The sequence below is a fragment of the Streptomyces sp. NPDC127100 genome (genome assembly GCF_042724095.1).
GTDB lineage: Bacteria > Actinomycetota > Actinomycetes > Streptomycetales > Streptomycetaceae > Streptomyces.
This window is the reverse complement of the sequence record NZ_JBHXFL010000020.1, coordinates 32,306-89,976: the sequence shown is the minus strand read 5'-3', so window position 1 is coordinate 89,976 and position 57,671 is coordinate 32,306. Positions and strand designations below refer to the sequence as shown.

Sequence of the window (57,671 nt, the reverse complement as noted above, 5' to 3'; positions counted from 1 at the left end):
TCGTCACGCTGCCGGTGCCGGCCCAGGAGGGCATCACCCGCGACAACGTGACCGTGCGGGTCGACGCCGTCGTCTACTTCAAAGTGGTCGACGCGGCCAGCGCCCTCGTCAAGGTCGAGGACTACCGGTTCGCCGTCTCCCAGATGGCGCAGACCTCGCTGCGGTCCATCATCGGCAAGAGCGAGCTGGACGACCTGCTCTCCGACCGGGAGAAACTCAACCAGGGGCTGGAGCTGATGATCGACAGCCCCGCGGTCGGCTGGGGCGTGCAGATCGACCGGGTCGAGATCAAGGACGTCTCCCTGCCCGACACGATGAAGCGGTCGATGGCGCGGCAGGCCGAGGCGGACCGGGAGCGGCGGGCCCGGATCATCAACGCCGACGCGGAACTCCAGGCGTCGAAGAAGCTCGCCGAGGCGGCGGAGCAGATGTCCGAGCAGCCCTCCGCCCTGCAACTGCGCCTGCTCCAGACGGTGGTGGCCGTCGCCGCGGAGAAGAACTCGACGCTGGTGCTGCCCTTCCCGGTCGAGCTGCTGCGGTTCCTGGAGAGGGCCGCCCAGGACCGGCCCGTCGAGAGGCCCGTGGAGCGACCCGTCGAGCGGCCCGTGGAGCGGTGACGACCGGTGACACGTGCGACACGCGTGGTTCCCGGGACTCCTGGCAAGTGATAGACACGGCGGGGTCACAGTCCTGTCCGCCAGCAGGAAGGTTGCCCCATGTCCGCAACACGACGTCAGGTACTCGCCCGCTCCGGAGCGCTCGGAGCCGGCATCGCCTTCACCGGAGCCCTCTCCGAACTCTTCGCGGGTACCGCCGCCGCTCAGCCCCCGGGCCGCTCCGGCTACGGCCCCCTCGTCCCCGACCCGGACGGTCTGCTCGACCTGCCGAAAGGTTTCCGCTACCAGGTCCTGTCCCGCGAGGGCGACCGGCTGCGCTCCGGCGAGGGCCCGGTCCCGTCCAACCACGACGGCATGTCCGCCTTCCGCGGCGCGCACGGCCGCACCCACCTGGTCCGCAACCACGAGAACCGCGCCAACGGCAGGATCCCCGTCCCCACGGTCGAGGGACTGACGTACGACCCGGCCGGCAAGGGCGGCTGTACGGCGCTCACCCTGGACTCCCGCAACCGCGTCCTGTCCGAGCGGGTGGCGATCGCCGGCACGGCCGTCAACTGCGCGGGCGGGCCCACGCCCTGGAACACCTGGCTGACCTGCGAGGAGACCGAGGACAAGGCGGGCACCAACGGCTACACCAAGGACCACGGCTTCATCTTCGAGGTCGACCCGGCCGACCCGCACCGCACCGGCGCGGTGCCGCTGACCGCCATGGGCCGCTTCCAGCACGAGGCGATCGCCGTGGACCCGCGGCGGGGCGTCGTGTACGAGACGGAGGACGCCTTCGACCGGCCCTTCGGGCTCTTCTACCGCTTCCTGCCCGAGAAGCCGCTGGGCGGCACGGGCTCGCTGCGGGCGGGCGGCCGGCTCCAGGCGATGCGCGTGCCCGGCGTGCCCGACCTGTCCTCGATCCAGGAGACGGGCGCCGAGTTCGACGGCGTCCAGTGGGTCGACGTACCCGACCCGCTGGCCGCCGGGACGCCCATCCGCTTCCAGGACTTCGGCCGGGGCGGCATCACCCACGCGCAGAAGCTGGAGGGCTGCTACTGGGGCGGGCGCTGCGTGTACTTCGTGTCGTCCTTCGCCCACAGCTCCGAGGGGTCGGCGGCCGACCACTACGGCCAGATCTGGCGGTACGACCCGGACCGGCGCCGTCTGACCCTGGTGATCGTCTTCGGTCCGGACACCGACGTCCAGCTCCCCGGCGAGTCCCCGGACAACATCTGCCTGGCGCCCAGCGGCGGCCTCATGGTCTGCGAGGACGGCAACGGCGCCCAGCACGTGTTCGGCGTGACCCGGCGCGGCGAGGTGTACGCGATGGCCCGCGGCCGGCAGAACATCGGTACGGCGGAGGAGCCCGAGTGGGGCGAGTTCGCCGGTGTCACCTTCTCGCCCGACGGCGACACCATGTACGTCAACTGCTACACCCCGGGGACGACCTTCGCGGTGACCGGCCCCTGGCGCGGGTAGCCGGGGGCGCACCGCCCGGTCACTGAAGCCGCGGCGACGGGGTACACGAGGCCGTATGACGGAGAAAGCGCAGGCCGACGGCTCGTACTGGCTTCGGACCGCACCGGGCGGTGCGCCGCGCCCCGCCCTGGCCGAGGACCTCCGCGTCGACGTGGCCGTGATCGGCGCGGGCGTCGCCGGACTGAGCACCGCCCGGGAACTGGCGCGGGCCGGGCGCAGCGTGGCCGTGCTGGAGGCGGGGCGGATCGCGGCCGGCGTCACCGGCCGCACCAGCGCCAAGCTGACCGCCCAGCACTCGCTGGTCTACGACAGGCTGCGCCGCACCCGGGGCCCCGAGGGCGCCCGTCTGTACGCCCGCTCGCAGACCGAGGCGATCGAGCACGCCGCCGAGGTGGCCGCGGAGCTGGGCATCGACTGCGAGTGGGAGACCCGGGACGCGTACACGTACGTCCGCGACGCGGGCCGCGTGGACGAGCTGCGGGCCGAGGCGTCCGCCGCGAAGGAGGCGGGGCTGCCGGCGTCCTTCGTGACGGAGACCGGGTTGCCCTTCCCGGTGGCGGGCGCCGTCCGGGTGACCGGGCAGGCCCAGTTCCACCCGCGCAAGTACCTGCTGGCCCTCGCCGGGGATCTCGAGGCGCGCGGCGGGCGGATCTTCGAGAACACCACCATCCACGGCCTGGACGAGGGCGAGCCGTGCCGCGTGTCGACCGGCACGGGAGCGACGGTCACCGCGCGGGACGTCGTGGTCGCCACCCACTACCCGATCTTCGACCGGGCCCTGCTGTTCGCCCGGCTCTCCCCGCGCCGCGAGCTGGTCGTGGCCGGGAGCATCGAGGCGGACCGCGACGTGGACGGCATGTACATCACGCCGGAGGAGAACACCCGCTCCGTGCGTACGGCGCCGCTGGACGAGGCGGGCCGCCGGCTGCTGATCGTCACCGGGGAGCACTTCACGCCCGGCACCGGCGACACCCGGGAACGCTTCGAGCGCCTGTCCGCCTGGGCCGTCGAGCACTTCCCGGGCGTCGACCTCACCTACTCCTGGGCCACCCAGGACATCGACCCGACGGACACCGTGCCGATGGTGGGCCCGCTGCACCAGGGCGCGCGCCACGCGTACGTCGCGACCGGCTTCGGCGGCTGGGGGCTGAGCGGCGGCATGATGGCGGGCCGGCTGCTGACCGCGCAGATCACCGGCGAGGAGTGCGCGTGGAGCGGGCTGTACGACCCGCGCCGGCTGCGCACGGCGGTGCGTGAGGCGCCGTCCTTCCTCAGGACGCAGGCCGAGGTCGCCCGGCACTTCGTCGGCGACCGGCTGCGTCCCGCGCCGCCGGTGGACGCGCTGCCGCCGGGTGAGGGCGCCGTGGTCCGGGCCGGCGGCGACCGGCTCGCGGTCTACCGGGACGAGGCGGGCGCGCTGCACGCCCTCTCGCCGCGTTGCACCCACCTGGGCTGCCTGGTGAACTTCAACGCGGCGGAGCGCGCCTGGGAGTGCCCCTGCCACGGCTCGCGCTTCGGCACGGACGGCACGGTGATCCAGGGCCCGGCGACCAAGCCGCTGGAGCGGCGGGACATCTGACCCGTCTGACCCGGGAGGGTGACCCCTCGGGTACGACACGACACATAGTCGTACAAACCGAACAACATACTCATACGTTCGTGCGGTGATGACTCTCGTACGACGCACCACCGCACTGTGCGCCGCTGCCGCCGCCTGCGCCGCGCTCGCCGCCTGCGGGGGCACGGAGGCCGGGCGGGCCCCCCGCCCCGCGGCGTCCGCCTCCTCCGCCGGCCCCTCGAAGGCCGCCTCCTCCCGGCCGCCGACCCTCGCCCCCGGTCCGGCGGGCCTCACCCCCGTCTTCGAGCACGGACCGCGGGCCGGCGGCAGGACGGTCGCCCTCACCTTCGACGCCGACATGACCGCGGACGAGGGCCCCCGGGCGGCGGCGGGCGAACGCTTCGACAACCCCCTGCTCATCGCGACTCTGCGGAGGCTGAGGGTGCCCGCCACGGTGTTCATGACCGGGCGGTGGGCCGAGGAGTACCCGGACGAGGCCCGCTCGATCGGCCTGGACCCGCAGTTCGAGATCGCCAACCACTCCTACAGCCACTACGCCTACACGGACGACTGCTACGGCCTGCCGACCGTGTCCCGGGAGCGGATGCGGTCGGACGTGGAGCGTGCGTACGCGGCGTTCGGGAAGGCCGGGGTGCGAAACCCGATGCCCTACTTCCGCTTCCCCGGCGGCTGCTACGACAGGGCCGCCCTCGAGGAACTGACCCCCGCCGGCGTCACGGCCGTGCAGTGGGACGTGGTGAGCGGGGACGCGTTCGCGACGGACGCCGACGCGGTGGCCCGGCAGGTACTGGACGGCGTGCGGCCCGGTTCGGTGGTCGTCATGCACTGCACCCGCAGCGCCGCGCCCGTGACCGAGCGGGCGGTGCGCACGGTCGTGCCCGAACTGCGCGAGCGGGGCTACCGCTTCGTGAAGGTGTCCGAGCTGATCGGCGCCGCGAACGGACGGCGCTGACCGTCCTGCGCCGGGTGACCGCACGGGGGCCGTCCGCTCCCGCGCGGGCGCCTTGGCAGACTGGGGGCGTGAGCAATGAGCCGACGACGCCCGTCCCCGACAGCCCCTTCCGTCCCGAGCCCGGCGACCGCGACCTCGCGCCGCAGTTCGTCCTGCCGCTGGTCGTCCGCATCGAGCGGGCGGCGCCGCCGGCCCGTACGGACGCCCTGGAGACCGCGGCCCGCGCGGTGCTGGTGATGCTCGCCGACGAGCGGTCGGCCGGCGACGGCGCGTGGGCGCAGGCCGTACGCGACTGGCAGGACGCCCGCATCCGCAAGGTGGTGCGGCGGGCGCGCGGCGCCGAGTGGCGGCGGGCCGAGGCGCTGCCCGGCATCACGGTGACCGGCAAGGCGGCCGAGGTTCGGGTCTTCCCGCCGGTCCCGCTGGACGGCTGGCCCAAGGACCTGGCCCGCCTCCAGGTGTCCGGCACCGACCTCGACGACCCGGAGCCCCCGGCCGGCGCCGACCCCTCGGCCCCCGTCCTGTGGCTGAACCCGGACCTCGGCATGTCGGCCGGCAAGGCGATGGCCCAGGCCGGCCACGGTGCCCAGCTCGCCTGGTGGGAGCTGGACGACGCGGAGCGGGCCGCCTGGCGCGACGCGGGGTTCCCGCTGGCGGTGCGCACCGCGGACCCGGACCGCTGGGGCGCCCTCACCGTGAGCGGCCTGCCGGTGGTCCGCGACGCCGGGTTCACGGAGATCGCGCCGGGCTCGTGCACGGTGGTGGCGGACCACCCGGCGCTGCGGTAGGCCCCCTCGCGACGCGCACGCCGGGGCCGCGAACCTCAGATGTTGCTCTGAAGATGCCCGCCCCGCGGTTCGGGCCGGACTCCCCGGGCCATATCCCCGTCGAACCGAGGGGGAGGAACGGACCATGGAGCGACTGGGGACCGGCATCGGATGGCGGCCGGAGATCGCGGACGTCGTGGAGCGCATGCCGGGCATCGACTGGGTCGAGGCCGTGGCCGAGAACCTGTGCCCCGGCCACCTGCCGGAATCCCTGCTGCGGCTGCGCGAGCGGGGCGTCACCGTCGTGCCGCACGGCGTCTCGCTCGGCCTCGGGGGCGCCGAGCGGCCCGAGCCGGGCAGGCTGGCGGCGCTGGCCGAACGGGCGGAGGTGCTGGGCTCCCCGCTGGTCACCGAGCACATCGCGTTCGTCCGGGCCGGCGGTCCGCTGTCCGCCTCCCCGCTCCTGGAGGCGGGGCACCTGCTGCCGGTGCCCCGCACCCGCGACGCCCTCGATGTGCTGTGCGAGAACGTACGCGTCGCCCAGGACGCACTGCCGGTCCCGCTCGCCGTCGAGAACATCGCCGCGCTGATCTCCTGGCCGGGCGAGGAGATGACGGAGGGACAGTTCCTCTACGAGCTGGCCGACCGGACCGGGGTACGGCTGCTCGTCGACGTGGCGAACCTGTACACCAACCACGTCAACCGGGGTGAGGACCCGGCCGAGGCGCTGCGCGAACTGCCGCTGGAGGCCATCGCCTACGTCCATGTCGCGGGCGGCTTCGAGCGCGACGGCGTCTGGCACGACAGCCACGCCCACCCCGTGCCGCGGCCGGTGCTCGACATCCTGACCGACCTCGCCTCACGCGTGGCGCCGCCGGGAGTGCTGCTGGAGCGCGACGAGAACTTCCCCGGGGAGGCCGAGCTGCGGGGCGAGGTCGAGGCGATCCGGTCGGCGGTGGACAAGGGCCGGGCGGAGGCGCCCGGCCCGGTGCCCACCGGCGCGCCTTCCGCGTCGCGGGCCGAGGCGGAGCCGGCCGTCCCCGGCTCCGTCCGGCAGCGTCTCGCCCTCGCCCAGGCCGCGTTGCTGTCCGCGCTGGTCGCCGGCACTCCCGTGCCCGAGGGGTTCGACCGGGTGCGGCTCGGCGTGCAGGCGCGGGCGCTGGCCGGGAAGCGGGCGGACGTCGTCGCGAAGGTCGCGCCGGAACTGCCGGTGATCCTCGGCGCGTCGTACCGGCCCCTCTTCCTGTCGTACGCCCAGGGGCATCCGATGACCGGCGGGTACCGGCGGGACGCGCTCGAGTTCGCCGGACGGCTCCTGGGGGACGGCCGGCCTCAGGACGCCCACGCGCGGCGGGAGTTGCGGGAGTGGTGGCTGGACCGGTCGGGGCCGGCGCCGCGACCGCGGCGGGCCGGGGCCCGGTGGGCCCGCGCGACCCGGCGGGTGCTGCTGCGCCGCTGAGCGGACCACGGCCGATCGGGCAGCGCAACGTCACTCACCTGCGACTTGGCGTCCCGGAATGTGAAAAGGGCATGGCGCCGGCGTAGGACTTTGGCATAGAAGTACGGCATGCTCTGGGTCCTTCTCCTGCTGCCGGCCTGGATCGTCGCCGGCCTGGCGTGCACGCGGCTGTGCCTGGCCGCCGTCCGCGCGGCGGCCACCGACACCGGGACCGCGGGCGGTGACGCGCACGCGCTGACGCTGTACGAGGCGGCGTTCCTGTCCGGCGGCCCCCGGCGGGTCGCCGAACTGACGCTGGTGTCCATGGCGCGCCAGCGTCGCCTGCTGCTCGCCCACACCGGCTGGGCGACGGTCGTCGACCCGCGCGGCCGGGACGAGATGGAGCGGTCGGTCCTCGGGGCCATAGGGCCGCAGGGGCAGTCCCGGATAGCGCCGGTGCGGGCGGCCGCCGCCACCGCGGACGCGGTACGGGGCCTGGCGGACCGGCTGGTCGGCGCGGGCCTCGCCGTGCCGGACGGCGCCCGCAGCATTGCGGCCGGGGTCCGGCGGGTACGGCTCGCCGCACTGACCGTGTGCGCGCTGGGCGCCGCCGCGCTGGCGCTGCCCGTCCCCTCGGACCTGCCGCGCCACCTGATCGCCCTGTGGTTCGCGCTGCCGCTGGTCCTGACCCTGAGTTCCCTGGCGATCGCGCGGATGGAGGTCCACCCGTACTCGCGCTGGGCCTCCCCGGCCGGCCAGCGGCTGCTCGGCACGCTCGCCCGGGAGGCCGACGGCGCGACGGACGAACGCGGGTACCTCACGTCCGTCGCCGTACGCGGCGTCCACGCCATCGGCGAGCCGGACCTGCGGGCGGCCTTCGCGCACCGGGAGGAGTACCTCCGGGAGCACCCGGAGCCGCGGGGCTGAGCCGGAGGGCCGGTACGGCGCGCAGCGGCCCGCCGTACCGGCCCTCCGGCCGCACCGACCGGTCAGGCCAGCCCGGCCACCAGCTCCGCGACGTCCTTGCGGCGGCCCGTGTAGAACGGGATCTCCTCGCGGACGTGCATGCGGGCCTCGGAGCCGCGCAGGTGACGCATGAGGTCGACGATGCGGTGCAGTTCGTCGGCCTCGAAGGCGAGGATCCACTCGTAGTCGCCCAGCGAGAAGGAGGCGACCGTGTTGGCCCGCACGTCCGGGTAGCCGCGGGCCATCTTGCCGTGGTCGGCGAGCATGCGGCGGCGGTCCTCGTCGGGCAGCAGGTACCAGTCGTAGGAGCGCACGAACGGGTAGACGCTGATGTAGTTCCGCGGCGTCTCGTCGGCCAGGAAGGCCGGGATGTGCGAGCGGTTGAACTCGGCGGGGCGGTGCAGCGCCATGTTCGACCAGACCGGCTCCAGCGCGCGGCCGAGCTTCGTGCGGCGGAAGAGGTTGTACGCCTCCTGGAGCTGGTCGGCGGTCTCCGCGTGCCACCAGATCATCAGGTCGGCGTCGGCACGCAGACCTGACAGGTCGTAGGTGCCGCGGATCGTCACGTCCTTGGCGGCGAGCTGGTCGAACAGCTCCTGGACCTCGTCGGCGTACCCGGCACGGTCCTCGGGGAGGGTGTCCTTGAGCTTGAAGACGGACCAGAGGGTGTAGCGGATGACCTCGTTGAGGTCCTTGGCCAGCTTGCCCTTGTTGGGGATCCGCTCGGCGGCGGGGGTGGAGGCGTCGTCACTCATGGTCCTATTCTCCCGCTCCGCCGTGCAGGCTCTGCACCGGGTGGGCCGTGAGCTCCTCCACACCCCGCAGGTCGCCCCGGAGCTGGTCGGCGGCCGCGTAGGCGCTCGCGATGCTCGCCGGGATGCCGACGCCGTCGTAGGCCGCGCCGCACACGGCGAGGCCCGGGACCTGCGCGACGTGGCCGCGGATCCGGGCCACGCGGGCGTGGTGGCCGACGGGGTACTGGGGCAGGCCGTCATGCCAGCGGGTGACGCGCGTGGCGACCGGCGCGGCGGCCAGGCCGGTGGCCTCCTTCAGGTCGTGCCGGGACACGGCGACGAGCCCGTCGTCGTCGCGGCCGAGGATCTCCGTCTCGCCGTACCGGCCGACGGAGGTGCGCAGGACCACCACGTCCGGGTCCTCGTCGTCGATCCAGCCCCACTTGCGGGAGGCGAAGGTGGACGCCTTGATGGTGCGCCCGTCGACCGGCGGCACGAGGAAGCCGCTGCCCTCCGGGAGCACGGCGGCGTCGGCGCGGCGGTAGGCGAGGGTGATCAGGGCCATGGAGGCGTACTCCACCGCGGACAGCTCGGCCGCGGCGGCGGGAGCCTCGGCGCGCAGCAGCTCGGCGGCGGGGCGGGCGGGTACGGCGACGACGACCGCGCCGGCGTGCAGCACCCGGTCGCCGGCGACGATCCGCCAGCCGTCCGGGGCGGTGCGCCGCAGCTCCGTCACGGGCGCCCCGGTGACGATCTCGCCGCCCCGTGCGCGCACCGACTCCGCGACCGCGAGCGGGAGGGTGCCGATGCCGCCGGCGATGCCCATGAACACCGGGCCGCTCGCCGGGGAGGTGGCCGTGCGGCCCTGGAGGGCGCGCACCGCCTCGGTCAGGGAGGTGTGGGTGCGGGCGGCCTCGAAGAGCTGGGGCACGGCCGAGCGCAGCGAGATGCGGTACGCGTCGCCCGCGTAGACCCCGCCCAGCAGCGGCTCGACGAGCCGGTCGACGACCTCGCGGCCCAGGCGCGCCGCCACGTACTCGCCCACCGCCACGTCGTCGCCGACCTCGGTGCGGGGCAGGTCGGCGTCGCGCCCGATGCGGGCGAGGCCCTCCGGCGACAGCACACCGGACAGGGCGGCGGCGGTGCCGGGGACGCCCATGACGTGGCCCTTGGGCATGGGGCGCAGGGCGCCGCGGGTCCACAGGGAGGCCGACGCGGTGGCCGGCGGCTGGAGGCGGTCGGCGAGACCGGCCGCGCGGGCCAGGCCGACGGCCTCGGGGCGGCGGGCCAGCATCGACTCGGCGCCGAGGTCGACGCGTACTCCGGCGATCTCCCCGGGCAGCAGCTTGCCGCCGACGCGGTCCGAGGCCTCCAGCACGGTCACCCGGACCCCGCGCTCCAGCAGCCGGTGGGCGGCGGCCAGTCCGGCGATGCCGGCCCCGATCACGACGACGTGCCCCGTGTCCGCGGGTGCCGTGCCCGCCGGGATCTCGCTTGCGCACATGCCCCCAGCCTCTCAGACCCGGCCGGCCGGGCGACCGCCAGGCCGGGGGCCGGGACGCCCGCCCGCGAGTCCGGACCGTGACCTCTTCGGGACCGTTCCGCGCCGTCGTCCGCTCCGCCTGCGACGTCCTAGGAACAACGATCCACACCGACCCCGGGGGGCCCTGTGCGTACACCACCTTCCCTGCGAGCCGTTCCGGCCGCCGTCCTGCTGGCCGCGGCCCTCGCCCTCACCGGATGCGGTGCCGGCGACGACTCCGGCAGCGCGAGCGACGCCAAGGCGGCCGCCCCGGCCGACGAGGCGCGGGGCGCGGCGGGCGCGGCGGACACGGACCGCTCCGGGGCGCCCGCCGCGGCGAAGGAGGCGCCGAAGGCCGCCGCCGCGAACCACATCATCCGCACCGCCTCCCTGACGGTCCAGGTCGAGGACGTTCCCAAGGCGCTCGAGGGGGCGCGCGCCACGGCCGAGAAGGCGGGCGGCTACGTCGGCGACGAGAGCACCGGCCGGGACGCGGACGGCCACGAGCACACCCGGCTCGTCCTGCGCGTACCCGTCGACGCCTACCAGGACGTCCTGTCCGAACTGGAGGGCGCCGGCAAGCTCCTGGAGCGCGACGCGAAGGCGGAGGACGTCACCGACCAGGTCGTCGACGTGGAGAGCCGCATCGCGTCCCAGCGCGCCAGCGTGGCGCGGGTGCGCGAGCTGATGGACCGCGCCACCCGACTGAGCGACGTGGTGACGCTGGAGGGCGAGCTGAGCTCCCGTCAGGCCGAGCTGGAGGCGCTGCTCGCCCGGCAGGCGTCCCTGAAGGACCGCACCAGCCTGGCCACCGTCACCCTCTCGCTGTCCGAGACGCCGCCGAAGGAGGAGGCCGCCGAGGACGACGATCCGGGGTTCACGGACGCGCTGGCGGGCGGCTGGGACGCGTTCGTGGCGATGCTGCGCTGGGTGGCCGTGGTGTTCGGCGCCGTCCTGCCGTTCGCCGCGGTGGCGGTGCTGCTCGTCCTGCTGTGGCTGCGGGTGGTGCGGCCCCGGCTGCCGCGCCGTTCCGCGGTCCCGCCGGTGACGACGGCGGTCGGACCGCTGCCGACGGCCCCGCCGGTGCCGGGGAACAGGCCCGCCGGGGGGACGGGCGAGCGGGACTGAAGTGCCGCGCCCGCGTAGCGTGTTCGCATGAGCATGAGCAGTGCGAGCGGTGGGCGGCGGGCGCGGGAGCGGCTGGTCGTGATCGGCGGGGACGCCGCGGGGATGTCCGCGGCGTCCCAGGCGCGCCGGTTGAAGGGCCCGGACGAGCTGGAGATCGTGGCGTTCGAACGCGGCCACTTCAGCTCGTACTCGGCGTGCGGCATCCCGTACTGGGTCGGCGGGGACGTCCCCGAACGGGACCGTCTCATCGCCCGTACGCCCGAGGAGCACCGGTCGCGCGACATCGACCTCCGGATGCGCACCGAGGTGACGGAGATCGACGTGGACGGCGGGCGGGTGCGCGCGCGTGACGTCGATTCGGGCACGGAGACCTGGACGCCGTACGACAAGCTCGTGATCGCGACCGGCGCCCGTCCGATCCGGCCCGACATGCCGGGGGCCGACGCGCCCAGCGTGCACGGGGTGCAGACCCTGGACGACGGCCAGGCGCTGCTGGACACGCTCGGCGGCACCCGGGGACGGCACGCGGTGGTCGTCGGGGCCGGGTACATCGGCGTGGAGATGGCCGAGGCGCTCATCAACCGCGGCTACGAGGTGACGGTCCTCAACCGCGGCCGGGAGCCGATGTCCACGCTCGACCCGGACATGGGCCGGATGGTGCACGAGGCCATGACGGGCCTCGGCATCACCATGGTGAACGACGCCGAGGTCACCAAGCTGCTGACGGGGGACGACGGCCGGGTCCGCGCGGTGGCCACCGAGGACGCCGAGTACCCGGCGGACGTGGTGGTGCTCGGCATCGGCGTGCGCCCCGAGACCGCGCTCGCCGCCCGGGCCGGTCTGCCGCTCGGCGCCCACGGCGGGCTGCTGACCGACCTGGCGATGCGCGTGCGCGGGCAGGGGAACATCTGGGCGGGCGGCGACTGCGTGGAGGTCCTCGACCTGGTCTCCGGGCAGGAGCGGCACATTCCGCTCGGCACGCACGCCAACAAGCACGGGCAGGTCATCGGCACCAACGCGGGCGGCGGTTACGCCACCTTCCCCGGCGTGGTCGGCACGGCGGTCAGCAAGGTCTGCGACCTGGAGATCGCGCGGACGGGACTGCGCGAGAAGGACGCGCTGCGGGTGGGGCTGCGGTTCGTGTCGGCCACCGTGGAGTCCACCAGCCGCGCCGGGTACTACCCGGGCGCCTCCCCCATGACGGTGAAGATGCTCGCCGAGCGGCGCACCGGCCGGCTGCTGGGTGTGCAGATCGTCGGCCGTGAGGGCGCGGGCAAGCGGGTCGACATCGCCGCGGTGGCCCTCACGGCCGGGATGACGGTGGAACGGATGACCGCCCTGGACCTGGGGTACGCGCCGCCGTTCTCCCCGGTGTGGGACCCCGTGCTGGTGGCGGCCCGCAAGACGGCGAGGGCGGTGGAGCAGCACCGCTGAGGCGGCTACGCGGTGCCGGTGATCCGGTCGATGGCCTGCCGCGCCTGCTCGGCCGGTGGCCGCGGGGGCAGCGACGACACGGACGCCGGGGCGGTCACGGCGGCCGGGGCCGTGGCCGGCGCGCCGACCGCGGGCGGCTGCTCACCGGCCGGCCTGGCGTGCGCGGCGGCGCGGGTGGAGCGCAGCCGGTGGCTCACCGCCTCGTCCAGTGTCACGGGCCGTTGCCTCTGCGCGGCCAGCCGCCCGGCCTCCTGGCCCAGCCGGGCGACGTCCTCCCAGGGCAGGCGGAGCACGAGGGCGACCTCGGCCTCGCCGTCGGGCAGGGCGTGCATCGCCGGAACCGGTGTGACCCGTTCGTCCATCGCCTGATCCTCACGTCGTCCCCGCGCCCGCCTTTCCCGGGCCGCGGGCGGTTGGGAGGAGATACGCGCGCACGGACGGGGGCGTTCAGGGTGCGCGCCGATTCACCGTCCGCCGGGCGGGCAGTAGTGTCCCGTGGTCATTCCCGTCCATGACGTGAACCCGGCGCGCCGCACGCCCTGGGTGACGTACGCCCTCATCGTCGCGAACGTGCTCGTCTTCCTGTTCACCCCCGGCATGACCGGGTCCGTGACGGGCGGGGGCGGTCTCGCGCAGATGTGCCACCTCCAGGCCTTCCTGGACCACTACGCGGCGGTTCCCCAGGAACTGCTGCACCACCGGCTGCCCCGGCTGGTGCCGACCGGCGAGACCGGGGTGGGCCCGCGGGGGCCGGGGTGCGTGATCGGCCCGCCGTCCTACGACAAGTCGCCGGAGCTGAGCGTCCTGACGGCGATGTTCCTGCACGGCGGCTGGCTGCACCTGCTGGGCAACATGCTCTTCCTGTGGATCTTCGGCAACAACGTCGAGGACCGCATGGGCCACGTGCGCTACCTGCTGTTCTACGGCGTCTGCGGCTACGCGGCGACCTACGGCTTCGCCCTCCTCGACGCGGACTCCCGCGCCCCGCTGATCGGCGCCTCGGGCGCGATCGCCGGGGTGCTCGGCGCCTACCTGGTGCTGTATCCGAGGGCCCGCGTCTGGGTCCTCGTGCCGTTCCTCATCTTCCTGCCGCTGCGCCTGCCGGCCTGGATCGTGCTGGGCTTCTGGTTCGGCCTCCAGGCGGTGTACTCGTCCGGCGGCGCCGTCTCCGACGCGGGCACGGTGGCGTACGCGGCCCATGTCGTCGGCTTCCTGGCGGGCATGCTGCTCGCCTGGCCGCTGCGGCCCGGCACCCCTCCCCCGCCGGAGCCGCGCGGCCTGCTGTTCGGCAGACGGGCCCGGCCGGGCTGGTAGCGGGCCCGGTGGGCGACGGGTGGGTATGCTCCGGGGCGGACGGGGCGACCACTTGGGGGACGGATGACGGCGGGGGACGGTCCGGTGCTGGACGAGGGCCGGATCAAGCATCTCGAGCTGATCCAGATGGTCGTGGCCCGGATGGGCAACAACTCGTTCCTGATCAAGGGCTGGTCGCTGACGGTCACGGGCGCGCTGCTCGCGTTCGCCGTCCGCGCCGACGACCGGGCCGTCGGGGCGGTCAGCCTGGCGCCGGTCCTGGCGTTCTGGCTCCTCGACGGCTACTTCATGTACCGGGAGCGCCTGTACCGGCGCCTGTACGACCGGGTGCGGCGTCCGGAGGTGACGGTGGAGCCGTTCGCGATGGACGTGGAGCCGGGCCGGGAACGCGCCGGAGTGGCGAAGGCGGCGTTCTCGCCCACCCCGGTCTGCTTCTACGGGGGTCTCTTCCTCGCCCAGGTCTTCGCCCTGCTGTTCGCCGCCTGACCCACGGGCGCCGGGCGCGCGGAACGCTTCTCGTCACCGGAAAGCGCGCGGCGCCCGCCGCCGGCCCCTCCGGGCCGGGACGCGCGCCGCGCGGTTGGTGCACAGGGGTCAGCGGGCGGTGCGGGTGTGGACGTACTCCACGAGCCGGGTCAGCGCGTCCGGCTCGGTGGACGGCAGGACGCCGTGACCGAGGTTGAAGACGTGGCCCTCCAGGCCCGCCGCCGCGTCCAGGACCTCCTGGGTCTTCTCCTCGACCGCCTGCGTCGAGGAGAAGAGGACGGCGGGGTCCAGGTTCCCCTGGAGCGCCTTGCCGGGGCCGACGCGGCGGGCGGCCTCGTCCAGCGGGACGCGCCAGTCGACGCCGACGACGTCCGCACCGGCCTCGCCCATGTCGCCGAGGAGCTCGCCGGTGCCCACGCCGAAGTGGATGCGCGGCACGCCGTACCCGGCGACGGCGTCGAAGACCTTGCGGGAGGCGGGCTGCACGAAGCGGCGGTAGTCCGCGGGGGCGAGGGCGCCGACCCAGGAGTCGAAGAGCTGGACGGCGCTCGCGCCCGCCTCGATCTGCACCTTGAGGAAGGCGGCCGTGATGTCGGCGAGCCGGTCCAGCAGGTCGGCCCACAGCTGCGGGTCGCCGTACATGAGCGCCTTGGTGTGCTCGTGGTTGCGGGACGGGCCGCCCTCCACGAGGTAACTCGCGAGGGTGAACGGGGCGCCCGCGAAGCCGATCAGCGGGGTGGCGCCGAGCTCGCGGGTGAGCAGGCCGTACGCCTCGGTGACGTAGGAGACGTCCTCGGGGGTCAGGTCGCGCAGCCGGGCCAGGTCCTCGCGGGTGCGGACCGGCTTCTCGACGACCGGGCCGACGCCCGGCTTGATGTCGAGGTCGATGCCGATGGCCTTGAGCGGGACCACGATGTCGCTGAAGTAGATCGCCGCGTCCACGCCGTGCCGGCGCACCGGCTGGAGGGTGATCTCGGCGACCAGTTCCGGCCGCATGCAGGACTCGAGCATCGGGATGCCCTCGCGCACCTTGCGGTACTCCGGGAGTGAGCGTCCGGCCTGCCGCATGAACCACACCGGCGTGTGCGGCACCGGCTCACGCCGGCACGCCCTGAGGAAGGCGGAGTCGTACGTGGCGGTCGGCTGCTTGCCCGCGGGGCTCTGGTTGGCACTCACAGCGGCAAGTCTCGCACGTCCCCCGGGCGGTGCCCGCCCTCGGGTGCGGGCACCGGACCGGGGCGCGCGGGCCCGGACAACGGCCCCGGCGCGCCCTCGCCGTACCACGTGATCCGGACATCGCGCCCGCACGCGGGTGTCCCTCCCTGCGCCGGGGCGCCGTTCCGCTTAATCTTCCCCGCATGGCTGCGGCTCAGGGACGACTGTCGGACGACGCTGGCGGAATGGACGAACCGAAGGGCACCAAGGAGGGCGGGCGGCAACCGGGGAGCGCGGCGCCACCGCCCTTCACGGCCGCCGTCGACGCGCTCCAGACCGCGCGGCTGCGGCCCCAGATCGAGGTGGAGGCGACGCGTGCGCCGCAGCGCCTCGCGCCGTTCGCGTACGCGCTGGAGGCCGCGGTCGTCGACGGCGACGAGGATCTGGCCGACGGGCGCCTGGTGCTGCTGCACGATCCGGCCGGCCACGACGCCTGGCAGGGCACCTTCCGGCTGGTCACGCTGGTGCGCGCCGAGCTGGAGGCGGAGATGGCCGCGGACCCGCTGCTGCCGGACGTGTGCTGGTCCTGGCTCACGGGTGCCCTCCAGGCCCGCGGCCTGGCCTACGGAGAGCCCAGCGGCACCGTCACCCGGGCGAGCTCGCACTACTTCGGCGGGCTGTCGGCACGCCCGTCCGCCTCGCAGATCGAGATCCGGGCGTCCTGGACGCCCCGCGAGGGCCCGGGCGGGGCGCCGGACACCGCCTCCCACCTCGCCTCGTGGTGCGATCTGCTGGCCCAGGTCGCGGGTCTGCCGCCGGCCGGTCCGGGCGACGCCTCGGTCGTCACGCTGCCCCAGCGCCGCGGGCCGCAGTCCCGCTAGCCGTCCGGCCCCCCTTCACCCGGTCACCCGGCACCCCTGCACCCGGTCACCCCTTCGCCCCGCACGGCCGATCGCGTCGTGGACGCATGCCGAAGCCTCGGTCACTTTGTCGATACGGCCACTTTCGGCCGCGTATCGACAGAGATTGAAACCGTCCGGTCTTCGAATGATCGACCGCGTGTCCGAATTGCTCGGATTGTTACTCACCAGATCGTGATCATTCCCTAAAGGCGGACGGGTTCGGTGCCGAAGACGACTGTGACCTTGAAAGCACGGTTCGTCCCGGCTTCGTCCCCCAGGAGCCGGTCCCGTCCCGCACCCCAGGAGGCCTGGTGTCCGTTCTCCTCGAGCAGCCCGCAAGCCTGGTCGCCTACCGCCCGAACAAGCCGACCGCCATGGTGGTCGTGGCCGACCCGCGCGTCCGTTCCACCGTCACCCGCCATCTGTGGGCCCTCGGTGTGCGCGACGTCATCGAGGCCTCGTCCGTCGCGGAGGCTCGTCCCCGCATCGGCAACCCACGCGACATCTGCGTCGCAGACGTCCATCTCCCCGACGGCTCCGGCCTGACCCTGCTGTCCGAGACCCGCGCGGCCGGCTGGCCCAACGGGCTCGCCCTGTCCGCCGCCGACGACATCGGCGCCGTCCGCAACGCCCTCGCCGGCGGTGTCAAGGGCTACGTCGTCACCGGCACCCGCACCAACATCGGGCTCCCCACCCGGCCCGGTGCCGCTCCCATCGGCGGCGCCGCCGCCCGTCTGCACCGCCGCCCCCCGGGCGCCCCGAGCCACCCGGGCGGCTACCGCGAGCTCTCCGGCCGCGAGGTCGAGGTGCTGCGACTGGTCGCGGAGGGCCAGTCGAACAAGGCGATCGGCGTCTCCATGGGCCTGTCCGCCCTGACCGTCAAGAGCCACCTGGCCCGCATCGCCCGCAAGCTCGGCACGGGCGACCGCGCCGGGATGGTGGCGGTGGCCCTGCGGACCGGCATCATCCACTGACCGCCCCGAACCCCGTCAGCTCCCCCCGCCGCTCCCCCATGAGCCCGATCTTTCACTGACCTGTCTCGTTTACGACCCCCCGCAGCCCGCCGACGGAACGTTCCGTCGGCGGGTTCGGCGCATACACCGATACCCTTGACCGGTGACCGACGCCCACGAAACCGCAGCAGACCATTCACTGCGAACCACCGGAGGCGCCCCTCCGGACGACGCCGGATCTTCTGCGAGTCAGGCGCCGATCCCGTTGCTAGAACCACGCGAGGGCGTACCGCCGGTGATCGCCGACGCCGACGCCCTCGCCGAGGTGACCGCCGCCTTCGCCGCCGGCAGCGGCCCCGTCGCCGTCGACGCCGAGCGCGCTTCCGGCTACCGCTACGGCCAGCGCGCCTACCTGGTGCAGCTGCGCCGCCAGGGCGCGGGCACCGCGCTCATCGACCCCGTGGCCTGCCCCGACCTGTCGGAGCTGGGCGCCGCGGTCTCCGACGCCGAGTGGGTGCTGCACGCGGCCACCCAGGACCTGCCCTGCCTGCGGGAGATAGGGATGGTCCCCACCCGGCTGTTCGACACGGAGCTGGCCGGCCGGCTCGCCGGTTTCCCCCGGGTCGGCCTCGGCGCGATGGTCGAGAACGTGCTGGGCTTCGTCCTGGAGAAGGGCCACTCGGCCGTCGACTGGTCGACGCGTCCGCTGCCCGAGCCGTGGCTGCGCTACGCCGCCCTCGACGTCGAGCTCCTCGTGGACCTGCGCGACGCGCTGGAGAAGGAGCTGGACCGGCAGGGCAAGCTGGAGTGGGCCCGGCAGGAGTTCGACGCGATCGCCTCGGCGCCGCCGGCCGAGCCCCGCAAGGACCCGTGGCGCCGCACCTCCGGCATGCACAAGGTGCGCCGGCGCCGGCAGCTCGCCGTGGTCCGGGAGCTCTGGCAGACCCGGGACCGGATCGCCCAGCGCCGGGACGTCTCCCCCGGCAAGGTGCTCGGGGACGCGGCCATCGTGGAGGCCGCGCTCGCGCTGCCGGCCAACGCCCACGCGCTCGGGGCGCTCGGCGGCTTCGGCCGGGTGAACCGCCGGCAGCTGGAGCAGTGGCAGGCGGCGGTCGACCGCGCCAAGGCCCTCACCGAGTCGCAGCTGCCGCAGCCGGGCCAGGCGGTGACCGGTCCCCCGCCGCCGCGCGCCTGGGCCGACAAGGACCCGGCCGCCGCCGCCCGGCTGACCGCGGCGCGGGCCGGGGTGACGGCGCTGGCCGAGGAACTGAACATGCCGCAGGAGAACCTGATCACCCCGGACACCGTGCGCCGGGTCTGCTGGGAGCCGCCGAAGCCGGCCGACCCGGACTCCGTGGCCGCGGCCCTCACCGGACACGGCGCCCGGCCGTGGCAGGTGGAACAGGTGACACCGGTCCTGGTGAAGGCCCTGAACCAGGAGGCGGAACCGGCCTGACGCGCGTGCGGCCCCTTCGACGCGCGGGGAGCGGGCACCCCGCGCCCCGGCCGCCGGAACGGCGGGGCCGCGGGTGCCGGCACCGCCGAAGGGGTGATCTCACGCCGGCAGCGGGTGTGACCTTCGCCGCTTGGGCCGGGGGGACTGGGCAGCTACGTTACTCATAAGTAGCATGGGCCTGAGCGGACGCTCAGCGGCCGCAGCAGTGCAGTGCCATCCCGCACCCTGGAGGAGAGCCATCGTGCCTCGTACCGTCAGGGACGTCGTCTTCGTCGACGGCGTCCGCACCCCGTTCGGCAAGGCGGGCCCGAAGGGCATCTACCACGAGACCCGCGCCGACGACCTGGTCGTGAAGGCGATCCGGGAGCTGCTGCGCCGCAACCCCGGTCTCGACCCCAAGAAGATCGACGAGGTCGCCGTCGCCGCGACCACGCAGATCGGTGACCAGGGTCTGACCATCGGCCGCACCGCCGGCATCCTGGCGGGCCTGCCCACCTCGGTCCCGGGCTACTCGATCGACCGCATGTGCGCGGGCGCCCTGACCGCCGTCACCACGGTGGCCGGCTCGGTCGCCTTCGGCGCCTACGACGTCGCCATCGCGGGCGGTGTCGAGCACATGGGCCGCCACCCGATGGGCGAGGGCGTGGACCCGAACCCGCGGTTCGTCAGCGAGAAGCTGGTCGACGAGTCCGCCCTGTTCATGGGCATGACCGCCGAGAACCTGCACGACCGCTACCCGAGCATCACCAAGCAGCGCGCCGACGAGTACGCCGTGCGCTCCCAGGAGAAGGCCGCCAAGGCGTACGCCAACGGCCAGATCCAGGCGGACCTGGTGCCGATCTCGGTGCGCCGCACCAGCCCCGAGGCCGGGGAGACCGGCTGGGGCCTGGTCACGGCCGACGAGCCGATGCGCCCGGGCACCACCCTGGAGAACCTGGCGGGTCTGAAGACGCCGTTCCGCGTCCACGGCCGGGTCACCGCGGGCAACGCGGCCGGTCTGAACGACGGCGCCACCGCCTCCCTCATCGCGAGCGAGGACTTCGCCCGCGAGAACGACCTGCCGGTCAAGATGCGCCTCGTCTCGTACGCCTTCGCGGGCGTCGAGCCGGAGGTCATGGGCTACGGCCCGATCCCGGCCACGGAGAAGGCCCTCGCGCAGGCGGGTCTGTCCATCTCCGACATCGGCCTGTTCGAGATCAACGAGGCCTTCGCCGTCCAGGTCCTCGCGTTCCTTGAGCACTACGGCATCGCCGACGACGACGCGCGCGTCAACCAGTACGGCGGCGCCATCGCCTTCGGCCACCCGCTCGCCTCCTCCGGCGTCCGCCTGATGACGCAGCTGGCCCGCCAGTTCGAGGAGCAGCCGCACGTCCGCTACGGCCTGACCACCATGTGCGTGGGCTTCGGCATGGGCGCGACGGTCATCTGGGAGAACCCGCACTTCGAGGGGGACAAGTGAGCACCACCGCAGAGCTGCTGAAGGGTGCGGCCGAGCTGTTCCCCGGCGAGGTCGTCACGAGCGCGCACGTACGCCACTTCGACCTGCCCCTGGGCGCCGGGCGCTTCGCCCTGATCACCCTGGACAACGGTCACGACCACACCAAGCCGACCACCCTCGGCCCGCAGTCGCTGGCGAACATCGACGCCGCGATCGACCAGGTCGAGAAGGAGGCCGCGGACGGCGACATCGTCGGCGTCGGCGTCACCGGCAAGCCGTTCATCTTCGCCGTCGGCGCCGACCTCAAGGGCGTCGAACTGCTGAAGCGGCACGAGGACGCGCTGGCCATCGGCAAGGGCGGCCACGACGTCTTCAAGCGGCTGTCGAAGCTGGCCGTGCCGACCTTCGCGTACTACAACGGCGCGGCCATGGGCGGCGGCGTGGAGATCGGCCTGCACTGCGCGTACCGCACGGTGTCGGCGGCGCTCCCGGCGTTCTCGCTGCCCGAGGTCTTCCTCGGTCTGGTCCCCGGCTGGGGCGGCTGCACGCTGCTGCCGAACCTGATCGGCGCCGACAAGGCCGTCTCGGTGATCATCGAGAACAGCCTGAACCAGAACAAGCAGCTCAAGGGCAAGCAGGTCTACGAGCTCGGGATCGCGGACGCGCTCTTCGAGGGCGCCGACTTCCTGGAGCAGTCGCTGATCTGGACGGCGTCCGTCCTCAAGGGCGAGATCGTCGTCGAGCGTCCGGCGATCGACCGCGGCGAGGCCTGGGACCAGGCCGTCGCGCGCGGCCGGTTCATCGCCGACGGCAAGGTGCACGGCGCCGCCCCGGCCGCCTACCGCGCCCTGGACATCATCGCCGCCGCCAAGAACGGCGACCTCCAGCAGGGTTACGACGCCGAGGACCAGGCCCTGGCCGACCTCATCATGGGCGGCGAACTGCGGTCCGGCATCTACGCCTTCAACCTGGTGCAGAAGCGCGGCAAGCGCCCCGCGGGCGCCCCGGACAAGTCGCTGGCCCGACCGGTCACCAAGGTCGGCGTGGTCGGCGCCGGCCTGATGGCGTCGCAGCTCGCCCTGCTCTTCCTGCGCCGTCTCGAGGTCCCGGTCGTCCTCACGGACATCGACCAGGAGCGCGTCGACAAGGGTGTGGGCTACGTCCACGCCGAGATCGACAAGCTGCTCGGCAAGGGCCGCGTCAACCAGGACAAGGCCAACCGCCTCAAGGGCCTGGTGACCGGCGTCCTGGACAAGGCCGAGGGCTTCGCGGACGCGGACTTCATCATCGAGGCCGTGTTCGAGGAGATGGGCGTCAAGCAGAAGGTGTTCGCGGAGGTCGAGGCGGTCGCCCCGGCGCACGCCGTCCTCGCGACCAACACCTCGTCCCTGTCCGTGTCGGAGATGGCGTCGAAGCTGAAGAACCCGGAGCGGGTCGTCGGCTTCCACTTCTTCAACCCGGTCGCGATCCTGCCGCTGCTGGAGATCGTCCGCGGCGAGCGGACCGACGACGCCTCGCTGGCGACCGCCTTCGCGGTGGCCAAGAAGCTGAAGAAGACCGCGGTCCTCGTCAAGGACGCCCCGGCGTTCGTCGTGAACCGCATCCTGACCCGCTTCATGGGCGAGATCCAGAACGTCATCGACGAGGGCACGCCCGTCGAGGTCGCGGAGAAGGCGGTCGAGCCCCTCGGCCTGCCGATGTCCCCCCTCGTCCTCCTGGAGCTGGTCGGCCCGGCGATCGGCCTGCACGTCTCGGAGACCCTCAACCGGGTCTTCCCCGAGCGCTTCACGGTCTCCCCGAACCTGAAGGCGGTCGTCGAGGCGGGCAAGCGCGGCTTCTACGTCTACGACAGCGGCAAGCCGGAGCTCGACCCGGAGGTCGCCGCGCTGCTCAAGCAGGGCGACACGGTCCTGACGGAGGAGCAGGTCCGCGCCCGCGTCCTGGACGCGGTGGCGCAGGAGATCGGCCTGATGCTCGACGAGGGCGTCGTGGCCGAGGCCCAGGACATCGACCTCTGCCTGATCACCGGCGCCGGCTGGCCCTTCCACCTGGGCGGCATCACGCCGTACCTGGACCGTGAGGGCGTGTCCGAGCGGGTGAACGGCAAGCGGTTCCTGGAGACCGGCGTGGCCAGCGTGCCCGCGTAGTCTCCCCGCACGGACGAAGGGGCCCCCGCCGGAAGGCGGGGGCCCCTTCGGTGCTCCCGGGCGGGCGCGGGCGGCGCGTGCCCCCGCTGCCCGCGTCCGTCACCAGGCGGGCAGCGCCGGGTAGTGCTCACAGCCCGGACCGCAGGCCACCCGCGCCGACATCGACGTGTGGAGCCAGCTGTCCTCGGGGACGCCGTGGACCTTCAGCTCGAGACGGGCGGGCGCCGAGCGGATCGCGCTGAACACCGCCACGAACTCCACGGTGTAGGTCCCGGGCCGCCAGTCGTGGGCGTGCGTGACCCGCCAGGTGCCGTCCTCCTGAACCGGTGCCTCGGCGATCAGCCGTCCCTGTTCCAGCACCATGACCTTCTCGGTCCCGCGCCCCGCCGTGCCCGAGAACCGGGGGCGGGGACCGCTCCAGGCACCGGGCCGCGGGCCGACCACCTCCGGCGCGTCCAGCCGCTCCAGCACCTCGAAGTCGGCCTCCGTCGAGGAGGACACCGCGCTTCCGGCGAGGGCGACGGCGGTCACCTTGTGCCGTCCCGCGGGCCACTGCACCGCGCGCCGCCACTGCCAGGTGCCGTCCGCGGCCACCTGGGTGCCGCCGAGGTACTGGCCGTCCTCGAAGAACATGACGTACTGGGCACCCGCGGGGGCCGTACCCGTCAGCTTCCGTCCGGCGCCGACCGGCCGGCCGGGTTCCGGTGAGCGGACGACCGGGGCGGCGCTCACCTCGGGCCGGGCCGTGAGGGCGAGGTGCGGGTGCTGCACGGTGAACTCCGTCCGCACCTCGGGCATCGGGCCGGGCATCAGCTTCTGGACCTGCACCAGCCCCGGGGGCACGCCGGGAACGCCCGCGAGTCCGCTCGCCACCAGCCGGGCCGCCTCACGTGCCCCGGCGTGGTTGAAGTGGCTGGAGTCGATGATGCCCTGGGGGTGCCCGGGGTGCTCGCCCGGGTCGAGCCACCGGTAGAGGTTGCGGGCCCGGGTGGGTCCCAGTTCCGCCAGGAGCTGGGTGGTGGACGCCGTGAGGTCGATGACCGGGCAGTCCAGCTCCGCGGCGGCCTCCAGGGTCAGCTCCCGGTAGCCGTCGTGGGTGTCCACCGGGCGGCCGGAGGCGTCGAAGACGCAGCGGGCCGCCGGAGCCACCAGGACGGGGAGCGCGCCCTGCGCGCGGAGAGCCTCGACGTACAGCCGCAGGTACTCCTTGAACTCGCGTGGTCCGTGGTACCGGTTGAGCTGGTTGATTCGCTGCTCGACGTGACCGAAGGCGATGAGCACCACGTCCCCGGGGCCCACGAGGGTCAGCAGGGCCGCGAACCGCTCGGTGTAGTAGCCGCGCAGCGTCATCGCGTCGCGCGCGTAGTTGCGGACGTCGCTGCCGGCCCCCAGGAACTCCTCGAGGTACTGGCCCCAGCCGGCGAGCGGGGCCTCCTCCTCGGTACGGGATGCGGCAACCGAGTTACCGATGACGCAGATCTTCATGGCCTCTTCTTCTCGCCTCCGTTGTCGTCCGCCGCGGCCCGCGCGTCAGCACGCCTGCCACGGGCCGAAGCCGGCCCCCGGGCGCGCCTCCTCGAGCCTCGCCCAGTGCAGCCGGCCGTCGGCGCCGAGTGCCGTGACGACCGCCCGGCCGTGGGCGTCGGCGGCGATCGCCGGCGCTCCGACCGTCTGCACGGCGTGGTGCCGCCAGTCGGGCCGGCCGTCCTCGCGCCCGTCCGTGGCCAGCACCGTGACGGCGGGCCTGCTGTGCTCGTCCCGGCGGGCGAGGACCAGCACGTCGTGGTCGGCGGACCGCAGCCGCGCCGCGGCGACCGCGCCGGTGCCGCCGTCCTCGCTCAGCCGTGCCACCCGCTGCTCCCAGGTGCCGTTCGGGCGCTGCTGATGGCGCATGACCGCGCCGGTGTCCTCCTCCCGGTAGAACAGGGCCACGCGGTTGCGGCCGATCTGCACGGGGGTCAGCCCCGAGGCCGGGCGCCAGGTCTCCGGCACGCCGGTGACCAGCTGGTCCTCCAGCTTGAACGGGCCGTAGACCGCCTCCTGGCGCCAGCGCACGCCGCCGGTGCGGTTGGTGGCGTACATGTCGATGCGGCCCGTGGAGCGCAGGACGGTGGTCAGGGCGTCCTGCATCCAGCGCCCGCCGAAGGCCTCCCACGGGGCGAGCCCGTCCGTGGTCTCGCGGCGCGTGCTGACACCGACCGAGAAGTTCCGCACGAAGACGTGGAGGTGGCCCGCCGGATCGACGACCGCCGCGGGCACGCCGACCTCGCGGCAGCGGCGCCAGTCCCTCGTGGCCTCGTCCGGGTTGCCGAACGACTCCCAGGGGAGCACCGAGCCCGTGTGGGCCTGGCGCCACATGCGCACCACCTCCACATCGACCCGGCCCTCCTCGCCCGTGGTGCGGCGCAGGCCCACCAGGTGGACGCCGCCGGTGCGGTCGGGGGCGACGGCGAGGCACGGCAGGAGGCCGTTGCCGGGCAGCAGCAGGGGCCCTTCGAAGCGGCCGGCGCCCGCCTCCTCCTCGGTCCACACGGCGGCCTGGTCGCCGAGGACCGCGTAGGCGGCGAGCCGGCCGTCGGCCTGCAGGTGCAGCCACTGGGTGCCCTGCGGGTAGCGGCTGCGGGTGCTCCAGCCGTAGCGCCGGATGTCCGCTCCGTCGCCGAGCTGGAGGTCACCGCAGTAGCGGTGGGTGCACGGGTGGCCGTCGGCCCCCGCGTACACGTCGATGAGCTCCTTCTTCAGGGTGTAGGAGCGCTCGCTGAGGTTGTTCGGCCAGGTCTTGTTGCCGTAGCCGGTGAAGTGCTCGGTCAGCGGCGGGCGGCCGCCGGACCGCAGGTGGCGGCGGAGCGCCTCGAGCGCGAACTGGGCGGTGGCGGTGTGGTCGGCGTGGTCGCTGGACGTGATGCCGCGCGCCTCGTCGAACGACTCGTGCAGGGGGTCGGGGTCCATCGTCCACATCAGGGTGGGCTGCACGTAGCCGAGCAGCTGCACCAGCGCCGCGACGACCTCCTCCCGGCCCAGGAGCTGTGCCTGGCGCAGCGGCGACCCGGGGGCGACGAGCGTGGGCTGACGGGCGGCCCGTCCGTCCCACAGGCTGGTCAGCCGGACGGGCGGCTGGTCGGCGGGGTAGCCGTGCGCGGCGTCCACCATCCGCAGGCCGAGGAAGAAGAGCTGCACCTCCGGCGCCTCGGCCAGGTAGCACCGCTCCGCGGCCACGCCGGGGACCAGTTCCACGGCCTCCCGGACCCAGGACGCCTCCCGCTGCCCGAGCACCATGGTGGCGTAGGCGGCACGCAGCCCGTTCTGGCGGGCCTCCATGTAGCCCTCGAAGTCGACCGGACCGCGGTCCCGGAGCGGGTCACGGGTGTCGACGTTGCGCCCGTCCGCCTCGGCGGCGGTCAGGTAGACGCTGGTGACCCGGTGTCCGGCGGCGAGCAGCCGGCTCAGGTCGGGGTTGACGAAGTAGAGGTCGTCGTCCGGGTGCGCGAAGACCTGGAACAGCGACGTGGGGTGCGCTTCGGTGGGCTGGGTCATGATCGGTGGGCGCTCCGGGCGGGGACGGCGGACGAACGGGCGGTGACGGTCACAGGGGCCACCCGGGCAGGTGTCCGGCGTGGAACCGCTGGTTGCGGGGCGATCCGGCCTCGAACTGACTGGCCACCGGGAAGTACGAGGGCAGGAAGGCCGCCAGGATGGCGTCCTGTTCGTCCTCGCCGACGTCGCCGTCGTGGTAGTCGTTCAGGCAGAAGACGTCGTGCGGCCGGTTCAGCTGTAGCCGGGCCAGGCGCTGCTTGTGGTCGCTCAGGCCGACGTTGACGAAGCCGCAGTTGATGCTGCCGGGCGCGGACCGCTGCGTGTGGTAGCCGACGTAGTGGTGCAGCGACGAGGCGATCGCGAGGTCGGAGTGACTGCGGAAGCGGCTCGCCGCCGTGGCGGCGACGGCGTCGGTGAAGTACTCCTCGATGTCGGCCAGCACGCTGCGCCGCAGGGGGTGCGGCGCGTGCAGGAACGAGTGCGCGAGGACCTGGCCGAAGGTGTCGGCGACCAGCTCGCGGTTGTTCTTGGCCGCGCTCATGTTGAACTCGTCGTCGGCCGTGACCGGTCCCATGGGCACGGTCGTGGGCGACATGAAGTACTTGGCGACGCCGTTGCCGTGGAAGAACATGCCCGGCTGGAGCACGCGTCCGACGAACACGTCGTCGTTGAAGTACAGGAAGTGCTCGGCCAGGCCGTCGATGCGGTGCAGCTGGCTCTCGATGGCGTGCGAGTTGTACGTCGGCAGCACCGCGGGGTCGGCGAAGATCTCACGGTGGTCGACGACCCGGATCCGCGGGTGGCTCAGGTCGAGCCACTCGGGGACCTGCTGGTCGGTGACGAGGTGGATGGTGCGGATCCAGGGGGCGTGCATGTCGATGGAGCGCAGGGAGTACCGCAGTTCGTCCCGGTCGCGGAAGCGGGCGGCGCTGCTCGCGGCGTCCTCGGTCCGCATGCCGAGCGTCCGCATCACCGCGTTCTTGCGTTCCAGCCAGTCGACGTCCCCTCCGTCGACCCAGGTGTAGACGGCGTCGACGGGGAAGGTCACGTCCCCGTTGAGGGTGTGGGCGTACGGCTCGATGGTCGGGTACGTGCGCCCGCCCAGCACCGTGGTGCGCACCCGCATCGAGTTGACCGGCACCCGGTCGCCGACGAGGGTGCGGACCGGGGAGACCATCATGGCGGGATCGTCCGGGTCCTCCTCCCAGAAGTTGACCGTGCACCCGTAGACGCCGGCCAGCCGGAGCGTGCGGGCGGGGCTGACCGCGTTCTGGTAGACGCGCACGGCCGAGCACGTGGTCTGCGCGTGCCGCTCGGCGAAGGCGGCGAGGACGGTGGCCGTGGGGCTCTGGCGCTCGTTGAGCAGGGACACGTAGACGGCGCTGCCCCCGTGCACGGCGGACAGTGCCTTGAGCACGGCCTCCCGGTTGGAGGTGTGCACGGCCACCGCGTGCCGGACGTTGGTGTCCCGGGTGACGAAGTACGGGATCTGCGCGTGCGTCAGGGCGGCGGCGACCAGGCCCAGGTTGTGCTGGACGACGTCCCAGGGGGTCTCGCTCTCCAGCCGGCGGCACAGCTGCCCGCCGTCGCGCACCAGGCCCCGGTCCGACCGCAGGAGCCGCTCCTCCAGGGCGCGCTGCTCCTTGGTGTCGACGGTCGTGGCGGGGGCGGGGGCCGCCGGACGGAGCATGCCCTCCTGTCCGCTCATCAGGGCGTGGACCGCCTGCCGCTCCGCCTTGCGGGCCTCGCGGAGCCCGGAGGCCCGCTCGTCCGCCAGCTCGGCGAAGATCTTCTCCCACATGGCGGTGACGACGGGCGGAGCGAGCCTGGCGACGGACGCCGCGGCCTCCTGGCCCATGCGGTGGCGCAGCGGGGCGTTCTCGATGAGGTGGATCAGTGCCTGTGCGGCGGCGTCGGTGTCGTTGGCGGGCACGAGGATGCCGGTCTGCCCGTCCGAGACGACCTCGCGCGGGCCGTTGGGGCAGTCGTAGGAGACGACGGGCACGCCGGCCGCCTGGGCCTCGGTGAGGACCAGGGGAAAGGCCTCGTTGCGGGAGGTCATCAGGGCGATGCTGGCCTTGGCCCATTCCTCGGCGAGGTGCGGGGAGTTGCCGTTGAGCTGGACGCTGTCGTGCAGGCCGAGCACGTCGATCTGCCGCCGCAGGGCGCCGCTGAGCGGGCCGTCGCCGAAGACGCGCAGCGTCCAGGTGGGGTGCCGGCGGACGACCGTGTCCCAGATGGTGATGGCGTGGTCGATCTGCTTCTCGCCGACCAGGCGGCCGGCGATGACCACGCTGCGGGTCTCGAGGGTGGACCGCGGCCGGAAACCCCGGGGCAGCGCGTTCGGCACGACGTCGATGCGCGGCGCGCTCTCGCCGAGGGTCTCGGCGAACCAGTCGCGGGTGCGGTTGCTGAGCACCGCGAGTGCGTCCAGCCGGGAGGCGTAGCGCAGGAGCGGTTCGGCGCTGGGTCCGCGGAGCTCGGAGACCCGGTGCTCCTGGTGGAGGGTCATCACGCGGGGCGGGGCCAGCTGCACCGCCAGCGCCATGAGCGCCGGCGTCGTGGTGACGAGCAGGTCGGTGTCGGTGTTCTGGAGGTGGTACTCCAGTTCCAGGTCGGTGAGCCGGTTGAACGCCGCTTCCCACGAGGGGTCCACCAGCGCGCTGGGCCGGTCCGCCACCTGGGCCCAGGCCTCGGCGGTGAGCCCGGTCGCCCGGAGCGGTACGGGTGTGGCGCCCGTCCGGTCGATCAGGTAGTCGACGCGGATGCGCTCGTCGATGGGGAAGAACAGCTTCGGCTGGGTCTTCAGGATGCTCAGGACGCGGACGTCGTGGTTCGCGACGAGTTCGGCGGCCTGGTTGAAGACGGCCCGCTCGGTTCCTCCGACGGCGTCCGCGGTGAGCAGGAGAAAAGTGATCTTCATGGTTCCGGTTACGCGGCTTGCGCCATCGGGCTGCACTGGATGCGGAAGTTGCCCGCGGGCGTGTAGCGGGGCAGTACGAGCATGGGGTCACGGCCGGCGGGCGTGACGGCGGTCTCCCGCATGGCGAACACGCGCTTGGGGTTGCGCACGTCGTGGAGCCGCCGCCCGAGCCGCATCGAGCGCAGGTTGTCCGAGCACAGGACGACGTCCCACTGCTCGGGGCGGTCGCGGCGCGGCACCATGAGGTGGAGCGGGGCGGACACCTGCCACAGTCCGTCCTCCAGCTCGCCGACCTCCGCCTCCAGGCGGCGCCCGGAGGCGACGAACTCTGCCCGCGGCGCTTCGGGCTCGCTCCCGACGACCCGGAAGACGATCTCGACCCCGCTGTGGGACGTCCGGACGCGGACCACCTCGGCCGAGGGCGGGGAGGGGGTGAAGGTCACCCGGGCGCTTCCGGTGACGGTGCGGCCCAGCCGGTAGCGGGCGCCCGTCACCGTCGACGCGTCCATGGGCCGGGTCGGACCGCCGTAGGGCTTCGGCATGTCGAGGAGCAGCAGGGACAGGGCACGTCTGCGGAAACCTTTCTTCACCCGCAGCCGGAGCTTCCACCTGCCGGACCGCAGCGCGAGGCCGCCGACCTCCTGTCCGAGCAGCACGGCGGCGTCCATGACGACGGTGCCGTCGTGGTCGGTGTAGACCCGGGCGTCCGCGGTGTGGCGGCTGCCCCTGCGGCGCAGTTCGATGCGGGCGTTCTCGTCGGGCCGCACCCAGCGCGGCATGCCCGCGTGCAGGTTGACGGTCTGGCCGTCGAGCACCGCGGCGTAGCGGAGCACGGCCGCGCGGTCCTCGCGCCAGGGCAGGAAGACCCGGCGCAGGAGGACCGACCGGACGCGGGTGCCGGCTCGGCGCAGTCTCCTGCGGACGGCGCGAAGAGGTCGGCGCTTCATCGTGGGGCTCCGTCGATAGGGGCGTACTCGTGGGGGCCGGCGGCGTGCCCGCTGAGGGCGCGGCGGTCGGTGAGACGGGTGGGGCCGGTCACGCCCGGGGGCAGTTCGAACCGGCTGGGCACGGGGAAGTAGCGCTCGAGGAAGGAGCGCACCATGCGGTCCTGTGCCCCGGGGTCCGGGTGCGCCACCGTGTCGTTCAGGCAGAAGGTGTCGAAGTTACGGCGCGCCAGAAGGGTGTCCAGGCGCCGCTGGGCGAGCTCCCCGGCGAGGTCGATGTAGATGTAGCGCAGGCTGCCGGTGGTCGCGCGGCCGGTGTGGAAGCCGTAGTAGTGGTGCAGGGACGAGGCGATGGGGACGTCCTCGGGCGACCTGAAACGGGAGTGCTGGGTGCGGTGGTGCTCGTCCGCGTACACCAGCTCGATGTCCGCGAGGACGCTGCGGCGCAGCGGATGCGGGGTGTGCTTCATCTTCTGCGCGATACGGGTGCCGAAGGACCGCTCGATCAGTGCCCGGCTGTTCTTGCCCGCGGCGTTCACCGGCAGGTCGCCGGAGCCCGTCGGACCGCTGGGCACGAGCGCCTTGGACTGGAAGAACTTGGTCAGCCCGTTGGCGTGGAAGAAGTGGCCCGCGGTGAGCGGACGGCCGAAGAACACGTCGTCGTTGAGGTAGAGGAAGTGTTCGGACAGGCCGTCGATGTGGTGCAACTGGCTCTCGATGGCGTGCGAGTTGAAGGTCGGCAGGGCCGAGGGGTCCGAGAAGATGTCCCGGTGGTCGATCACCTTCAGGCCGGGGGCGTCGGTGTCGAGCCAGGCGGGGACCTGCCCGGCGGTGACCAGGTGGATGGTGCGCACCCAGGGCGCGTACTGGTGCAGGGAGCGCAGCGAGTAGCGCAGTTCGTCCCGGCTGGTGAAGCGGGCGTCGTTGGCGGCCTGGGAGTGCAGCCGCGGCGCGGGGACGCCGAGCCGGCCCGACCGGGCGGCGTCCCGCTCGGCCGCCCAGACGGGGTCGGAGTCGTCGACCCAGGTGTAGACGACGTCGATGGGGAAGAGGTGGTCCTCGGGCAGCGGCCGGGTGAACTCGGGCAGCGTGCGGGCTAGTCCGGTGGCGTAGGCCCCGGGGATGAGGCTGAACAGGGCCTGCGGTGCCTCGACCCGCTCCCCGGCGTCGACGAAGTCGGTGACGACACTGTTGGGCCGGGGCGCGGTCAGACGCCCTTCGTCCTCCCGCCAGAACTCGAGGTCGCAGCCGAAGCCGGCCCCGAAGACGAGCTCCTGGGTGAGGTCGGTGACGTACCAGGCGACGCGCAGCACGTCGTGCCGGCGCAGCCGGCTCCAGCTGCGCTCCTCGTCGCCGGGCTGCATGGCCCCGTCGTCGCCGACGGGCCCGGCGTATCCGGGCGCCGCCGCGAACACGGCCCGCAGCACCGCCTCCGCCTCACGGCGCGCGGTGGCCGGCACGGCGACGGCGGGCACGTCGCGTCCGGTGCCCCGGACGCAGAAGTGGTCGATGCCGCCGGATTCGAGCGCGGTGACGAGCAGGTGGAGGTTGCGGGCACGAGCCGCCCAGGCGGTGGCGCCCTCGACGACCTGGGCGCGCATGTGCCGGTTGCCGGCCCTGACGACACGGACGTCGTCGCCGCCGTGGCGCGGCAGGTTGCGGCGCCCGCCCATGGCCCAGACGACCGCGGCGGAGCGGACGGCGTCGACGGTGGTCAGCGACTGCTTGACGGCGGAGCGCAGCGGGGTGGGGACCTTGCGGGCGATGCCCCGCCGGGCGGTCGTCGGCACGATCGCCCGGTACGCGGACACGAGGGATCCAGACTCCGGATTGCCGGAACCGACCACGAGGCACTCACCGTCCATGCCGCTACCGGTCCCGCGCCGACGTCACGCGGAGGCGGCGCTGCCCCCCGGTCGTCGAGCGAAGACAGACCGTCTGCTGCTCATCTTTCGATCTGTTCGACTCAAGCCCCACCCGTCTGCACTCGAACATGCGCACGGGTTGAGCGAGTCACAGAACTTTCACATATGAGGAGCCTAAAAGTCCAGACGTGAACTATTGCTTGACGCCAGGGTCCGCGTGAACAATCACACGGCCACCCGGTACAACCTTTTCGGCCACCCGGAAATCGCCTCCGCCGCCGCGGGGAGGGTGCCGCAATGCCTGGTCGGCCTGCATATAGTGCTCCGTCATGAGTGATCCCGCTCCCGACCCCAGCACCCGCGTCGGCCGCCGAAGAGCCTCCCGCAGCGCGGGCCGACAGCGCACCCGCCGTTCGCGGATATTCCGTGCAGTCCTCGTCACCTTCGTGGTGCTACTGCTCGCCGCGGGCGGCACGGCCTACTGGCTGTACAGCAGCCTGGACGGAAACATCGAGGGCGTCGACATCGACAAGGCGATCGGCACCGACCGGCCGCAGAAGCTCCCCACGTCCGGGCAGAACGTACTGATCCTGGGCTCGGACTCACGGGCCGGGGCCAACGCCGGGCTGAAGACCGGCAATGTCGCCGGCGCCCGCTCCGACACCGCCCTGGTGATGCACATACCCGAGGGCCGCACCAGGGCCGTCGCCGTCAGCATCCCCCGCGACACCCTGGTCACCCGGCCCGCGTGCACCCGGTCCGACGGCGGCGAGGTCGCCCCGGCGCAGCGGGTGATGTTCAACTCCATCTACTCGCAGGCCGGTCCGGCGTGCGTGGTCAAGACGGTGGAGCAGATGTCCGGCGTGCGCATGGACCACTACGTGGAGATCGACTTCGCCGGCTTCAAGGGCCTGGTGGACGCGATCGGCGGGGTGACCGTCACCGTGGACCAGGACATCCAGGACTCCTCCAGCGGCCTCGAACTGACCGCCGGCACCCACCGGCTCGACGGCACCCAGTCCCTGCAGTTCGTCCGCACCCGGCACGGCGTCGGCGACGGCAGCGACCTCGGGCGCATCGGGCTCCAGCAGCAGTTCATGATCGCTCTGCTGTCCGAGATCAAGAAGCAGGACCTGCTGGGCAGCCCCACGAAGACCTACACGATCGCCGACGAGCTCACCTCCGCCCTCACCACCGACTCCGAACTCGCCTCCCTCACCAAGCTCGCGGACTTCGGCCGCAGCCTCAACGGCGTCGACCCGGGCACCATGGAGACGATCATGCTCCCGGTGGCGTACGACAGGACCGACCCCAACCGGGTGGTGGCCGCCGAACCGCAGGCGTCGACGCTGTGGAAGGCGATCCGCGGCGACTCGGAGATTCCCGAGTCCGCCAAGAAGTCACCGGCCACGGGCGGCACGCGGAACTGACGCGGGCAGCGCCCCGGCGCCGCGTCAGACGGTCACGGAGGGCGCCATCGACAGGCCCGGCTCGCCGGTCTGGCGGGAGACGCGCAGCGAACCGTCCCGGCCGAGCACCGCGAGCACGACGCGACCGAGCGCGTCGAGGGCCAGCGCCGGGGCGGCCCCGCTGTGCTCGCCGGTGGGCGACCACCACACGCCCGACTGCTCGTTCTCCGTGCCGAAGCCGGCCAGCACGACCTCTCCCCCGGCGTCGCGGTGCGCCAGCACCGTGCAGTCGTACCCGTCGAGCGCCGCACGCACCGCCGTGACGGGCTCGGCGGCGGCCGGGTCCCCGCCGAGCGGGATCAGCCACCCTCCGGGGCGGTGCGCGACCACGCCGCCCGCCTCCGGGTCGGTCCAGTAGTACGTGGCGCGGTCCGGCGCCGTCTCCAGCACCGAGACGCTCCCGGGCGCCACCCGCACGGGTATGTTCAGCTCCCGCCTGAACTCGCCGTCGGGTTCGTCCTGACGCCACCGCATGGCGTTGCTCTCACCGCCGGCCAGCACCTCGACGCGTCCGGAGCCGAGGGCGAGGACGGCGAGACCGTCGTGCACCCCACTGCCCTTCAGGTCGTGCCACCGCTCCCACTTCCCGCCCGGGGCCTCCCGGCGCAGCATCACCCCGCCGCCCGCGTTGCGCACGAGGACGTGCACCCGGCCGGAGGCGCTGACGGCGGCGGCGGGCGCACCCAGACGGGCCGCCTTCTCCGGCTCGCCGTGCGGATTGCCCAGCGACCGCCACTCGGTGACCGGGCGTCCGGTCTGGTACTGGATGGCGTGGACGACGTCGGTGGCGGGCGGGCCGTCCGGCCGGCGGATCTCGCGCCGGCCGACCAGGTGCACGTACGTGTCGGCGCCCTGGGTCACCGACAGGTGCGTCAGGTGCGGCACGGGGAAGAAGTCCGGGCCCGTCCACTCCGGTCCGCCCGGCCTCGCCTCGGTCCAGCGCAGCAGTCCGTCGTCGGTGCGCGCGTAGGCGGTCAGCCGGCCGTCCTTGCCGAGGACGAGCCGGCGGCCGTCCACCGCGCGCGGGGTGCCCTGCCGTTCGGCCGGCGGGTGTTCCCTTCCGGGGACTTCTCTGCCCCGGGCGGTGCCGCGCCCGGATCGGGTCCGCATGACGAGACCTGCCCCTTCCGTGACTCCCGGCGCGGCCTGTCCGCCTCTCCCGAACTTGTGTACGGGACACCGAGCCGGCTCATCATAGATGGCCGTGCGGTGGACGCAGCGTGGAGACGGTGCGGTGACCGGTCCCCGCGCGGGGTCCCGGCTCGCGCCGCGGCCTGGCGGGCTACGCCGCGTCAGACCGTCTGCCACGCCGTGAGCGCCAGCCCCGGCTCGTCCTTGCGTCGGGAGAGCAGGAGCTGCCCCGTCGACGGGGTGAGGACCGCCGCCACCACCCGGTCGTCGGTGTCCAGGGCGAGGGAGACCTCGGCGTCGGGGGCCAGCCGGGGACCGGACTCGGTCCACCAGGCGCCCGCCGACTCCTGCTCGGCGGGGTACGCCGCGAAGGCGACCCGGCCGGAGGACGAACACTGCGCGAGCAGCGTGCAGTCGTGCCCGTCGAGCTCGCAGCGCACGGCCGCGACCGGACCCGGCCCCGCCGCGGACAGCAGGGGTACGGGCTCGGAGCCGGGACGCCAGGCGCAGAGGGTGCCGGACGCGTCGGTGAAGAACAGCGTGGTGTTGTCGTCGGAGGTGGCCAGGGCGCGCAGGGTGCCCGGACGGGCCGTGGCCTCCACCGCGTCCACCAGCTGGAACTCGGTGCCGGGCGTCTCCTGGCGCCAGTGCAGGATGGTTCCCGCGCCGGCCGCGTACGCCTCGATGCGTCCGGCCCTGCCCGCCACCGCTACGGGCGCGTCCTGGAGTTCGGCGCCCTTGAGGTCGCGCCACGGACCCCAGCCGCCCTTCTGCTTCTGGGCCCGCATGCCGAGCCCGCCGGCGCCGTTGCGCACGAAGATGTGCGCGCGGCCCTGGGCGTCGACCGCGACGGCGGGCCGCCCGGTGCGGTCCCCCTTGCCGTTCGGGTGGCCGACGGGTTCCCAGTCCAGGGCGGCCAGCAGGGGCCGGAAGTGGGTGGAGTGCACCAGACCGGACTCGCCGGGCGTCGTGGGACGCCAGGCGACCAGGTGTGCGTAGGAGTCGGCACCCTGGCCGACCGCCAGACCCGGATGCAGCCGCTGGTCGCCGCCCATCCTGCGCGGGGCGTCCCAGGTACCGCCGGGTGCCTGCTCCGCCCGGCACAGGACAGCGTCCTGGGAGACCAGGTAGACGCTGAGTCGGCCGTCCCGGCCGCGTATGAGCCACTCGCCGTTCACCTGATCATTTTATGACGCCGTCCGCCGGACCGCTCCGGCCGGGTGGGTTTGCGTGCGAACCTGTCCCCATGAGCGACAGCGGACCCCTTCTCGTGATCGTCGACGGCGCGAACGTCGTGGGGTCCGTGCCCGACGGATGGTGGCGGGACCGGCGCGGGGCCGCGGAGCGGTTGCGCGACCGGCTGGCGGCGGACGGGGTGCCCGGCCGTCCGGGTCCGGTGGAGATCGTTCTCGTGGTCGAGGGCGCGGCCCGCGGCGTGGAGTCCGTGCCGGGCGTGCGGGTGGAGTCGGCGACGGGCAGCGGGGACGACCACATGGTCGAGCTGGTCGCGCGGGCGGGTGACCGCCCCGTCCTGCTGGTGACGGCGGACCGTGAGCTGCGCCGCCGGGCGACGGAGCTGGGCGCGGAGGTGGCGGGCCCCCGGACGGTCAGGCCGTAGCCGGCGGGCGGGCCACTGAGCGCACCGGCCCCGTACGCCCCGGGGATCGGGGCGTACGGGGCCGGGTGACGCGAGCGGTCGTGGTCACGGGGTGTCGCCGCCGGGCGGCGCGGCCGGGACGGTCTCGCCGCGGGCCATGCGGCTGTGGGTGCGGCCGTAGAGGAAGTAGACGACGAGGCCGATCGCCATCCAGATGCCGAACCGGACCCAGGTCTCGGCAGGCAGGTTCAGCATCAGCCACAGCGAGGCGGCCACCGACACGATCGGCAGCAGCGGGACCAGCGGGGTGCGGAAGGCGCGCGGCAGGTCGGGACGGGTGCGGCGCAGGATGATCACGCTGATCGCGACGACGACGAAGGCGAACAGGGTGCCGATGTTCACCAGCTCGGCGAGCTCGCTCAGGCTGGTGAAGCCCGCGACGATCGCGATGATGACGCCGAGCAGGATGGTCGGCCGGTACGGGGTCCGGAACCTCGGGTGCACCACGGAGAAGAAGCGCGGCAGCAGTCCGTCGCGGCTCATCGCGAAGAAGACCCGGGTCTGGCCGAGCAGCAGGATCATGCACACCGTGGTCAGGCCGACGGCGGCGCCGAAGCTGATCACGCCGGAGTAGAAGGGGTGCCCGGTGGCCTTGAAGGCGTCGGCGAGCGGGGCGTCGACGGACAGCTTCGAGTAGTGCTGCATGCCGGTGACGACGATCGAGACGGCGACGTACAGGGCGGTGCAGATGAACAGGGAGCCGAGGATGCCGCGGGGCATGTCGCGCTGCGGGTTCCTGGTCTCCTCGGCGGCCGTGGCGACGATGTCGAAACCGATGAAGGCGAAGAAGACGACCGACGCGGCGGTGAAGATGCCCATCACGCCGAAGTTGGACGGCGCCCACCCGAACATCAGCTGGATCAGCGGGGAGTGCAGGCCCCCGCCCGCCTCCACCGGCTGCTCGTCGGGGATGAACGGGTCGTAGTTGGAGCCGTTGATGAAGAAGGCGCCCGCGATGATCACGATGAGGACGACGGTCACCTTGATGGCGACGACGAGCGTGGTGATCCGGGCCGACAGCTTCATGCCCAGGACGAGGATGCCGGTGAGCACCAGCACCAGGGCGGCGGCGAGGATGTCGAAGCCGAATCCGTCGGCGCCCTCCCGGCCGCCGAGGGCCTCGGGGAACTGCCAGCCGGCGTTCTCCATGAACGAACGGATGTAGCCGGACCAGCCGACGGCGACCACCGCGGTCCCCAGTGCGAACTCCAGGACCAGGTCCCAGCCGATGATCCAGGCGGGCAGTTCACCGAGCGAGGCGTAGGAGAAGGTGTACGCGGAGCCCGCCACCGGGACCGTGGAGGCGAACTCGGCGTAGCACAGCGCGGCGAGCGCGCACACGACCCCGGCGACGACGAAGGCGAGGGCGACGGCGGGCCCGGCGTTGTTCTTCGCGACCGTGCCGGTCAGTACGAAGATGCCGGTGCCGATGATGACACCGACGCCGAAGACCGTCAGATCCAGTGCGGACAACGACTTCTTGAGCGCGTGCTCCGGTTCCTCCGTGTCCCGGATGGACTGCTCGATCTGCTTGGTCCTGAAAAGACTGCTGCTCACGGGTACCTCCGACGCTTGTCGTCCCCGACATGATCGAGAGGGGGGCGTACTGCGTATGCCCCGGCGTGAGCCGATTCACGCGGATGGGCAGGTTTCGCCACTGCAACGAGTGGAGAACCCTGCCCATCCGGTCGTACGTCAGTCGCGCGCGGCCTCCACCGCTTCGGCGCCGGTGCGCTCGTACCGGCCGTCGAGCTTGGCGACCAGGCCGGTCACCTGGCGGGCGATGTCGGGCGCGGTGAGCCCGATCTCGGCCAGGACCTCGGCGCGGGAGGCGTGGTCGAGGAAGCGCGGCGGGATGCCGAAGTCGCGCAGCGGCACGTCGACCCCGGCGTCGCGCAGGGCCTGGGCGACGGCGGAGCCGACACCGCCGACCCGGGAGTTGTCCTCGACGGTGACGACCACCCGGTGGCGCTCGGCGAGCGGGGCCATGGCCTCGTCGACGGGCTTGACCCAGCGCGGGTCGACCACGGTGGTGGTGATGCCCTGCTTGTTCAGCAGCTCGGCGACCTCCAGGCACATCGGCGCGAGGGCGCCGACGGAGACCAGCAGGACGTCCGGGTTGTCGGCGCCGGGGGCGCGCAGGACGTCCATGCCGCCGACGCGGCCCACGGCGGGCACGGCGGGGCCGACGGCGCCCTTGGAGAAGCGGACCACGGTCGGCGCGTCGTCCACCTCGACGGCCTCGCGCAGCTGGGCGCGGACCTGGTCGGCGTCGCGCGGGGCGGCGAGGCGCAGGCCGGGGACGACCTGAAGGATCGACATGTCCCACATGCCGTTGTGGGAGGCGCCGTCGGTGCCGGTGACACCGGCCCGGTCCAGCACGAAGGTCACGCCGCACTTGTGCAGGGCCACGTCCATCAGGACCTGGTCGAAGGCGCGGTTGAGGAAGGTGGCGTACACCGCGAAGACCGGGTGGACGCCACCGTGGGCGAGGCCGGCCGCGGAGACGGCGCCGTGCTGCTCGGCGATGCCGACGTCGTAGACGCGGTCGGGGAAGGCCTTGGCGAACTTGTCGAGGCCGACCGGCTGGAGCATGGCGGCGGTGATGGCGACGACGTCCTCGCGCTCCTCGCCGAGCTTGACCATCTCGTCGCCGAAGACGGACGTCCAGTCGGCGCCGGAGCTGGAGATGGGCAGGCCGGTGTCGGGGTGGATCTTGCCGACGGCGTGGAAGCGGTCGGCCTCGTCCTGGAGGGCGGGCTGGTAGCCGCGGCCCTTCTCGGTGAGGCAGTGCACGATGACCGGGCCGCCGAACCGCTTGGCGCGGGTGAGGGCGGACTCCAGGGCCTCGAGGTCGTGGCCGTCGATGGGGCCGACGTACTTCAGGCCGAGGTCCTCGAACATGCCCTGCGGGGCGATGAAGTCCTTCAGGCCCTTCTTGGCGCCGTGCAGGGTGTCGTAGAGCGGGCGGCCGACGACCGGGGTGCGCTCCAGGAGGTCCTTGGTACGGGCGAGGAAGCGCTCGTAGCCGTCGGTGGTGCGCAGGGTCGCCAGGTGGTTGGCGAGGCCGCCGATGGTGGGGGCGTAGGAGCGCTCGTTGTCGTTGACCACGATGACGAGGGGGCGGTCCTTGGCGGCGGCGATGTTGTTCAGCGCCTCCCAGGCCATGCCGCCGGTGAGCGCGCCGTCGCCGATGACCGCGACGACGTGCCGGTCGTCGTGCCCCAGCACCTGGTTCGCCTTGGCGATGCCGTCGGCCCAGCCGAGGACGGTGGAGGCGTGGCTGTTCTCGATGACGTCGTGCTCGGACTCGGCCTGCGAGGGGTAGCCGGAGAGGCCGCCCTTCATCTTCAGCTTCGAGAAGTCCTGACGGCCGGTGAGCAGCTTGTGCACGTACGACTGGTGTCCGGTGTCCCACAGGACCTTGTCGGTCGGGGAGTCGAAGACGCGGTGCAGGGCGAGCGTGAGTTCCACCACGCCGAGGTTGGGGCCGAGGTGGCCGCCGGTCTTGGAGACGGCGTCGACGAGGAAGGTCCGGATCTCCTCCGCCAGCCGGCCCAGCTCTTCCAGGCTGAGCCGGTCCAGATCGCGCGGTCCCGTGATGCGGGTCAGCAGCGGCACCCGTGCCTCCTTGAAGTAGAGCTGTTGCCGGGCTCGACGAGTCTAATGTTCCGCCCCGGCGGAACGTGGCCGGGCGGTGCGTCTTACATCACGCGTTCGGCTGTACCCAACGGCGGCCTCTTCTACGTCGCCGAGAGCGTTCTTTCCGTTCTTTCCCTTTTGTCGCTCCGCTCGCCGCGGTCCGCGCGGGCGGCCGGGAGCTTCCCGCGGGGGCCGCACCCGCGACAAAGGTCCGCCCGCCGGCCCAGGGCTCAGCTGGGCGGGCGGGCGGACCGTCGTGGGGCGCGGGGGGGGGGGCCGGGGGCCGCGGCCGGGGGGGGGGGGGTGGGGGGGGGGGTGGGGGGGGGGGGGGCTGGGGGGGGGACCGTCGTCGGCCGGGCGTGCGCTACGCGCGGCCGGCCGTCTTCTGCGTCTTGCGGGTGACCGCGTCGATGACGACGGTCGCCAGCAGCACGCCACCGGTGATCATGTACTGGACCGGCGAGGCGATGCCCTCCAGGGCGAGGCCGTACTGGATCGAGATGATGACCATCACACCGAGCAGCGCGTCCCAGGTGCGGCCGCGGCCGCCGAAGAGGGACGTGCCGCCGATCACGGCCGCGGCGATGACGTTCATCAGGAACTCACCGGTACCCGCGCCCTGGTTGGCGGAGGCGATCTTCGAGGCGACGAAGAGGCCGCCGATCGCGGCGAAGGTGCCGGCGATCGCGAAGACCGAGATCCGGACCAGCTCCACGTTGATGCCGGCGCGACGGGATGCCTCGACGCTGCCGCCGAGCGCGAACACCTTGCGGCCGTAGGCGGTACGGCGCAGCACGAAGTCCGTGAGCAGCAGGAACGCGAGGAAGATCACCACGGCCAGGGGCAGGCCCTTGTACTGGTTGAAGACGATCGCGACGACGAACGCCAGCACGGCCAGCAGCACCGTGCGCACGATGATCTCGCTCATCGGCCGGGACGGCACCCCGGCGGCCTCGCGGCGGCGGTTGTCGAGGAACGCGGTGAGGAAGTACCCCGCGGTCACGACGATCGCCAGGCCGTAGGCGGCGGCCACGTCGGTGAAGTAGTAGCTGGTCAGCTTGACGACCACACCGTCGGCGGGCAGGTTGATCGTGCCGTTGCTGCCGAGGATCTGCAGCATGAAGCCCTGCCAGAACAGCAGGCCGGCCAGCGTCACGGCGAAGGCGGGGACACCGATCTTCGCGAAGACGAAGCCGTGGATCGCGCCGGCCACGGTGCCCGTGAGGATGGCCAGCACCAGGGCCAGGATCTCGTTCATCCCGTGCGTGACGCTCAGCACCGCGAAGGTGGCGCCCGCGACACCGCTGACCGAGCCGACCGACAGGTCGATCTCGCCGAGCAGCAGGACGAACACGATGCCGACGGCGATCATGCCGGTGCCGACCATGGCGACCGACATGTCGGAGAAGTTGCCGGCGGTCAGGAAGTTGGAGTTCAGGCTGGTGAAGATGGCCCAGATGATCAGCAGGCCGACGACGACCGGTATGGAGCCGAGGTCACCGGCCTTCATTTTCCGCTTGAACTCGTTGAGGTAGCCCGCGAGGCCCTGTTCGCGCACCAGCAGCCGGGGGTCGACCGTGGGAACCGCGGCGGAGGCGGCCTCGGGGTTCTCGACCGTCTGGTCCGCGGCGGGGGTGGAGGTCTTGTCGATGCTCACTTCTTGATCTCCCCATTGGTGCGCGCCGCACGACGGGTCACGGCGTTGTCCGTGGCGCCCGTGATGGCGGAGATGATCTCTTCCTGCGAGGTCGACTTGACCTCGAAGACGCCGTTGTTGCGCCCCAGGCGCAGGACGGCGACCTTGTCGGCCACCGCCTTCACGTCGGCCATGTTGTGGCTGATGAGGATGACGGCGTGACCGCGCTCGCGCAGCCGCTCGACCAGGTCGAGGACCTGGGCGGTCTGCTCGACGCCCAGGGCGGCGGTGGGCTCGTCGAGGATGACCAGCTTGGGCTCACCGAGCATGGAACGGGCGATCGCCACGACCTGGCGCTGACCGCCGGAGAGCGAGGCGATCGGGATGCGGACGCTGGGGATGCGGATGGACAGCGTGTCCAGCAGCTCGCGGGAGCGGCGCTCCATCTCCACCTCGTCCAGGACGCCGCGCTTGCGGAGCTCCCGGCCCAGGTAGAGGTTGCCGACGACGTCGATGTTGTCGCACAGCGCGAGGTCCTGGTAGACCGTCGCGATGCCCAGGTTCTGGGCGTCGTGCGGCCTGTTGATGGTGACGGCCCTGCCGTCCCACTCGATGGCGCCCTCGTCGATGGGGTGCACGCCGGCGATCGTCTTGACCAGCGTGGATTTTCCGGCGCCGTTGTCGCCGACCAGGGCGACCACCTCACCGGCGTGGACCTCAAGCTCTACGTCGGTGAGCGCCTGGACGGCACCGAATCGCTTGGAGACCCCGCGCAACGCCAGCACGGGCGTAGCGGACACGTGAACCATCTCCTTCGCCGCCTGACCCGGCGGGAGGTTGTGCAGAAGTTTGGGGGGAGGTGTTCCGTCCGGCGCCCCGCGTAGCTTGCGGGGCTGATGGTGCGGGGCACCGGAGGAAGCTGCGTGCAGCCGGTCCCGCGGCCGCCGTGGCGCCGCGGGGACGGAACTGCCTACTTGAGGCCGGCCTTGTCGCAGGCGGCCTTGTACTTGCCGGCGCAGATCTCGTCGAGGGTGTAGAAGCCCTCCTTGATGACGGTCTCGTTGATGTTCTCCTTGGTCAGCGAGATGACCGGGACGAGCACCGTCGGAACGCCCTTGGTGGTGGCGCTGTCGGACTTGCTGGTGGCGATGGAGTCGAGCGACTTGCCCTGGGCGAGGGCGACGGCCATCTCGGCGCCGACCTCGGCCTCCTGCGGGTAGGACTTGTAGACGCTCATGTACTGCTCGCCGGTGAGGATGCGCTGCACGCCGTTGAGCTCGGCGTCCTGGCCGGTGACCGGGACGTTGGCGATGCCGGCGGCCTTCAGGGCCGTGATGATGCCGCCCGCCATGCCGTCGTTGGCGGAGTAGACGCCGACGATCTTGTCCTTGCCGAGGGCGGAGATGGCGCCCTCCATGTTGGCGTTGGCGTTCTCCGGCTTCCACTCCTTGGTGTCGTACTCGCGGCCGATCTTGACCTTGCCGTCGAGGACGGAGTGGGCGCCTTCCTTGAACTGGCCGGCGTTCGGGTCGGTGGAGGAGCCGTTCATCATGACGATCTGGCCGTCCTTGGCCTTGTCGCCCAGCGCCTTCAGCAGCGCCTCGCCCTGCGTCTTGCCGACGGTCACGTTGTCGAACGAGGTGTAGGCGTCGATCGGGCCCTCGGCCAGGCGGTCGTAGGCGACGACCGGGATGCCCGCGTCCTTGGCCTTCTTGATCGAGCCGGCGATGGCCTTGGAGTCGACCGCGTCCACGATCAGGACGTCGACCTTGTTGGTCACCATCGTGTCGACCTGCTGCGCCTGCTGGCTGGCGTCCTGCTTGGCGTTGGCGTAGACCACCTCGCCCTTGTTGTTCGTGAGCTCCTTGACCTTCTTCTCGATCAAGGGCTTGTCGAACTTCTCGTACCGCGCGGTCTGGTTCTCCGGAAGGAGCAGACCGACCTTGATGGCGTCGCCCTTCTTGGCGGCCGAGTCGGACGAGTCGCTCTTGTCGCCGGACTCCTTGGCGCTGCCACAGGCGGCGAGCGAGACGGCCATCGCGGTGGCGGCAACGGCGACGGCGGCACGACGCATACGCGTGTTCACTTCAGAAACCTCCCTGACGAGGCCGCGTCGTTGCGGCCGAGGTGGCTGGAAGTCAACTCGGCCACGCGTGCGACGTCAAGAAGTAAATCCTTAACGAGATGGCAACGGTGCCATCCGTTCTCTAAGTGAAGGCAGGGGTGGCCGCGGACAGGGCGCCCGTCGCACTTCCGTCCAGAAGCGTCGAATCGCCCATCTCGCTGAGGGCCAGCGCGAGCGCGCCGAGGACCTCCGCACGGCCCCCAAGTGCCCCGGGAAGAACGGAGAGTTGACGTGCCGCACTGGGGATGGCGTAGCGGCCGACGGACTCCCTTATCGGACCGAGCACCAGCTCGCCGGCCTCGGCGAGGTCGCCGCCGAGGACCACGCGGCTCGGGTTGAGCAGGTTGCAGAGATTGGCGACACCGCTGCCGATGTGGCGGCCGACGTCGGCGATCACGCGACGGCAGCCCGGGTCGCCGTCCCGCGCCAGCCGCACGACGCCCTCCATCGTCAGGTCCGTGCCGTGACTGGGCTGGAGCAGCGGAAGCACGTAGCGTGCGGCCGCGAAGGTCTCCAGGCAGCCGCGGTTCCCGCAGCGGCAGACGGGACCGGCCTCGTCCAGCGTGATGTGCCCGATCTCCCCCGCGGTGCCGCCGGGCCCCCGGTAGATCTTGCCGTTGATCACCAGACCGGCTCCGACGCCGCTGGCGACCTTGATGTACGCCAGGTCGCGCACCCCCCGGCCGCTGCCCCAGACCAGCTCGCCGAGGGCGCCGAGGTTGGCGTCGTTGTCCACGTGCACGGGCACGCCGAGCCGCCCCCGCAGCTCCTCGGCGGGCCGGGTGCCGCCCCAGCCGGGCAGGATGGCGGTCGAGCCCAGCGTCCCCGACTCCACGTCGATCGGACCGGGCACGCCGAGACCGACGCCCGCGATCTTGGACCGGTCGACGCCGGTGGCCTCGATGAGCCGGCTGACCAGCTGCTCCGCTCGGTCGAAGCCCTGCGCGGAGGACGCGTCGACGTCCAGCGGCTCGGACTCCTCGGCGAGCACCTGGTGGGCGAGGTTCCCGACCGCGACGCGCAAATGCGTGTGCCCGAAGTCGACGCCGATGACGATGCCGGCGTCCCCGCTCAGCGAGACGCTGCGGGCCCGGCGGCCGCCCGCCGAGGTGGGCGTGACCTCGACGGTCCCGCCGTCCTTCAGTTCCCGGACGATGTTCGAGACCGTCGCCGCGGACAGACCCGTCGTCCTCGCGATCTCCGCCTGCGTGAGCGACCCGGCGAGCCGTACCGCTCGTACGACCCGTTCCAGGTTGGCTCGGTGCAGCGACGACTGCGACCCGGGAGTCTCCACGACGACCTCCTGCGCACGGGGCCGCTTCGATGGGGCCCCGTCTATGTCCAACTAGTGAACTCTAAGCTGAGCCGTTCGGGTCGCCTCCCGTCAAGAGGTTGAACCGCATCCGGGTGCCCCGCACACGCACACGTATGCCGCCCCCGGTCGTCCGGGAGCGGCATGCGCGGGGGGCGGGACGGGGCTACTTCAGGGCGCCCGCCGTGAGGCCCTGGACCACCTGGCGCTGGAAGATGATGTACGCGGCCAGCACCGGCAGCATCGCCATCACCAGGCCCGCGAAGAGCCCGGACCAGTCGCCCTTGTAGCCCTGGCTGACCGCCAGTTGCACCAGGCCCTGGGTGAGGACGTGCTTGTCCGGGTCGGTGTTCAGCACGGTGGGCAGCATGTACTGGTTCCACTGCCCCAGGAAGTTGAAGATCCCGACGCTGATCAGGCCGGGCTTGGCCATCGGCAGCATGATCTGGAAGAACGTCCGGGTGTGGGAGGCCCCGTCCACGAACGCCGCCTCCGCCACCGAGCTCGGCAGGGTCCGGAAGAACCCGGTCAGGAAGAAGACCGTGAAGGGCAGCGAGTAGGCGATGTAGACCAGGATCAGCCCGTGGATGGTGTTCAGCAGCCCCATGTTGTCCACCACGTAGAACAACGGGACCAGCGCGAGCATGATCGGGAAGCTCATGCCGCCGATGAACAAGTAGTAGATGAACCGGTTGCCCGGGAAGTCGAACCGGGCGAGCACGTAGGCCGCCATGGAGCCGAGCACCAGGGTGCCGATGAGCGAGCCGCCGACCACCAGGACGGTGTTGAGGAAGTAGTCGCCCATGTGGGCCTGGGACCAGGCCCGCGACCAGTTGTCGAAGTTCAGCTTGTCGGGCAGCGACCAGGGCGAGCCGAAGATGGAGGCGTCGTCCTTGAAGGAGGTCATCACCGCCCACACCAGCGGCATGCCGACCATGATCGCCCAGATGACGAGGACGCCGTGGGAGAAGACGTTGAGGGTGGTGCCCTCCTTCTTCTCCTTCCGGTCTCCGCCGGGCGGGGCCCCGGTCTTGCGGACGACAGGGCCGGACTCGGCCGGAACGGGCGCGGGGGTCTCGGTCGTCTTCATGATCAGAACTCCAGCCGCTCGCGCCGGCCCAGTCGCATCACGACGGCGGCGAAGGCCAGCGTGACGACGAGCAGGGCGACGCCGATCGTGGTGGCGTAGGCGGCCTGACCGTCACGGAACGCCTTCTGGTACACGTACAGGACCATGACGGTGGTCGAGTAGTCGGGGCCGCCGGGGCCGGTCGTCATGATCTGTACGACCGCGAACGACTCGGCGCCGAGCGCGAGGATGCCCATGTAGACCCAGCCGGACTGCACGGTGTCCCACAGCAGCGGCAGGGTGACCTTGAAGAAGGTCGTCGCGCGGTTCGCCCCGTCCAGCAGCGCGGCCTCGTACAGTTCCGCCGGGATGGAGGCCATTCCCGCGGAGAACAGGACCACGAAGAAGCCGACCGTGGACCAGACGAGCACGGCCATCACGCACCACAGGGCCAGGTTCGGGTCGCCCAGCCACAGCGGCTGGAGGGAGTCGAGACCGATGCCGCGCAGCAGCGAGTTGATCGCGCCGCTGTCCGGGTTGTACGCGAACGCGAACAGCAGGGCGACGATGGCGATGGACAGCACCTGCGGGAAGAAGTAGACGATCTTGTAGAAGCCGGAGCCGCGGACACCGGTGATCACCGGTCCGCCGCGGCGGTGGCGTCCGCCCACATTGATCATGAAGGAGAAGAACAGCGCCAGGCCGAGTGTCACCAGCGGCACCAGCAGAGCGAACATCACGCTGTGCTGCAGCGACTTCCAGAAGATGTCGTCGTCGAGCATCCGTGAGTAGTTGTCGAAGCCGACCATCTCGAACTCGGGACTCAGTCCCGTCCAGTCCGTGAACGAGTAGTAGATGGACTGGATGAACGGCCAGACGACGAAGAGCGCGTACAGTCCCAGGGGAACCGCCAGGAACCCCACGATGAACCGGTACTTGCCGTGCTGCATTGCTACCGACCCCGATCTGCGCGCGGGTGGCGCCGCCAGGGCCCGGCCGGCGACGACGCGCCGGCCAGGCCCTGGTGACACGTCCTCACTGGTGCTTGTAGTGCTTGATCGAATCGTCCTTGGCCGCCTCGTCGGCGAAGCCCTGGATCTTCTTGATGGCCTCGGCCGGGGTGAGGCGGCCGGCCATCATCTCGCCCAGTCCGGAGACGCCGATCTTCTCCTTCTGGAGCTGCACGTACCAGTCCTGCAGACGCGGGTTCACCACGTTGGTGCCCGCCAGTTCCAGCGCCGCGACACCGGACTTGAGGCCCGGGGTGAGCTCGATGCCCTCGGTGCCGCCGTTGAAGGCCGTCAGCGACTTCACCTTGGACGTGAAGTTCTTCGAGGACGCCTCGCCGAGCATGATGCGCAGCTGCTCCATGCCGCCGGGGCCGTTGGCCGCCTTGGCCGGGACGATGAAGGGCTCGCCGCCGGAGGCCCAGATGGTGCCGAACGGCATCTTGTCGGAGGAGTCGATGCCGGGCGGGGCGGAGACGGAGAGCTGGAAGTCCGCGGGGATGACCTTGGCGGACTCGTTCTCCACCCAGGAGCCGTTGGGGAGGAACAGGGCGTCGCCCTTGGCCCACGCGGTCTGGGACTGGATGTGGTCCAGGCCCGGGGTGCCCTTGAGGACGTAGCCCTTCTTGTAGAGCTCGTAGTAGGCCTCGAAGACGGTCTTGACCGCCGGGTGCTTCCAGGCGTTCGGCTCGAGGTTGTCGATCGCGTCCAGCACCCCGACACCGCCGACCTTGGCGATCATCGGGTACATCGAGAAGGGGAGGTAGTAGGGGTACTTGCCGGCGTAGGTCCAGCCGGCCATGCCCTTCTTCTTCGCCTTCTCGCAGACCGCGAGCATCTCGTCCCAGGTCTTGGGGTACTCGACGCCGAGCGAGTCCAGGGCCTTCTGGGAGTACCAGTTGCCGTAGACCGTGTAGGCGTAGTAGAGGATCCAGACCTTCTCGCCGTCGAACTGGCCCATCTCCACGATGCCGGGGCGCAGCGTGTCGCGGACCTTCTTGGCCGGGTCGTCGTAGGACGGGGCGTCCAGCAGCGGGGTCAGGTCGGCGAGCTGGTTCTTGCCGACCAGCACGCCCATGTCCATCTGCTCGGCGCCGGAGTTGTCCACGAGGTCGGGCGGGTTGCCGCCGTTGAAACGCGGCTGCAGCGTGGACTGGATCTTCTGGGTCGCGGCGAACTTCACCTTGGCGTCGGGGAAGTTCTTCTCGTAGACCTTGACGGCGTCCTCGGCGTACTCCTTGCCGAAGCCGCCGTCGAAGAGGACGAATTCCATCTGCGCGGTCTCGTTGACGGCCAGGGGGTTCTTGGCGGTCTTCTTGCCGGACTCGGCCTTCTTCTGGTCGTCCCCGCCGCCGCTCGCGCAGGCGGACAGGAAGCTCATGGCCGGTACGGAGATCAGGCCGAGCGCGGCGGACCGCTTGATCAGATCGCGGCGGCCGACGCCCGTTCGGTTGTTCTCGGCGGAAGTGGATCCCATGCTCAAGTCCTCGCCTTCTCCAGGACTCAGGCGGTGAACCGGATCCTCCCCGGCACCGCGATCGGGTCACGCTGGGTCGTGCAGGAAGTGCGGATACTGCTGTACGGGTGCCTTGGTGGTGTGCCTTCGCAGATTCCCCCACGGATCCCCCGATGGCCGACAGGTATAGTCCACTTCCGGTGGGCGGAGCAAGATCGAATGCATGGTTCCCGGCACGTCTTTTCCGAGTTGAGACCTGGCGGAAATATGAGCGCTCCGCCTGTACCCCGAAGCAAATACCACGGCGGCCGGCCCCGGACGGCACAGCCAACACCCTTGACACCACTGGCTTCTTCACGCACTACTGTTCCTTGCGCTTCAAATTTGACAACGTTGTCCATTTCCCCGGAAAGCGCTTCCGGGGCGCGCAGGGAGGTTGCTGGCGCATGCGGTACAGAGTGCGGCACAGATGGGGTCCGGCGGTCGTGCTGACGACCGCCTTCACGGTGGCGGTGGGTTCGCAGGGGGCCGCGGTCGCGCTGCCCGCGGCACCCGCCGCCGCGGACCGGGAGTTCAGTTCCTCGTTCGAGGCGGACGACCCGGTTCCGGACTGGCTCAACACGGTGGAGACCACTCCGGGCGGCAGCAAGCGCGCCGCGGGCGTCGACGGCGGGTACAGCACGGGCATACCCGGAAGCGTCACCGACCACGTCACCGACGTACGGGCGAGCGACGAGAACACCGGCGGCGGCGAGGTGAAGGAGAACCTCGTCGACGGCGAACCGAGCTCGAAGTGGCTGACGTTCGCGAAGACCGGCTGGGCGGAGTTCGACCTCGACCAGCCGGTGCGTCTCACCAGGTACGCGCTCACCTCGGCCAACGACCACGCCGAACGCGACCCCGCGGACTGGACGTTCCAGGGCTCGGCCGACGGCAGGACCTGGCAGACGCTCGACAGCCGCTCCGGACAGTCCTTCTCCGGGCGGTTCCAGACGAAGACGTACGACCTCGCCGAGCCGGCCGAGTACCGGCACTTCCGGCTGGAGATCACGAAGAACAACGGCGGGGACATCCTCCAGCTGGCCGACGTGCACCTGTCCACCGGCGACAGCGAGACGCCCGTCCCCGAGGACATGCTCTCGCTCGTCGACCGCGGCCCGAGCGGCTCGCCGACCGCCAAGGCGGGCGCCGGCTTCACCGGCACGCACGCCCTCAGGTACGCGGGCCGGCACACCGCCGACGGCCGGGCGTACTCGTACAACAAGGTCTTCGACGTCAATGTGAAGGTCGACCGCCGCACCGAGCTGTCCTACAAGATCTTCCCGTCGATGGCGGACGGCGACCTCGACTACGACGCCACGAACGTCTCCGTCGACCTGGCCTTCACCGACGGCACCTACCTGAGCGACCTGGGCGCCGTCGACCGGCACGGGCTCGCGCTGACGCCGGCCGGGCAGGGCGCCGCGAAGGTGCTCTACGTCAACCAGTGGAACGCCGTCGAGTCGGGCATCGGCTCCGTCGCGGCCGGCAAGACCGTCGACCGGATCCTGGTGGCGTACGACTCCCCCAAGGGCCCGGCCAAGTTCCGCGGCTGGCTCGACGACGTCACCATCCGGTCCGCCGCGCCCGAGCGGCCCAAGGCCCACCTGTCGGACTACGCGCTGACCACCCGCGGCACCAACTCCAGCGGCGGCTTCTCGCGCGGCAACAACATCCCGGCGACGGCCGTGCCGCACGGCTTCAACTTCTGGACGCCGGTGACCAACGCGGGCTCGCTGAGCTGGCTGTACGACTACGCCCGCGGCAACAACGCGGACAACCTGCCGACGCTCCAGGCGTTCAGCGCCAGCCACGAGCCGAGCCCGTGGATGGGCGACCGGCAGACCTTCCAGGTGATGCCGTCCGCCGCCTCGGGCACCCCCGACACCGGCCGGGATGCGCGCGAGCTGGCCTTCCGGCACGAGAACGAGACCGCCCGGCCGTACTACTACGGGGTGCGCTTCGAGAACGGCCTGAAGGCCGAGATGGCGCCGACCGACCACGCGGCCGTCATGCGCTTCACCTACCCCGGTGACGACGCGAGCGTGATCTTCGACAACGTCACCGACCAGGCCGGCCTGACCCTGGACAAGGAGACGGGCACCTTCACCGGCTACTCGGACGTCAAGTCCGGGCTGTCCACCGGCGCCACCCGGCTGTTCGTCTACGGCGAGTTCGACAAGAAGGTCACCGGCGGCGACTCGTCCGGCGTCAAGGGCCACCTGCGCTTCGACGCGGGCAAGGACCGCACGGTGACCCTGCGCCTGGCGACCTCGCTGATCGGCGTCGACCAGGCGAAGGACAACCTGCGCCAGGAGATCCCCGCGCACACCTCCTTCGACAAGGTCCGCAGGAACGCCCAGAAGCAGTGGGACGCCATCCTCGGCAAGGTCGAGGTGGAGGGCGCCACGCAGGACCAGCTCACCACCCTGTACTCCAGCCTCTACCGGCTGTACCTGTACCCGAACGCGGGCCACGAGAAGGTCGGCGGCACGTACAAGTACGCCTCGCCGTTCCAGAAGATGCCGGCGGCGGACACCCCGACGCACACCGGCGCGAAGATCGTGGACGGCAAGGTGTACGTCAACAACGGCTTCTGGGACACCTACCGGACCACCTGGCCCGCCTACTCCTTCCTGACGCCGTCCACGGCCGGTGAGCTGGTCGACGGCTTCGTGCAGCACTACAAGGACGGCGGCTGGACCTCCCGCTGGTCCTCCCCCGGCTACGCGGACCTGATGACCGGCACCTCCTCGGACGTGGCGTTCGCGGACGCCTACGTCAAGGGCGTCGGCTTCGACGCGAAGGCGGCGTACGACGCGGCCGTCAAGAACGCCACCGTGGTGCCCCCGTCCTCGGGCGTGGGCCGCAAGGGCATGGCCACCTCGCCGTTCCTCGGCTACACCAGCACGGCGACGCACGAGGGCCTTTCGTGGGCGCTGGAGGGCTACCTCAACGACTACGGCATCGCGAAGATGGGCGAGAAGCTCTACAAGGAGACCGGCGAGAAGCGGTACCGGGAGGAGTCGGCGTACTTCCTCAACCGCGCCCAGGACTACGTCAACATGTTCGACGCGAAGGCCGGCTTCTTCCAGGGCCGGGACGCGGCGGGCAACTGGCGCGTGGACTCGGAGAAGTACGACCCGCGCGTGTGGGGCTACGACTACACGGAGACCAACGGCTGGGGCTACGCCTTCACCGCCCCGCAGGACAGCCGGGGCCTGGCGAACCTGTACGGCGGTCGCAAGGGGCTCGGCGACAAGCTCGACGAGTACCTCTCCACCCCGGAGACGGCCTCCTCGGAGTTCGTCGGCTCCTACGGCGGTGTCATCCACGAGATGACCGAGGCGCGCGACGTCCGCATGGGCAACTACGGGCACTCCAACCAGGTCGCCCACCACGCCCTGTACATGTACGACGCGGCCGGGCAGCCGTACAAGACGCAGAAGAACGTCCGCGAGGTCCTCTCCCGCCTGTACACCGGCAGCGAGATCGGGCAGGGCTATCACGGTGACGAGGACAACGGCGAGCAGTCGGCCTGGTTCCTCTTCTCGTCCCTGGGCTTCTACCCGCTGGTGATGGGCAGCGGCGAGTACGCCGTCGGCTCCCCGCTGTTCACCAAGGCGACCGTCCATCTGGAGAACGGGCGCAAGCTGGTCGTCAAGGCGCCGAAGAACAGCACGAAGAACGTCTACGTACAGGGTCTGAAGGTCAACGGCAAGCGCTGGAACGCCACTTCGCTCCCCCACTCGCTGCTCGCGAAGGGCGGCGTCCTGGAGTTCGACATGGGCGCCAAGCCGTCCGCGTGGGGCACCGGCAAGGACGCGGCGCCGGTGTCGATCACCCGGGACGACCGGGTGCCGACGCCTCGCGCAGACGCGCTGAGCGGTGACGGGGCGCTCTTCGACGACACGTCGGCGACGGACGCGGCGGTGACGTCGGTGGACCTGCCGGTGCCGGACAAGGGCGTCAAGGCGGTCCAGTACACCCTGACGTCGTCGGCGGACCGGACGAAGGCCCCGGCCGGCTGGACGCTCCAGGGCTCGGCCGACGGCACCACCTGGAAGACCCTGGACCGGCGCTCCGGCGAGTCCTTCGCGTGGGACCGCCAGACGCGGGCGTTCTCGGTGGACTCGCCGGGCACGTACGCGAAGTACCGGCTGGTCCTGGACGGCGAGCACACGCTGGCGGAGGTCGAGCTGCTGGCGTGAGCGGGCGCGGGGCGCGCGGAGCCACCACGGTTCCGGGCGCCCCGCGGAACGACCGAGGGCCGCACCCCCGTCGCCGGGGGTGCGGCCCTCGTCCGCTGTGCCGTACCGCCTACTTGCGGATCAGGCTGCGCAGCACGTACTGCAGGATGCCGCCGTTGCGGTAGTAGTCGGCCTCACCGGGGGTGTCGATGCGGACGACCGCGTCGAACTCCACGCCGGTGTCGGTGGTGACCTTCACCGTGCGCGGGGTGGTGCCGTCGTTCAGCTCGGTGACGCCGGAGACGGAGAAGGTCTCCTCGCCGGTCAGGCCGAGGGAGGCCGCGTCCTGGCCCTCGGGGAACTGCAGGGGCAGGACGCCCATGCCGATGAGGTTCGAGCGGTGGATGCGCTCGTAGGACTCGGCGATGACGGCCTTGACGCCGAGGAGCGCGGTGCCCTTGGCGGCCCAGTCGCGGGACGAGCCGGAGCCGTACTCCTTGCCGGCCAGGACGACCAGCGGAACGTTCTGCGCGATGTAGTTGCGGGAGGCGTCGTAGATGAACGACACCGGCCCGCCGTCCTGCGTGAAGTCGCGGGTGTAGCCGCCCTCGGTGCCCGGCGCGATCTGGTTGCGCAGGCGGATGTTGGCGAACGTACCGCGGATCATGATCTCGTGGTTGCCGCGGCGCGAGCCGTAGCTGTTGAAGTCGCGGCGCTCGACGCCGTGCTCCGTGAGGTACTTGCCCGCCGGGGTGTCGGCCTTGATGGCACCGGCCGGGGAGATGTGGTCGGTGGTGACCGAGTCGCCCAGCTTGGCCAGCACGCGGGCGCCGGCGATGTCCTCGACCGGGGCCGGCTCCATGCCCATGCCCTCGAAGTACGGGGGCTTGCGGACGTAGGTGGACTCGCCGTCCCACTCGAAGGTGTCGCCGGTCGGGATCGGCAGCGCCTGCCACTGGGCGTCGCCGGCGAAGACGTCGCTGTAGGACTTGGAGAACATGTCCTCGCCGATGGCGTTGGCGACGACGTCGTTGACCTCGGCCTCGGAGGGCCAGATGTCCTTCAGGAAGACCGGGTTGCCGTCCTGGTCGGTGCCCAGGGCGTCCTTGGTGATGTCGACCTTCATCGAGCCGGCGAGGGCGTAGGCGACGACCAGCGGCGGGGACGCCAGGTAGTTCATCTTGACGTCGGGGTTGATGCGGCCCTCGAAGTTCCGGTTGCCGGAGAGGACCGAGGTGACGGCGAGGTCGTGGTCGTTGACGGCCTTGGAGACCTCGTCCGGCAGCGGGCCGGAGTTGCCGATGCAGGTGGTGCAGCCGTAGCCGACGAGGTTGAAGCCGACCTTGTCGAGGTACGGGGTCAGGCCCGACTTCTCGAAGTAGTCGGTGACGACCTTGGAGCCCGGGGCGAGGGTGGTCTTGACCCACGGCTTGCGGGTCAGGCCCTTCTCGACCGCCTTCTTGGCCACCAGGGCGGCGGCGACCATGACGTACGGGTTGGAGGTGTTGGTGCAGGAGGTGATGGCCGCGACCGTCACCGCGCCGTGGTCCAGCTCGTAGGTGGTGCCGTCGGGGGCGGTCACCCGGACCGGGTTCGACGGGACGGAACCGGTGCCCTGGCCGTGCTGCGGGGCGCCGGCGCCGTTCTCCTCGTGGCCGTAGGCGGGGGCGTCGGAGGCCGGGAAGGACTCGGCGCTCGCCTCGTCGACCACCGAGGTGGCGGCGGCCGGCGTCTGGGCGACGGGGGCCTCGACGTAGTTCAGGACGTCCTTGGCGAACTGCTGGGCGGCCTCGGCCAGGACGATGCGGTCCTGCGGGCGCTTCGGGCCGGCGATCGACGGGACGACCGTGGACAGGTCCAGCTCGAGCTTCTCGGAGAAGTCCGGCTCGGCCGTCGGGTCCAGCCAGAGGCCCTGCTCCTTGGCGTAGGCCTCGACGAGCGCGACCTGCTGGTCGGAGCGGCCGGTCAGGCGCATGTAGTTCAGCGTCTCGTCGTCGATCGGGAAGATCGCGGCGGTGGAGCCGAACTCCGGCGACATGTTGCCGATGGTGGCGCGGTTGGCCAGCGACGTGGCGGCGACGCCCTCGCCGTAGAACTCGACGAACTTGCCGACGACGCCGTGCTTGCGCAGCATCTCGGTGATCGTGAGCACGAGGTCCGTGGCGGTGGTGCCGGGCTGGAGCTCACCGGTGAGCTTGAAGCCGACGACGCGCGGGATCAGCATGGAGACCGGCTGGCCGAGCATCGCGGCCTCGGCCTCGATGCCGCCGACGCCCCAGCCGAGGACGCCGAGGCCGTTGACCATGGTGGTGTGCGAGTCGGTGCCGACCAGGGTGTCGGGGTAGGCCTTGCCGTCGCGGATCATGACGACGCGGGCCAGGTGCTCGATGTTCACCTGGTGGACGATGCCGGTGCCGGGCGGAACGACCTTGAACTCGTCGAAGGCGGTCTGGCCCCAGCGCAGGAACTGGTAGCGCTCCTTGTTGCGGCCGTACTCCAGGTCGACGTTCTGCTTGAAGGCGTCGTTGGTGCCGAACTTGTCGGCGATGACGGAGTGGTCGATGACCAGCTCGGCCGGGGCCAGCGGGTTGATCTTCGCCGGGTCGCCGCCGAGCTCCTTGACGGCCTCGCGCATGGTGGCGAGGTCCACGACGCAGGGCACGCCGGTGAAGTCCTGCATGATCACGCGGGCGGGCGTGAACTGGATCTCCTGCGACGGCTGGGCCTGCGAGTCCCAGCCGCCGAGGGCGCGGATGTGGTCGGCGGTGATGTTCGCGCCGTCCTCGGTGCGGAGCAGGTTCTCCAGCAGCACCTTCAGGCTGTAGGGAAGGCGCGCGGAGCCCTCGACCTTGTCCAGCCGGAAGATCTCGTACGACTCGTCGCCCACCTGCAGCGTGCTGCGGGCGTCGAAGCTGTTCGCCGACACGACAGTCTCCTTCATTTATGTGCGCGTACCACCGCATCCTGCCGCCACGCCGCCCTGGCCGGTCCGCTGAGGCAAGGCTAAGTTAGGGTACCCTTACCAGGGTGGCGGCTGCGGTGCGCCTCGGCAGATATCTCGATGTCGAGATAACTCTAGTACATGGGGCCGGGCTGGTCATGCCCGGGCCTGGTGTGGCGTGCACCCCACCCGAGTGACCCGGGCGGCCATCCCTACGCCGATCCGGGGTATCCGACTTGCGCCGGGACCACCCGGCGCGACTCGGAAGGGGGCACGATGCCACTCACGTTCCGCAAGAGCTTCCGGATCCTCCCGGGAGTACGGCTGAACATCAACAAACGTTCGTGGTCCATCACCACCGGCGGCGGGAACGGCCCGCGCCACACCCGCAGCAGCACGGGACGGCGTACGACGTCGATGGATCTGCCGGGACCCTTCGGCTGGCGCCGCACGACCACCGCCAAGCGCCGCTGAGGCTCCTTGACGCCGACTCACCCGAACGGACCCCCCAAGAGGCGCCATCTCATATCTGAGATAGCCTCAACCTCATGGCAGACGACTACCTCGTACGCATCGGCAAGCTCATCCGTGACGCCCGGCAGCACCGCGGCTGGACGCAGTCACAGCTTGCGGAGGCGCTCAACACCAGTCAGAGCGCCGTCAACCGCATCGAGCGCGGCAACCAGAACATCAGCCTTGAGATGATCGCCCGCATCGGCGAAGCGCTGGACAGCGAGATCGTCTCCCTGGGCTACGCGGGTCCGATGCACCTGCGCGTGGTCGGCGGCCGGCGCCTCTCGGGGGCCATCGACGTCAAGACCAGCAAGAACGCCTGTGTGGCCCTGCTGTGCGCCTCGCTGCTCAACAAGGGGCGCACGGTGCTGCGCCGGGTCGCCCGCATCGAGGAGGTCTACCGCCTCCTGGAGGTGCTCAACTCCATCGGTGTGCGCACCCGCTGGATCAACGACGGCACCGACCTGGAGATCGTGCCGCCGGCCGAGCTGGACATGGAGGCCATCGACGCCGAGGCGGCGGTGCGCACCCGCTCGATCATCATGTTCCTGGGCCCGCTGCTGCACCGCATGGACCGCTTCCGGCTGCCCTACGCCGGCGGCTGCGACCTCGGCACGCGCACCATCGAGCCGCACATGATCGCGCTGCGCCGCTTCGGTCTGGACGTCGCCGCGACCGAGGGCCACTACCACGCGGTGGTCGACCGGAGCGTGCGCCCGGACCGCCCGATCGTGCTGACCGAGCGGGGCGACACGGTCACCGAGAACGCCCTCCTCGCCGCCGCCCGGCACGACGGCGTCACGGTCATCCGCAACGCCTCGTCGAACTACATGGTCCAGGACCTGTGCTTCTTCCTGGAGGCCCTGGGCGTCAAGGTCGAGGGCATCGGCACCACCACGCTGACCGTGCACGGCCTGCCGGTCATCGACGCGGACGTGGACTACTCCCCCTCCGAGGACCCGGTCGAGGCGATGAGCCTGCTGGCCGCCGCCGTCGTGACGGAGTCGGAGCTGACGGTGCGTCGCGTCCCCATCGAGTTCCTCGAGATCGAGCTGGCGGTGCTCGAGGAGATGGGCCTCGACCACGACCGCACGCCGGAGTACGTCGCGGACAACGGCCGCACGCGCCTGGTGGACCTCACCGTCCGGCCCTCCAAGCTGGAGGCGCCGATCGACAAGATCCACCCGATGCCGTTCCCCGGCCTGAACATCGACAACGTCCCGTTCTTCGCGGCCATCGCGGCCTCCGCGCAGGGCAAGACCCTCATCCACGACTGGGTCTACGACAACCGCGCCATCTACCTGACCGACCTCAACCGCCTCGGCGGCCGCCTCCAGCTCCTGGACCCCCACCGCGTCCTGGTCGAGGGCCCCACCCGCTGGCGCGCCGCCGAGATGATGTGCCCGCCGGCCCTGCGCCCGGCGGTGGTCGTCCTGCTGGCGATGATGGCGGCGGAGGGCACGTCGGTGCTGCGCAACGTGTACGTCATCAACCGCGGGTACGAGGACCTCGCCGAGCGGCTGAACTCGATCGGGGCGCAGATCGAGACGTTCCGGGACATCTGACAGGGTCTCGAAAGACGCCGTCATCCCCTTCCAACCTGCATGAACGCGAGGCCGTAGGGGGCGTGGTGGCATCTCTGGGGCTTTTCTGGGACGCGCGGGGTGCGACGCAGGCGGGGGCCGACGGAGCAGTAGTGCCAACCGCCCCCCCGTGCATACATTAACCCCCCCCCCAACCCCCCCGACCACTTTTAACCCGGG

The 57,671-nt window shown here is 71.9% G+C and carries 42 protein-coding genes (1 of these 42 cut by a window edge); 21 read left to right on the top strand and 21 right to left on the bottom strand.

The window, feature by feature from the left end:
• From ACFWJB_RS19730 to ACFWJB_RS19700, 7 genes are all read left to right on the top strand, one after another.
• Positions 1-617, top strand: the 3' portion of a protein-coding gene (locus tag ACFWJB_RS19730) for a slipin family protein (protein ID WP_386923648.1). The gene continues 199 nt to the left of window position 1, outside the view; only the last 617 of its 816 coding nucleotides appear in the window; the start codon falls outside the window, past its left edge; the stop codon is at positions 615-617.
• A 99-nt stretch (positions 618-716) separates the two neighbouring features.
• Positions 717-2,084: a PhoX family protein gene (locus tag ACFWJB_RS19725; RefSeq protein WP_386923646.1), complete on the top strand. Its 1,368-nt coding sequence runs from the start codon at positions 717-719 to the stop codon at positions 2,082-2,084.
• A gap of 55 nt (positions 2,085-2,139) precedes the next feature.
• Positions 2,140-3,663, top strand: a complete 1,524-nt coding sequence (locus ACFWJB_RS19720) for an FAD-dependent oxidoreductase (protein ID WP_386923644.1) — start codon at positions 2,140-2,142, stop codon at positions 3,661-3,663.
• Positions 3,664-3,748: 85 nt separating this feature from the next.
• Positions 3,749-4,615 (top strand): polysaccharide deacetylase family protein, encoded by an 867-nt coding sequence (locus ACFWJB_RS19715; protein ID WP_386923642.1) that lies wholly within the window; start codon positions 3,749-3,751, stop codon positions 4,613-4,615.
• 68 nt (positions 4,616-4,683) lie between these two features.
• Complete coding sequence (locus ACFWJB_RS19710; protein WP_386923640.1) at positions 4,684-5,403, top strand: peptidyl-tRNA hydrolase; 720 nt, start codon at positions 4,684-4,686, stop codon at positions 5,401-5,403.
• A 124-nt stretch (positions 5,404-5,527) separates the two neighbouring features.
• On the top strand, positions 5,528-6,841 hold the full coding sequence (locus ACFWJB_RS19705) for a DUF692 domain-containing protein (RefSeq protein WP_386923638.1): 1,314 nt from the start codon (positions 5,528-5,530) through the stop codon (positions 6,839-6,841).
• A 108-nt stretch (positions 6,842-6,949) separates the two neighbouring features.
• Positions 6,950-7,747 (top strand): TIGR04222 domain-containing membrane protein, encoded by a 798-nt coding sequence (locus tag ACFWJB_RS19700; RefSeq protein WP_385463632.1) that lies wholly within the window; start codon positions 6,950-6,952, stop codon positions 7,745-7,747.
• A gap of 62 nt (positions 7,748-7,809) precedes the next feature.
• On the opposite strand, the gene hemQ is transcribed toward ACFWJB_RS19700, so the two are convergent.
• The gene (gene hemQ, locus ACFWJB_RS19695) at positions 7,810-8,541 is read right to left on the bottom strand and encodes a hydrogen peroxide-dependent heme synthase (RefSeq protein ID WP_385463630.1); all 732 of its coding nucleotides are present in this window, start codon (positions 8,539-8,541) and stop codon (positions 7,810-7,812) included.
• A gap of 4 nt (positions 8,542-8,545) precedes the next feature.
• Entirely contained in the window at positions 8,546-10,024 is a 1,479-nt protein-coding gene (gene hemG, locus ACFWJB_RS19690; protein WP_386923635.1) for a protoporphyrinogen oxidase, read from the bottom strand.
• Positions 10,025-10,189: 165 nt separating this feature from the next.
• Between hemG and ACFWJB_RS19685 the strand changes: the two genes are divergently transcribed.
• Both ACFWJB_RS19685 and ACFWJB_RS19680 read left to right on the top strand, forming a co-directional pair.
• Entirely contained in the window at positions 10,190-11,170 is a 981-nt protein-coding gene (locus ACFWJB_RS19685) for a DUF4349 domain-containing protein (RefSeq protein WP_385463625.1), read from the top strand.
• 33 nt (positions 11,171-11,203) lie between these two features.
• Positions 11,204-12,604: an FAD-dependent oxidoreductase gene (locus ACFWJB_RS19680; RefSeq protein WP_386923678.1), complete on the top strand. Its 1,401-nt coding sequence runs from the start codon at positions 11,204-11,206 to the stop codon at positions 12,602-12,604.
• 5 nt (positions 12,605-12,609) lie between these two features.
• Here ACFWJB_RS19680 and ACFWJB_RS19675 read toward each other — a convergent pair whose 3' ends face one another.
• Positions 12,610-12,966, bottom strand: a complete 357-nt coding sequence (locus ACFWJB_RS19675; RefSeq protein ID WP_385463623.1) for a hypothetical protein — start codon at positions 12,964-12,966, stop codon at positions 12,610-12,612.
• 133 nt (positions 12,967-13,099) lie between these two features.
• Here ACFWJB_RS19675 and ACFWJB_RS19670 point away from each other — a divergent pair, with 133 nt between their 5' ends.
• Both ACFWJB_RS19670 and ACFWJB_RS19665 read left to right on the top strand, forming a co-directional pair.
• Positions 13,100-13,918, top strand: a complete 819-nt coding sequence (locus ACFWJB_RS19670) for a rhomboid family intramembrane serine protease (protein ID WP_385463620.1) — start codon at positions 13,100-13,102, stop codon at positions 13,916-13,918.
• Between the two features lie 63 nt (positions 13,919-13,981).
• The gene (locus ACFWJB_RS19665; RefSeq protein ID WP_385463617.1) at positions 13,982-14,404 is read left to right on the top strand and encodes a hypothetical protein; all 423 of its coding nucleotides are present in this window, start codon (positions 13,982-13,984) and stop codon (positions 14,402-14,404) included.
• A 108-nt stretch (positions 14,405-14,512) separates the two neighbouring features.
• On the opposite strand, the gene hemE is transcribed toward ACFWJB_RS19665, so the two are convergent.
• The gene (hemE, locus tag ACFWJB_RS19660) at positions 14,513-15,580 is read right to left on the bottom strand and encodes a uroporphyrinogen decarboxylase (RefSeq protein ID WP_386923632.1); all 1,068 of its coding nucleotides are present in this window, start codon (positions 15,578-15,580) and stop codon (positions 14,513-14,515) included.
• Between the two features lie 182 nt (positions 15,581-15,762).
• On the opposite strand from hemE, the gene ACFWJB_RS19655 reads away from it, so the two are divergent.
• From ACFWJB_RS19655 to ACFWJB_RS19635, 5 genes are all read left to right on the top strand, one after another.
• Entirely contained in the window at positions 15,763-16,440 is a 678-nt protein-coding gene (locus ACFWJB_RS19655; RefSeq protein WP_385463611.1) for a DUF3000 domain-containing protein, read from the top strand.
• A gap of 332 nt (positions 16,441-16,772) precedes the next feature.
• Positions 16,773-17,435: a response regulator transcription factor gene (locus ACFWJB_RS19650; protein ID WP_077797935.1), complete on the top strand. Its 663-nt coding sequence runs from the start codon at positions 16,773-16,775 to the stop codon at positions 17,433-17,435.
• A 142-nt stretch (positions 17,436-17,577) separates the two neighbouring features.
• Positions 17,578-18,870, top strand: a complete 1,293-nt coding sequence (locus ACFWJB_RS19645) for a ribonuclease D (protein ID WP_385463608.1) — start codon at positions 17,578-17,580, stop codon at positions 18,868-18,870.
• A 241-nt stretch (positions 18,871-19,111) separates the two neighbouring features.
• Entirely contained in the window at positions 19,112-20,329 is a 1,218-nt protein-coding gene (locus ACFWJB_RS19640) for a thiolase family protein (protein WP_385463605.1), read from the top strand.
• The gene (locus tag ACFWJB_RS19635) at positions 20,326-22,455 is read left to right on the top strand and encodes a 3-hydroxyacyl-CoA dehydrogenase NAD-binding domain-containing protein (protein ID WP_385463602.1); all 2,130 of its coding nucleotides are present in this window, start codon (positions 20,326-20,328) and stop codon (positions 22,453-22,455) included. Before ACFWJB_RS19640 ends, ACFWJB_RS19635 begins: the two co-directional genes overlap by 4 nt.
• A 99-nt stretch (positions 22,456-22,554) precedes the next feature.
• Here ACFWJB_RS19635 and ACFWJB_RS19630 read toward each other — a convergent pair whose 3' ends face one another.
• Genes ACFWJB_RS19630 through ACFWJB_RS19610 form a run of 5 tightly spaced genes read right to left on the bottom strand, consistent with a single transcriptional unit; the run spans position 22,555 to position 31,703 of the window.
• Positions 22,555-23,940: a GDSL-type esterase/lipase family protein gene (locus tag ACFWJB_RS19630; RefSeq protein ID WP_386923628.1), complete on the bottom strand. Its 1,386-nt coding sequence runs from the start codon at positions 23,938-23,940 to the stop codon at positions 22,555-22,557.
• Between the two features lie 45 nt (positions 23,941-23,985).
• Positions 23,986-25,989 (bottom strand): PIG-L family deacetylase, encoded by a 2,004-nt coding sequence (locus tag ACFWJB_RS19625; protein ID WP_386923626.1) that lies wholly within the window; start codon positions 25,987-25,989, stop codon positions 23,986-23,988.
• Positions 25,990-26,038: 49 nt separating this feature from the next.
• On the bottom strand, positions 26,039-28,912 hold the full coding sequence (locus ACFWJB_RS19620) for a stealth conserved region 3 domain-containing protein (protein ID WP_386923624.1): 2,874 nt from the start codon (positions 28,910-28,912) through the stop codon (positions 26,039-26,041).
• 8 nt (positions 28,913-28,920) lie between these two features.
• The gene (locus ACFWJB_RS19615; RefSeq protein ID WP_386923622.1) at positions 28,921-29,859 is read right to left on the bottom strand and encodes a hypothetical protein; all 939 of its coding nucleotides are present in this window, start codon (positions 29,857-29,859) and stop codon (positions 28,921-28,923) included.
• Positions 29,856-31,703, bottom strand: coding sequence for a stealth family protein (locus ACFWJB_RS19610; protein WP_386923676.1), 1,848 nt, complete (start codon positions 31,701-31,703; stop codon positions 29,856-29,858). Before ACFWJB_RS19610 ends, ACFWJB_RS19615 begins: the two co-directional genes overlap by 4 nt.
• A gap of 347 nt (positions 31,704-32,050) precedes the next feature.
• Here ACFWJB_RS19610 and ACFWJB_RS19605 point away from each other — a divergent pair, with 347 nt between their 5' ends.
• The gene (locus ACFWJB_RS19605; protein ID WP_386923620.1) at positions 32,051-33,151 is read left to right on the top strand and encodes an LCP family protein; all 1,101 of its coding nucleotides are present in this window, start codon (positions 32,051-32,053) and stop codon (positions 33,149-33,151) included.
• A gap of 24 nt (positions 33,152-33,175) precedes the next feature.
• Here the strand turns inward: ACFWJB_RS19605 and ACFWJB_RS19600 are convergent, their stop codons facing one another.
• Both ACFWJB_RS19600 and ACFWJB_RS19595 read right to left on the bottom strand, forming a co-directional pair.
• Positions 33,176-34,300, bottom strand: a complete 1,125-nt coding sequence (locus ACFWJB_RS19600) for a hypothetical protein (protein WP_386923618.1) — start codon at positions 34,298-34,300, stop codon at positions 33,176-33,178.
• 182 nt (positions 34,301-34,482) lie between these two features.
• Positions 34,483-35,499 carry a hypothetical protein gene (locus ACFWJB_RS19595; protein WP_385471272.1) on the bottom strand — a complete coding sequence of 339 codons (1,017 nt, stop codon included), beginning with the start codon at positions 35,497-35,499 and terminating at the stop codon, positions 34,483-34,485.
• A gap of 68 nt (positions 35,500-35,567) precedes the next feature.
• Here ACFWJB_RS19595 and ACFWJB_RS19590 point away from each other — a divergent pair, with 68 nt between their 5' ends.
• Complete coding sequence (locus ACFWJB_RS19590) at positions 35,568-35,939, top strand: NTP pyrophosphohydrolase (protein WP_386923616.1); 372 nt, start codon at positions 35,568-35,570, stop codon at positions 35,937-35,939.
• Positions 35,940-36,023: 84 nt separating this feature from the next.
• Here the strand turns inward: ACFWJB_RS19590 and ACFWJB_RS19585 are convergent, their stop codons facing one another.
• The 9 genes from ACFWJB_RS19585 to ngcE form a co-directional block, all read right to left on the bottom strand.
• Positions 36,024-37,535 carry an amino acid permease gene (locus ACFWJB_RS19585; protein WP_385470657.1) on the bottom strand — a complete coding sequence of 504 codons (1,512 nt, stop codon included), beginning with the start codon at positions 37,533-37,535 and terminating at the stop codon, positions 36,024-36,026.
• 138 nt (positions 37,536-37,673) lie between these two features.
• Complete coding sequence (dxs, locus tag ACFWJB_RS19580) at positions 37,674-39,599, bottom strand: 1-deoxy-D-xylulose-5-phosphate synthase (RefSeq protein ID WP_385470655.1); 1,926 nt, start codon at positions 39,597-39,599, stop codon at positions 37,674-37,676.
• A 385-nt stretch (positions 39,600-39,984) separates the two neighbouring features.
• Positions 39,985-41,277: a sugar ABC transporter permease gene (locus ACFWJB_RS19575; protein WP_386923613.1), complete on the bottom strand. Its 1,293-nt coding sequence runs from the start codon at positions 41,275-41,277 to the stop codon at positions 39,985-39,987.
• Positions 41,274-42,065, bottom strand: a complete 792-nt coding sequence (locus tag ACFWJB_RS19570) for an ATP-binding cassette domain-containing protein (RefSeq protein ID WP_385470653.1) — start codon at positions 42,063-42,065, stop codon at positions 41,274-41,276. Before ACFWJB_RS19570 ends, ACFWJB_RS19575 begins: the two co-directional genes overlap by 4 nt.
• Positions 42,066-42,226: 161 nt before the next feature.
• Positions 42,227-43,330, bottom strand: a complete 1,104-nt coding sequence (locus tag ACFWJB_RS19565; protein ID WP_385470659.1) for a sugar ABC transporter substrate-binding protein — start codon at positions 43,328-43,330, stop codon at positions 42,227-42,229.
• A gap of 133 nt (positions 43,331-43,463) precedes the next feature.
• A complete protein-coding gene (locus ACFWJB_RS19560; RefSeq protein ID WP_189231966.1) occupies positions 43,464-44,675 on the bottom strand; it encodes an ROK family transcriptional regulator in 1,212 nt (403 codons plus the stop codon).
• A gap of 184 nt (positions 44,676-44,859) precedes the next feature.
• A complete protein-coding gene (locus ACFWJB_RS19555; protein ID WP_385470650.1) occupies positions 44,860-45,783 on the bottom strand; it encodes a carbohydrate ABC transporter permease in 924 nt (307 codons plus the stop codon).
• Positions 45,784-45,785: 2 nt separating this feature from the next.
• On the bottom strand, positions 45,786-46,712 hold the full coding sequence (locus ACFWJB_RS19550; RefSeq protein ID WP_385470648.1) for a carbohydrate ABC transporter permease: 927 nt from the start codon (positions 46,710-46,712) through the stop codon (positions 45,786-45,788).
• Between the two features lie 85 nt (positions 46,713-46,797).
• The gene (ngcE, locus tag ACFWJB_RS19545) at positions 46,798-48,246 is read right to left on the bottom strand and encodes an N-acetylglucosamine/diacetylchitobiose ABC transporter substrate-binding protein (RefSeq protein ID WP_385470646.1); all 1,449 of its coding nucleotides are present in this window, start codon (positions 48,244-48,246) and stop codon (positions 46,798-46,800) included.
• Positions 48,247-48,671: 425 nt separating this feature from the next.
• On the opposite strand from ngcE, the gene ACFWJB_RS19540 reads away from it, so the two are divergent.
• The gene (locus ACFWJB_RS19540; protein ID WP_386923609.1) at positions 48,672-52,475 is read left to right on the top strand and encodes a GH92 family glycosyl hydrolase; all 3,804 of its coding nucleotides are present in this window, start codon (positions 48,672-48,674) and stop codon (positions 52,473-52,475) included.
• A gap of 109 nt (positions 52,476-52,584) precedes the next feature.
• Here the strand turns inward: ACFWJB_RS19540 and ACFWJB_RS19535 are convergent, their stop codons facing one another.
• Positions 52,585-55,380 (bottom strand): aconitate hydratase, encoded by a 2,796-nt coding sequence (locus ACFWJB_RS19535; RefSeq protein WP_385473303.1) that lies wholly within the window; start codon positions 55,378-55,380, stop codon positions 52,585-52,587.
• A gap of 291 nt (positions 55,381-55,671) precedes the next feature.
• Here ACFWJB_RS19535 and ACFWJB_RS19530 point away from each other — a divergent pair, with 291 nt between their 5' ends.
• Positions 55,672-55,869, top strand: a complete 198-nt coding sequence (locus ACFWJB_RS19530; RefSeq protein ID WP_385473300.1) for a DUF4236 domain-containing protein — start codon at positions 55,672-55,674, stop codon at positions 55,867-55,869.
• Positions 55,870-55,943: 74 nt separating this feature from the next.
• Positions 55,944-57,473, top strand: a complete 1,530-nt coding sequence (locus tag ACFWJB_RS19525; protein ID WP_225631688.1) for a UDP-N-acetylglucosamine 1-carboxyvinyltransferase — start codon at positions 55,944-55,946, stop codon at positions 57,471-57,473.
• Positions 57,474-57,671: the final 198 nt, after the last annotated feature.

Excerpts from the sequence above, each read along its gene's own strand:
- ACFWJB_RS19605 (WP_386923620.1), top strand. The coding sequence starts at position 32,051 with ATGAGTGATCCCGCTCCCGACCCCAGCACCCGCGTCGGCCGCCGAAGA.
- ACFWJB_RS19540 (WP_386923609.1), top strand. The coding sequence starts at position 48,672 with ATGCGGTACAGAGTGCGGCACAGATGGGGTCCGGCGGTCGTGCTGACG.
- ACFWJB_RS19630 (WP_386923628.1), bottom strand. The coding sequence starts at position 23,940 with ATGAAGATCTGCGTCATCGGTAACTCGGTTGCCGCATCCCGTACCGAG.
- ACFWJB_RS19705 (WP_386923638.1), top strand. The coding sequence starts at position 5,528 with ATGGAGCGACTGGGGACCGGCATCGGATGGCGGCCGGAGATCGCGGAC.
- ACFWJB_RS19615 (WP_386923622.1), bottom strand. The coding sequence starts at position 29,859 with ATGAAGCGCCGACCTCTTCGCGCCGTCCGCAGGAGACTGCGCCGAGCC.
- ACFWJB_RS19700 (WP_385463632.1), top strand. The coding sequence starts at position 6,950 with ATGCTCTGGGTCCTTCTCCTGCTGCCGGCCTGGATCGTCGCCGGCCTG.
- ACFWJB_RS19655 (WP_385463611.1), top strand. The coding sequence starts at position 15,763 with ATGGCTGCGGCTCAGGGACGACTGTCGGACGACGCTGGCGGAATGGAC.
- ACFWJB_RS19590 (WP_386923616.1), top strand. The coding sequence starts at position 35,568 with ATGAGCGACAGCGGACCCCTTCTCGTGATCGTCGACGGCGCGAACGTC.
- ngcE (WP_385470646.1), bottom strand. The coding sequence starts at position 48,246 with ATGGGATCCACTTCCGCCGAGAACAACCGAACGGGCGTCGGCCGCCGC.
- ACFWJB_RS19530 (WP_385473300.1), top strand. The coding sequence starts at position 55,672 with ATGCCACTCACGTTCCGCAAGAGCTTCCGGATCCTCCCGGGAGTACGG.
- ACFWJB_RS19665 (WP_385463617.1), top strand. The coding sequence starts at position 13,982 with ATGACGGCGGGGGACGGTCCGGTGCTGGACGAGGGCCGGATCAAGCAT.
- hemQ (WP_385463630.1), bottom strand. The coding sequence starts at position 8,541 with ATGAGTGACGACGCCTCCACCCCCGCCGCCGAGCGGATCCCCAACAAG.
- ACFWJB_RS19600 (WP_386923618.1), bottom strand. The coding sequence starts at position 34,300 with ATGCGGACCCGATCCGGGCGCGGCACCGCCCGGGGCAGAGAAGTCCCC.
- ACFWJB_RS19675 (WP_385463623.1), bottom strand. The coding sequence starts at position 12,966 with ATGGACGAACGGGTCACACCGGTTCCGGCGATGCACGCCCTGCCCGAC.
- ACFWJB_RS19725 (WP_386923646.1), top strand. The coding sequence starts at position 717 with ATGTCCGCAACACGACGTCAGGTACTCGCCCGCTCCGGAGCGCTCGGA.
- ACFWJB_RS19570 (WP_385470653.1), bottom strand. The coding sequence starts at position 42,065 with ATGGTTCACGTGTCCGCTACGCCCGTGCTGGCGTTGCGCGGGGTCTCC.
- ACFWJB_RS19555 (WP_385470650.1), bottom strand. The coding sequence starts at position 45,783 with ATGAAGACGACCGAGACCCCCGCGCCCGTTCCGGCCGAGTCCGGCCCT.
- ACFWJB_RS19625 (WP_386923626.1), bottom strand. The coding sequence starts at position 25,989 with ATGACCCAGCCCACCGAAGCGCACCCCACGTCGCTGTTCCAGGTCTTC.
- hemG (WP_386923635.1), bottom strand. The coding sequence starts at position 10,024 with ATGTGCGCAAGCGAGATCCCGGCGGGCACGGCACCCGCGGACACGGGG.
- ACFWJB_RS19565 (WP_385470659.1), bottom strand. The coding sequence starts at position 43,330 with ATGCGTCGTGCCGCCGTCGCCGTTGCCGCCACCGCGATGGCCGTCTCG.
- ACFWJB_RS19550 (WP_385470648.1), bottom strand. The coding sequence starts at position 46,712 with ATGCAGCACGGCAAGTACCGGTTCATCGTGGGGTTCCTGGCGGTTCCC.
- ACFWJB_RS19620 (WP_386923624.1), bottom strand. The coding sequence starts at position 28,912 with ATGAAGATCACTTTTCTCCTGCTCACCGCGGACGCCGTCGGAGGAACC.
- ACFWJB_RS19525 (WP_225631688.1), top strand. The coding sequence starts at position 55,944 with ATGGCAGACGACTACCTCGTACGCATCGGCAAGCTCATCCGTGACGCC.
- ACFWJB_RS19720 (WP_386923644.1), top strand. The coding sequence starts at position 2,140 with ATGACGGAGAAAGCGCAGGCCGACGGCTCGTACTGGCTTCGGACCGCA.
- ACFWJB_RS19680 (WP_386923678.1), top strand. The coding sequence starts at position 11,204 with ATGAGCAGTGCGAGCGGTGGGCGGCGGGCGCGGGAGCGGCTGGTCGTG.